This is a genomic window from Maridesulfovibrio ferrireducens (assembly GCF_016342405.1).
Taxonomy (GTDB): domain Bacteria; phylum Desulfobacterota; class Desulfovibrionia; order Desulfovibrionales; family Desulfovibrionaceae; genus Maridesulfovibrio; species Maridesulfovibrio ferrireducens_A.
The window spans coordinates 173,015-218,420 of the sequence record NZ_JAEINN010000006.1 but is presented as its reverse complement, the minus strand read 5'-3'; the positions used below and the strand labels follow the sequence as shown (position 1 = coordinate 218,420).

The following is a 45,406-nucleotide window of genomic DNA, read 5'->3' as shown; positions in this document are numbered from 1 at the left end:
GAATTAGTCATTTGCTTCTCCTGTTAAAGTCAGGATAGCGGCTTAACCGTGTGTCCACAATATTGTAGCAGGATCAGAATCTAAAAATAAGATCAAAGGAGAAACATCATGGCTGGATTAAAAGGATCTCGTACCGAAAAGAATATACTGACTGCTTTTGCCGGTGAATCACAGGCCCGCAATCGCTACACATATTTTGCTTCACAGGCAAAAAAAGAAGGCTTCGTTCAGATTTCTAAAATTTTTGAAGAAACTGCTAATCAAGAAAAAGAACACGCTAAACGTCTGTTCAAACTTCTTGAAGGCGGAGATGTAGAAGTAACTGCAGCTTTCCCTGCCGGAATTGTCGGAACTACAGCTGAAAACCTCATGGCTTCTGCCGCCGGTGAAAAAGAAGAATGGGAACACATGTACCCTTCTTTTGCTAAAATTGCAGAGGAAGAAGGGTTCACATCAATTGCCGCCATCTTTAAAGCTATCGCTGTTGCAGAAGAATTTCACGAAAAACGTTATGTAGCCCTTGCTAAAAATATTGAAGACGGTAAGGTTTTTGAAAAAGATACCTGCGTGGTATGGCAGTGTCAGAATTGCGGCTACACTCGCGAGGGCAAAGAAGCTCTTAAACAGTGTCCAGCATGTGCCCATCCACAGGCCCACTTTCAGCTTGTTTGTGAAAATTACTAATTTTTAACCCCTGCAACGGAGAGTACAATGGCCCAATTATTTGAAGTCTACAAATGCGAAGCTTGCGGTAATATCACAATGGTTATGCATGCCGGTCCCGGCAACCTCGTTTGCTGCGGAGCGGACATGAAACTCATCACTGAAAACACCGTTGACGCAGCAAAAGAAAAACATGTTCCCGTCATTGAAAAAATTGAAGGCGGATATAAAGTTAAAGTCGGCTCTGTTGCTCATCCAATGGACGAAAAACATTACATTGAATGGATTGAACTTGTTTCAGAAAACGATCGCTACCTGAAAAAACTCAATCCGGGCGATACTCCCGAAGCTGATTTCTGTGGCTGTAAATTCGGTTCCGCTCCTGTTGCCGCCCGCGCATACTGTAACCTGCACGGCCTCTGGAAAGCTTAACCCTTATTAAAAAAGAGGATATTAAAATGGCTGAACCAAGCGAAATGTACCAATGCCAGGTGAGCAACTGCGGTTATATTTACAACCCTGACAAAGGGGATAAAAAAGGCAAAATCGCAAAAGGAACACAATTTAAAGATCTTCCTGAAGATTGGAAATGCCCTATTTGCGGAGCCACTAAAAAATCTTTTAAGCCCCTTGCTTAATCTACCTTTAATAATTGAACGGAGTTTTTAAAATGAAATACGTATGCACTATTTGTGGTTGGGTTTACGATCCTGCTGTTGGTGATCCTGATGGCGGAATTGCTGCAGGAACGGAATTTAAAGATATTCCGGAAGATTGGGAATGTCCTGTCTGCGGAGCATCCAAAGACGATTTCGAACCTGAGTCTTAAGACTCCTCGATTTTTAATTAGCATCATTTACACAGAAAGCCGGGAAAATCCCGGCTTTCTATCTTAAACTTCTAAACGTAGTAGGGATTAAAAGTGAGACCTGTTGAAATTAAAGAAGGAATACATTGGGTAGGAGCTGTTGATTGGAATTGCCGCAACTTTCATGGCTATGCTCTGTCTTCCAAAGGCACAACATACAATGCCTTTTATATTGATGATGATAAAAAAGTCCTAGTTGATACAGTTCCGGCTGCATTTGAAAGTCAGTTTCTTTGTTCTGTCTCCAACCTGACTGAACTTGAAAAGATCGACTACATTGTTGTTAACCACCTTGAACCAGATCACTCAGGCTGCCTCGCCCGCATGGTTGAACTTTGCAAACCTGAGAAAATTTTCATTTCTCCCATGGGAGCCAAGGCTCTCAAAACATTCTTTGACTGCGAAGACTGGCCTATAGTTGTTGCAAATTCCGGAGATGAAATATCTCTGGGTAAAAAAACTCTTCGTTTTTACGAAACCAAAATGCTGCACTGGCCTGACAACATGTTCACCTTCATTCCTGAAGCAAAAATGCTCATCTCAAGTGATGCTTTCGGACAGAACTGGGCAACCAGCGAAAGATTCGTGGATGAAGTCAGCAAAGAGAAAGTATCTGACCTCATGGCTCAGTACTATGCCAACATCGTTAATCCTTATTCATCCAAGGTCCTGAAGACTCTTGAATTCTTCGGAGAACTGAACCTCGACATCGACATGCTCTGCCCTGATCACGGTTTGATATTCAGAGGCGAAGATGTTGGATTCGCTCTTGGAAAATACGCAGAATACGCAGCACAAAAAACCACAAACAAAGCTGTTATCTTTTACGATACCATGTGGAAATCCACAGAAAACATGGCAATTGCAATCGCTTCCGGTATCGCAGACGAAGGTGTCAGCGTTAGACTTATGAACGTTAAGGCTAACCACCACAGCGATGTCATGTCCGAAGTTTTTGACGCGGGCGCAGTCATTATAGGCTCCCCTACTCATAACAACGGAATTCTCCCCGGAATGGCTGATGTTCTGACTTACGTGAAAGGGTTGAGACCTCAGAACAAAATAGGTGCTTGTTTCGGTTCATTCGGCTGGAGTGGAGAATGCGTCAAGATTCTCAAAGACTGGCTGGAAAAAATGAACATGGACATCATTGAGCCTAATATTAAAGTTAAAAACCGCCCGAATCATAAATCCTTTGAGGAATGTTATGAACTTGGCCGCGAAATCGCAAAAGCTGTAAAAGCTAAAAACGCCTAATTATCAGGCAACCAACGGGCGGAACACCTGTTCCGCCCGTACAACAAGGAGATCAAACTTCATGGCAGTTGGACGGCAGGTAAAAAAAGCGGTCATAACGGCCCTTGCAGATGAAAACTGGGAACAGAAAATTTCTGAACTCATGAAAGATCATCCTATGCAAACCCTCATCGCCCCTCTTTTTTCCTCTCTTTGTGCTCCTTCTGAAATTGTCCGCTGGCACGGAATTTCATCCTTCGGACAAGTGGTTGACCGAATGTTTGCAGAAGATGCTGCGCGAGCCAGAATAGTCATGCGCAGAATAATGTGGATGCTCAACGAAGAATCGGGCGGATGCGGATGGGGCGTACCTGAAGCAATGGGCGAAATTACAGCTTCAAACAAAGTTCTGGCTGATGAATATGGCAGAATCCTTCTCAGCTATATCCATGAAGAGGAAGGAAAACCTGAAAACTATCTTGAGTTTACCTTGCTGCTTCGAGGGGCCATTTGGGGAGTTGCCAGACTTGCACAAAACAGACCTGATATCGTCAAACCAGCGACCGACGATCTAATCAAATTTCTTGGCAGTAGCGACCCTGCGCTTGTCGGAATTGCCTGCTGGGCCCTCGGGGGGCTTAAAGCTGAGAGGGCTGTAGCACAGCTTGAAAAAATCACAGACAGGCAAACTTCTATTAATATTTATAAAGATCGATTGCTACAATCTGTGGCTGTCGGACAATTGGCGCAAGAGGCCCTCGAAAAAATTTCCGGGGAATAATTGTAACTCTGAACAAGGAGAGGAATGATGGATGTTCTTATGCTGTCAAGGCTTCAATTCGCCATGGCAACTATGTTCCACTTCATTTTTGTGCCCCTTACTTTAGGTCTTTCCGTAATGATTGCCATCATGGAAACCTACTATGTGCGCACCGGAAAAGAAGTTTACCTGCGGATGACTAAATTCTGGGGAAAGTTGTTTGTCATTAACTTTGTTCTCGGAATAGTAACCGGACTAACCCTTGAATTTCAGTTCGGAACCAACTGGTCCCGCTACTCAATATATGTTGGTGACATCTTTGGTTCATTACTGGCGATTGAAGCCACCGTCGCCTTTTTTATGGAATCAACTTTCATAGCTGCATGGATTTTCGGATGGAAAAAACTTTCCGCTAAAATGCACTGTGCCTGTATATGGATTGTTGCAATTGCCTCAAATATTTCGGCTATATGGATTATTCTTGCCAACGGCTGGATGCAGAATCCTGTAGGATATGTAATCCGTAACGGACGCGCAGAACTCGACGATTTTGCTGCAGTACTTTCAAATCCTTTCGGGTGGTCACAATTTCTTCACAACGGCTTCGGCGCCTTCGTTGTTGCCGGATTCTTCCTCATGGGGGTCAGTGCCTACCATCTGCTTCGCAAAAATGAAGTTGAATTCTTCACCAAGTCATTCAAAATGGGCATAATTTGTGCTTTCATATTCTCCATCGCGGTTGCGGTGCAGGGGCACGGACACGCACAGGAAGTCGCACACAAACAGCCTGCCAAACTTGCTGCAATGGAAGCTCTCTGGGACTCAACAGACAGCGCTCCCATGTACCTTCTTGCAATGCCTGATGAAGAAAAAGAAAAAAACGCAGTTGAACTTTTCGGAATCCCCGGCGGACTTAGCTTCTTAGCTTTCAACTCCTTTGATGCTCCTGTTAAAGGACTCAAAGAATGGCCGAAAGAAGACCGTCCTCCCGTTTTGGTTACTTTCCTTTCCTTCCGCTTAATGGTCGGGCTAGGGTCACTCTTCCCCCTCCTCTGCATCTGGGCTTGGACAAAGAGAAAAAATCTGGTTGAAAACAGACTGCTGCTTCGCGTCATGCTTTACGCAATCCCCCTTCCCTACATTGCCATATGGGCAGGATGGGCTGTTGCGGAGGTCGGAAGACAACCGTGGATTGTATACGGCATAATGAAGACCAGCGATGCGGTTTCTCCCATCGTGACAAGTCAGGTCGCATTCTCTTTCATCGGGCTTACTTTACTTTACACCATGCTCGGTGCCTGTGAAATATTCCTGCTGACCAAGTTTGCACGCAAAGGCCCTGAACCAACGAAGGCTTAAGAGCTTTAATAAACTCTGCAAGTCAAGGAGATTAATATGCTGGAAACTATATGGTTCTTATTATGGGGAGTACTCTGGGCCGTCTATTTCATGCTCGATGGGTATGATCTGGGACTAGGGTCAGTGATGCCTTTTCTCGCCAAAAGCGAAAAAGATAAAAAAACAATTTATAATTCAATGGGCCCCTTCTGGGATGGTAACGAAGTTTGGCTGGTCACAGCGGGCGGAGTAACCTTCGCAGCTTTCCCGAAAGCTTATGCTGTAATGTTCAGCGGACTATACACAGCTCTGATGCTTCTGCTTATGGCGCTTATTCTTCGCGGCGTAGCATTTGAATTCAGAGGACTGGTTGAATCCGACTGGTCACGCAAATTCTGGGATGGCGCTATGGTCGTCGGCAGTGCGCTTCCGGGACTTCTTCTGGGTGTTGCTTTCGCCAACATATTCCAGGGAATTCCAATCAATGCAGAAGGTGTTTTTCAAGGCGGCCTGCTGACTCTGCTGAACCCTTACGGACTCGCAGGCGGAGTGCTGTTTGTACTTCTATTCGCAATACACGGATGTTTATGGCTGGCAGTACGAACGACAGGTGATCTGAATGCACGCGCAGGCAACCTTGCGGCTGCAATCTGGCCTTTCTTAGTTGCTGTATATGCTGCTTTTCTGGCCCTCACCGGCCTCTACACCAAGCTGCTCAGCAACTATCTGACAAACCCGATCCTACTGTTAATCCTGCTCATTCCAATCTTTGCAATCGTTATGGTCAGAACATACATATCGACTCAAAAATGGTGGCTGGCTTGGACCTGCTCCGCAGCACTCATTTTCTCCACAACAATGTTCGGAATTATCGGACTGTTTCCGGCCCTGCTGCCTTCAAGCATCAATCCGGCTTTCTCGATTACCATTCACAACGCCGCTTCAAGTCAATTGACCCTTAAAATCATGCTGACCGTGGCTCTGACAATGGTACCTCTTGTAATCGCTTATCAGTTCTGGATGCATAAGATTTTTGCAACCAAAATTACTGATGAAGATATCGGCTACTAAACAACAATTTAAAATAAATACGGAGACTTAATAAATGTCTAATAAAGTTCTTGAAAAAGCTCTCAATGAGCATCTAAACGCTGAAATGTACTCAGCCTATCTCTATCTTTCCATGTCCGCTTACTTCAGCGACACCGGACTTAGCGGTTTTGCAAACTGGATGAGAGTACAGGCTAAAGAAGAACAGTTTCACGCCATGAAATTCTACGATTACATCAACGAACGCGGCGGAAAAGTTCTACTGACAGCTATTGAAGCTCCACAGCAGGACTGGGCCAGCCCACTTGAAGCTGTGCAGGCTGTTCTTGAGCATGAAAAGAAAGTAACCGCACTTATCAACGGCCTTGTTGATCTTGCTATTGATGAAAGAGATCACGCAACAAACATCTTCCTGCAATGGTTCGTAACTGAGCAGGTTGAAGAAGAAGATAACGTTAACGAAATTCTGAACAAGCTCAAGCTTGCCGGAACTCAAGGAAACGGTATGTTCATGCTTGATAAGGATCTTGCAGCACGCGTTTTCACTGCTCCGACTGCGGCATAAGTTTAATTTAAAAGACCATACGTAATTAAATCCCCTTGAGGCTTAATGCTTCAGGGGGATTTTTTTTACAAACTGGGACTAGGAATCATAATATTTATGAAAAGGAATTATTATTTCCAATCAACGCGGCAAATAGCCCCATTATTTAGCAATATATAATTTCTAATTTAACCGACTCATGCTAGCGCTATAAACGGTATCAATTCTTACTATACTTTTTTAAAAAAGTGTTAAAAAAAATATTCTAACTAACAAGAAATTCTATCAACATCCAATAACTATAAGGTAATAAACGTGAAAAATCTATCTATCGGTTTAAAATTAGCTGTCGGATTTGGTGCAGTATTGTTGATGTTACTGACATCTGGAGGAGTAGCCTACCACTACCTCTCAGAGAATCTCGACTCATTCAATTAATATCGAGGACTTGCTAATGACACCAATTTAATGGGCCGGGTTCAGGCCAATCTACTTATGGTAAGAATGAATGTTAAAGACTTTCTTATCACTGACAGCCAAAAAGATATTGATGAATACAATCAGTATATGACTCAAACTGATAAGTTCATGGGGCAATCCCTTAAAGAGATCAAGAACCCTGAACGAACACACTTGGTAAAAGAGGCCAGTAGTCTTCTTGCGAAATACAACCAGCAATTTGGGGCTGTAAAAAACATTCAAAACCAGCGCAATGAGCAGGTTGAAAACCTTAACCGCGATGGGCCTGAAATTGAACATAAATTAACTGAAATCATGCAGTCCGCAAACACTGATGGCGATATTACTGCAGCATATTATGCAGGCCGGGCACTTAGAAATTTATTATTGGCCCGTTTGTATGTGAGTAAATTTTTACAGGATAATCAACAGGGTACCATTGACCGCGTTCATTCAGAGTTTGAAGGCTTTATGGAAGAATATCAAACACTTGACCGTGAAGTAGATAATGTAAATCGACGTAAATTACTTGGGGAAATTAAAATTCTGAAGAGTAATTATGCTGCATCTTTTGATATTGTTACCAAGCTGATTTTTAAACGAAACTAAATAGTTAAAAAGCAACTTGATAAATGGGGACCAGTTATTGCCAAAGATCTTGAACAGAGCAAATTGTCTGTTAAAAAAGATCAGGACATCTTAGGCCCCAAAGTACAAGCTCAAAGTGAAAACGGCCAAAACATGGTAGGTATTTTATCACTTATCGCTACGATCGTAGGATTATTTGCAGCGATACTTATTACGCGAGCCATTGCTAAACCCTTGGGTTCTGCAACACAACTAGCTCTAGCTGTTGCCAAAGGTGATTTTTCCAAAACCATTGATATTAACCAAAAAGATGAAGTCGGCATCATCTGTAACGCCCTTGTGTCAATTAAAGATGCTGTTTCTGATGCGGCTGATGAAGTTGAACAAATTATTATTAAGGTTGAGCATGGCGATTTGTCTGCTACTGGTGATTCCTCAACTTATTCCGGAGCTTTTGCAGACCTTGTTAAGGGCGTAAATTCTCTTGTTGCTACATACAGCGGCTTTATGAATCAACTGCCCGTGGGTATAATGACTATGGCTCCTGACCATAAAATTACCTATCTTAACAAAACAGCTCAAGAGATTGCTGACTCTCCTTCTTTTAAAGGAAAAATCTGTAGCGATCTTTATAATACCGATGATTGTAACACAGAAAACTGTGCTAGCGATCGCTGTATGAAATCGAAAAAACCAGCTAGTTCAGAAACAAAAGCCAGCACCAAAAGCGGTTCTTATGAAATTAGCTATACCTCAGTCCCATTGCTTTCCCGAGCAGGAGATGTGACCGGAGCTCTAGAAATTCAGATTGACCAAACTGAGATTAAGACAGCACAGAAGACTATGCTTGAAGTTGCTAGACAGGCTGATGAGATTGCAGACCGGGTTGCTTCGTCTTCCGAAGAATTGTCTGCGCAAATTGAACAAGTCAGTCAAGGAGCTGGAGTTCAACAGCAAAGAGTCAGTGAAACTGCAACAGCTATGGAAGAAATGAATGCCACTGTTTTGGAAGTTGCTAAAAATGCAAGCTTGGCCACAGAACAATCAAATAAATCTAAAGATAAAGCTGATGAAGGGGCTGAACTGGTAAACAGGGTGGTGGATTCTATCAATCAGATCAATGACATAGCTCGTAAATTACAAGAAAATATGCAGACGTTGGATCAGCGTGCTGAATCCATAGGCAGTGTTATGACAGTGATCACAGACATTGCTGATCAGACCAACCTTCTTGCTCTTAATGCGGCTATTGAAGCAGCTCGAGCCGGTGAAGCCGGTCGTGGGTTTGCCGTTGTCGCTGATGAAGTTCGTAAATTAGCAGAAAAGACTATGGCCGCCACGACCGAAGTCGGTGAAAATATTAAAACAATCCAGTCAGCGACACAAACCAACGTTCAAAATGTCAATCTTGCGGTTGAAAGCATCAGCCAAGCTACCGAGCTGGCTGAAGAGTCCGGACAGGCTTTGGGACAGATTGTAACTCTGTCTACCGATTCCTCTGATTTGATAAGTGGTATTGCTACTGCAGCAGAACAACAATCGGCAACAAGTGACGAGATCAACAGGGCTATTGACGAAGTTAATCAAGTTGTGACTGAAACCACTGATGGAATGGTTCAGTCCTCAGAAGCAGTTCAGGATTTGGCTCAAATAGCTCTTGAGTTAAAGACAGTTCTTTCAAATCTTACAAAGAGCAATTAAGAATTAATTACTTTCAGATTAAAAAATCCCTGAGACATCATGTTTCAGGGATTTTTTTATGCTTTTGAACACTTCTCTCGCCCTCCCATCCTTGACACGATTTTATATTATGTATACGTCTAACGTGCAATTATACTTGATATATCCACACTAAAAGACTCCAAATTTAAATTAGAGGTGTACATGAATAAGCTCCTATTGGTTCTTCTGACAGCACTAACCTCACTTTGTATGTCCCTACCTGCTTATGCAGGAACAAGAACGATCACAGACATGGCCGGACGCACCGTTGAAATTCCTGATAAAGTTGATAAGGTTATCTGCTCAGGGCCGGGATGCTTACGCTATCTTACTTATCTTCAGGGACAGGGGCTTATTGTCGGAGTCGACAGCATTGAAAAAAGGAAAAGCAGATTTGATTCGCGTCCATACGCAATGGCTAATCCGCAGTTTAAAGATAAACCACTCTTCGGCGAATTCAGGGGACACGACAATCCGGAACTGATTCTATCCCTTGAACCGCAACCACAGGTTATTTTCAAAACATATAAAGGAATGGGCTTCGATCCTGACAAATTGCAGGAAAAAACCGGAATACCAGTGATTTGCCTAGCATACAGCAGCATCGCAACCAAAAGGCAGTTGATCTACAACTCACTCAAACTTATGGGTGATGTTGTCGGCAAATCTGAGAGAGCGGAAAAAATCTGTAATTTCATCGAAAAAAACATCAATGACCTGGAAAAGAGAACTGCGGACGTTCCTGAATCACAGCGCAAATCCTGCTACGTAGGCGGAATTGCAAAAAAAGGGCCTCACGGATTTCAATCCACTGAACCGGCCTATCCTCCTTTTCTCTTCGTTAATGCTAAAAACGTAGCCTGTCCGCCGGAAGAACAGGGCAAACCATTGCAACATGCAAATGTTTCAAAAGAACAGATTGTAGCGTGGAATCCTGAAATTTTATTTATGGACATCTCAACCTGCCAGCTTGGTGATGAAGCAAGCGCCATTAATGAACTTAAAACTGATCCCGTTTACAAGAGCCTTGATGCCGTGATTAATGATCAGGTTTATACAGTTCTTCCTTATAACTGGTATTCGCGGAATTACGGTTCAATAATCGCAGATGCTTTTTATGTTGGTAAAGTTCTTTACCCTGAAAAATTTGCGGACATTGATCCTAAAGTTAAAGCCGATGAAATTTACAGTTTCATGGTCGGAAAGCCCGTATTTAATGAGATGGATAATGCCTTTAAAGAAAAAGCATTCGACAAGCTGGTTTTGAGGTAGTCAATGCACTTTAATGACGGACAAATCCCGCCGGAGTATGCAAAACATATTAGGCGCAAGTCTTTATTCATTGTCGCCGGATTCGTTATCACTGCGATAGTATTTACTTCGTCCATCGGAATGGGACCTGTTTCTATATCAATTTCGGAAACGCTTCGTACTCTGTTTGGAGAAACTATTTCCAAACGATTCGATCTCATAATATGGAATATCAGACTGCCCCAAGCCCTCACAGCAATTGCTGCAGGGGCGGGGCTTTCTGTTTCCGGCGCAGTAATGCAGGCGATTCTCCGAAATCCTCTAGGTTCACCTTTCACCTTGGGGATTTCACATGCGGCGGCTTTCGGCGCCGCTGTATCTGTCATGATCCTCGACCTTGGAACCATGGCCAGCTCAAACGTTGGCGCAGTGACTATTAACAGCCCCTACTTAACGACAGCAGTTGCATTCTCTTTCAGCCTGATTGCCACCTTTGCGATCATTGCAATATCGCGGCTTCGTCGGGCTACGCCCGAAGTAATGGTTCTCACAGGGGTTGCCTTGGGAGCGCTATTCACAGCCGGAACCATGTTTCTGCAATACTTTGCAGATGATGTTCAGCTGGCGGCCATGGTTTTCTGGACTTTCGGCGACGTTGCCAGAGCAACATGGACCGAGCTTGGAATAATAAGCGTAGTAACTTTCATTGCCTATATATGGTTCACCCTGAATCGTTGGAATTTCAATGCAATTGAAGCTGGCGACGAAACAGCAAAAGGTCTGGGTGTAAAAGTCGAACGTATAAGACTTACAGGGATGCTGCTGGCCTCGCTTGTGACCTCCGTAATCGTTTCCTTTCTGGGGATTATTGGATTTGTAGGGCTCGTCTGTCCACACATGGTCAGACGTATGGTCGGGGATGATTATAGGTTTCTGCTTCCGGGATCATGCCTGCTCGGAGCCGCCCTGCTCTTAACAGCGGACACTGCCGCCCGTCTTATGCTCGCACCAAACGTACTGCCTGTGTCCGTGCTGACAGCCTTCCTAGGCGCGCCGGTCTTTATCTGGCTGATAATAAGGGGGAATAAATGATAAACCTCAAAGTAAACGGCCTTAATTTCAACTACAACGGAACTTCGATTCTCGAAGAAATTAATTTTTCCGTAGATAAGGGCGAACTTCTTGCTATTCTCGGTCCCAACGGAGCGGGGAAAACAACCTTACTCAAATGCCTGAACGCCATCCACAAGCCCGAACAGGGTTGTGTTCTCATTAAGGAACAGGATGTGTTTAAACTCAGTTCAGACGATATAGCAAAACTGCTGGGCTATGTTCCGCAGCGGGTTGAACCTGCACGGCTGAGTGTCTTCGATGCGGTCCTTATGGGGCGCAAACCACATATAAAATGGCGGGTCCGCGACCACGACATCTGCATTGTGGATGCGGCATTAAAAAGGCTTTCTTTATGCCATCTATCGCTAAGATATATTGATCAACTAAGCGGCGGAGAACTGCAAAAAGTCAGCATTGCGCGAGCCCTTGTTCAGGAGCCGGAAGTTCTTTTATTGGATGAACCCACCAGCAGTCTTGATCTTAAAAACCAGTTGGAAATTCTGCGAACCGTCAGAGGAGTTGTGAAAGGGCACATGGTTTCAGCCATTATGACCATGCACGACCTGAATACAGCACTACGCTACGCCGACAAATTCATTTTTCTCAAAGACGGAACTATCTACGGATGCGGCGCAACTGAATGTGTCACACCGGAAATGATCGAAGCGGTATACGGAGTACCTGTTGAAATTGAAATCAGAAACGGATGTCCCGTTATTCATCCCATTGAAGATTTAAACGCAATCGACCACAGCCATACGCACAGCCACAACCATGTACACGCAAATGCCGCAATTCATAACCAATAGGAACTACAAATGAATAATTTTTTCAGCTCTGAAACAATTAAAAGAGTTATAGAATTCCACGGTCACCAGTGCCCCGGACTGGCTGTAGGTATTCGTGCATCAGAACTGTGTTTAAACAAACTGGGACATAACAAGGATTCCTCGCTTGTAGCAATTTGTGAAACAGATATGTGCGGAGTGGATGCAATCCAGTTTCTCACCGGATGCTCAGTAGGAAAAGGCAACCTGCTCTTTAAAGATCACGGAAAAATGGCTTTTACGTTTTTCAGACGTGAAGACGGCGAAGGTTTCAGAGCATTGCTGAATCCCGAATTTCTGGAAAAAAGCAGAGAGAAAATGAACAGACTGATGAAGGCTTCTTCCGATGGTACGGCAACAGACGAAGAGGAAAGACAATGTACAGCTGTTCGGTCTGAAGTAGAAACCCAATATTTGGAAGCAGATCTTGAAGAAATGTTCATTCTAGATAAACCGCAAATAAATATGCCCCGCCCTGCCAAAATTCTGCAATCACTTAACTGTGACAATTGCGGTGAACAATTGATGGAATCGCGCTCAAGAAGATTCTCAGGGCAGACACTGTGCATCCCCTGTTTTACAAACGTTGAGCAGAAAATCTGATCTATCACTTGACCCTCATAATAGAGATAGCGCATATAATATAGTATATCTCTAATGAGGAGCCTTTATGAAAACTTCAACTTTTTTGATAATCATAATTCTGATCTTTAGTTCAACCTGCACGGCTACAGCTCAGCCTGCTAAAATAACTCTGGCGACACACAACCTGTGTCCCTATGGTTGCTACGATGAAAACGGGATATTTGATGGGTGCGCTGTAAGAGTGGTCAAGTATGCATTCAACAAAATGAATATCAAACTGAATATTGTTGTAGTTCCGTGGATCAGGGCGCAGCGTTTAGCCAAGGATGGGAAAGTTGACGGTTTTTTCGCAGCCTCTAAGAGTGAAGACCGTGACCAATATGGAGTGCAGTCCGCTATTATAGCTGAACAAAGATGGAACTGGTATATGCTTCAGGAAAATCCACTGGACCCAGCTTCTGAACACTTCAAAAAAAGAGCTACAGTAGCCAGTTTTCGAGGATCAAATATGCTCAAATGGCTTAAAGCGAACAACTACAATGCCACATCATCCCCACCCACCACAGAACATTTGCTTAACATGCTTTTGCTTAAACGCTTTGATGCCATGCTTGCAAACGATATGGTTATGACTGATAAAATCTTAAAACATAATATTCATAACCGCTTAAAAATTATAACTCTTTTAAGCAAGCCTCTAGGTGTTTATTTTTCTAAAAATTTCATAAATGAAAACCCGGATTTTCTGAGTCAATTCAATAAACATGTTGAAAAATATATGAAAGATCACCCGCTACCTCTGAACCTCTTCGCCTGTCCTTTACTTTAATGATTAATATTGCCAGGGCAATCAGCACAAAGCCTCCTGATATAAAAATATCAAGAGGCTTTGTTATATAATGAAGTTATGCAGGATTTTTTATTTTATAAAATACAGCATAAAGCACAGGAACTACGAGCAACGTAAGCACTGTTGCAAATGCAAGCCCCGACATAATAGTCACTGCCATTGCCGAGAAGAAAGCATCTGTCACAAGAGGCAGCATACCGAGAATAGTCGTAACTGCCGCCATTGCGACAGGCCGGATACGGCTTACACACGAATCGACAACGGCCATGTAGGGCTCCTTGCCTTCTTTAAGCTCAATATTGATCTGATCAAGCAACACAACCGCATTCTTAATAAGCATACCGGACAGACTCAAAAATCCGAGAAGAGCCATGAACCCGAAAGGCTCTCCCGTGAAAAGAAGTCCCACAGTAACACCGATGATAGACAACGGAACGGTCAGCCAGATAATAAGCGGAATCCGCAGGCAGTTGAAAAGCATTATGGTCACAAGGATCATAATTGCAAAAGGTAAAGGCAAACAGCCGCCTAAACTCGCTTGAGCGTCGGTCGAATCCTCATACTCTCCGCCCCATTCCATAGTATATCCGGCAGGTATTTTAATGGATTCAATTTGAGGTCTCAACTCATTAAATAAAACCGAAGGCAACCCTGAAACAGGCTCACAGGAAGCAGTAACCGTCAACATCCTATTTCTTGTTTTAAGCATTCCGTATTGCATTTCAGTGGCAAAACCTGAAACAATCTCTTCAACCGGAATCATACGCCCGGCAACAGGACTGAAGACCTGCACATCACCGATCTGCTCAACATTCAACCGCTCATTTTCAGGAGGACGCATGATAATCGGTAACAGTTTATCCCCTTCTCTGTAGACTCCGGCTCTTGCCCCGGAAAAGAACATATTCATAGCCCTTGCAAGGTCAGGGCGGGTAATCCCGGCGATTTTAGCCTGAGCTTCCATGATCACCGGAGTGAGGACTTTTACTTCCTGTCTCCAGTTATCTCTTATGGATTCAGCCTTGCCGGATTTAAGCATTACCTGCTGAGCTTCCCGTGAAAGATCACGAAGAACTTTCGTATCCGGACCGCTGAAACGAACCTCGAATGAAGCTTCTCGTCCCGGTCCGAGTTTAAACTTCTTAAATTTCGCTTCTGCTTCAGGATACAAGGCGTTGACCTCTTCTTTGTACTTGGTCATCACCTCGTCAACTGTACTATAATCTTTCACCTCGACTAAAATCATTCCATATGAAGAATTAGACTTTTCAGGTGCATAAGTAAGAATAAACCTAGGCGCACCTTCTCCGATAAAAGAAGTGATATTCTTAACCCTTTTATCCTGTTTAATAAAACGCTCAATCTCAGCAATATCATCACGAGTTGCTCTTACATCTGTGCCTTGCGGCAACCAGTAATGTATAAAAAAGCGAGGCTGAGTAGAATCAGGAAAGAAACTCTGCTTAACGAAACCGAAGCCGTAAATGGACGCAACCAACAACCCGCCAAGAACCAGCAGGGTAAAAGCTCTGCGCCTGAGACAAAACTCTAATACTTTTTTATACGCCCAGAATATAAAACCTTTATAAAGATCTCCACCTTCGCTGATCTTCGGTTTCAAAAACATTTCGCAAAGCAGCGGGGTAATAGTTACCGCCGTAATCCAGCTCATCATCAGAGAAATCAACAGAACTATGAACAAAGATCTACAAAATTCCCCAACACTATCCTGACTCATACCGATTCCGGCAAAAGCCAGAACGGCTATGACTGTCGCTCCAAGTAAAGGCCATTTATTCTGTTCCACTACATCGACAGCGGATTGAATCCTACGGCCACCCTTTTGATAACGAATCAGGATACCTTCGATAACAACAATTGCGTTATCTACAAGCATCCCCAAAGCGATGATGAGTGCCCCGAGCGAAATACGCTCCAAAGCGACCCCCGCCATCTGAATAAAAATGAATGATCCGCAAATTGTTATCAGTAGGACAGCTCCGATAAGAAGTCCGCTCTGCATCCCCATAAACAAAAGAAGTACAATGATAACAATAACTACAGCTTCACCAAGATTAAGAACAAATGAATTTACAGCGCCCTCAACCCTTTTCGGCTGGAAATAAATATTTTCTATGTTTATGCCAACCGGAGTTTCGCTCTTTAGTTCTTCAAGCTTAAGGTCTACAGCTTTCCCGAGATCAACCACATTGCTTGAAGGAATCATCGAAATACCCAGAGCAATCGCAGATTTTCCGTTGAAATGCATTACCCGTGACGGAGGATCCTGATAACCGCGATGAATGGTAGCGACGTCCTTAAGAGGAACAAGCCTTCCTCCCTTAACATCCCGTATAAACAAATCACCCAGATCTTCTACAGACTCAATCCCGCCCGTCGGAGCTATTTCAATATACTCGTTCCCGACCCGTACATTACCGGATTTAACAACCAGATTTCGTTCAGACAGCATTTTATAGACAGATTCAAGGGACAAACCCAGCTGAGCCATTCTCGCACGGGATATCTCAACAAAAACAGTTTCCAGACGTTCTCCCCAGATGGAAACCTTTGCCACATTATCAACCAGCAGCAATTCTTTACGCAAAAAACTGACATAGTCCTGAAGATCCTGCTGAGAATAGCCTTCTCCTGAAACCGAAAGCAGAATCCCGTAGACATCACTGAAGTCATCAATAACAAGGGAAGGTCCGGCTCCCGGAGGAAGAGCCCCCTGTGCGTCATTCACTTTTCTCCGCAACTCGTCCCAGACCTGCGGCAGAGTATTCTTGTCATATTTTTCTGCAACTTCAACCGTGACAATGGACTGCCCGCGATTGTTAATAGAAGTAACTTCTTTGAGCTGTTTTAACTGCTGAGCAGCACTCTCAATAACATCCGTCACTTCATCTGCAACTTCCGCAGGGGTCGCTCCCGGATAATTAGTTATAACCAACGCTTGTTTAATGGTGAATTCAGGATCTTCCAATCTGGACATATTTAGAAAAGCCATGATCCCGCCGAGAAAAAGAACCAGAGTCAAAACTATTGAGACAGTCTTCTTTTCAATTGTATACCTTGCCAGACTCATCCTCTGCTCCCGATTCTACCTTTAAGAACTTTAACTATCTGTCCTTCATATAGATAATTTACACCGGAAACGACCACGACTTCACCGGGATTGATTCCTTTATGAACCTCAAACATATCTTTAAAAATTCTACCAACTTCAATTTCACGCCTCTGAACACCACCATTACGGAATATCCAGACATACTTTTTATCACCGGGAGCGCCTAAAACAGCTGAAATAGGAATAGCCACAGACTTCACTCCATCAGCTTCGGGCATGCTGGCCACAACTTCAGCAGTCATACCGGGATGAATTGAAAATCCGTCAGGGTTTTCCATATTCAGCGTAACTTCATAGGTTTGCGTCTGAGGATTGGCCTTGGTCTGAAATTCTTTTACCCGCAACTTGAAAGTTTCTTCCTGATATGATTCAAACCGGGCTATAGCCTTTACATTCTCAACAGTCTTACCGCTGAATGCCCTTACCCACACAGCTTCAGGAATATCAATCACCACATCCAGAGTCGAAAGATCTTCGAGCTGGACAATAGTCTCTTTGGCCTGAATGTATTCATGATTATCAACAGATTTATAAGCAATCGTGCCGCTGAATGGTGCGGTTAAAACTGTATATTGAAGAGTCAGATTTGCCCTCATAAGCTCCTGCATAATTGAATTCATGCTAGCCCGGCTTGTTTCAAATGAGCTTTTTGCTGAATCAAAAGATGCTTGAGCAATGGTATCCGAATCAAGAAGTTTACGATTCCGCTCATAGTTTAATTCAGCTTCATTCAATATAGACCGCGCTCCGTTAAGCTTGGCCTGCAAATCCGCGACTGCAGCCTGAAAATCCCGTTGGTCAAGCGAGGCGATCGCCTGCCCCTTTTCCACATAATCGCCTTCTTTCACGTTAAAATGAACGATCTGTCCCGGGACTCTGAACGCAAGCCCGACTTCTCGCACAGCTTTCACTTTTCCAGGATACGTACGCAGTTCAGGACTTGTATTATTAGATATTTCCAAAACCCGAACAGGCCGGACAGGAAGTTCTTTTTTTACTTCTTCTTTACACCCCGGCAATAAAATCAGCATCGCCAGCAAAGTAAATATAATCATTTTATGCATAGTTTTTTCCTCTATGAATGGGCTAGAACTAATCAATCAGTTGATTAGTTAGTGGGTAAAAAAAATTATTTCCAGAGTTCCGGTGTTCCCAACCTTAAAATACTGGAAATGACACCTTTGTAAGTTTCCACCAATTCATCATTATCAATAAAAGTACCGCCACCAAGCAGGTAATCGGAAAAAATAATCCCCATTACCGCAGTAAAAGTAATATCTCGCACTATTTCAGGATGTTTAACACTTGAGCCCATTCGGGAAAGATGATTTGAAAAGTATTCCCACCCTGTGGCCTGCAACGTATCTCTTAAATCCTGTAAATCAGGACTGTCATGATTAAGCTCTCTGAGTCCGACCAGATAAACATCCCGGTTTTTACGGGCATTATCTATAAATCTTCTTACATTGTTATCACACAATTCATAATGATCTGCCGACTCGTCCATGGACTTCTTAACAACAGCCAAAACCAAATCGACAAAGGAAGAAAAAATCTCCCTGAGCAAACCGGTTTTACCTCCAAAGTAATAAGAAATCATAGCACTGTTGACCTCTGCCTCTCTGGCTATATCCCTGATTCCGACAGAGTTGAACGAACGCTCGGCGAACAACTTTGCGCCAGCGTTAAATATTTTCTCTTTCTTAGTCATGCGGTTCAACTAATCGGTTGATTAACTCTTGTCAACCATCTATTAAAATCCTGAAGGACTACCACTCAACCTTCGTTCCCTGTTTAGGTTTTGGCTCTTTAACGCCCTTTGTGCCTGTAGTATTTACCACTTCAACTCTGCGATTAAAGGCTTTGCCTTCTTTGGTGTCATTGGATATAAGCGGCTCATCCTCACCAATACCTTTGACTGATATCCTAGCCGGATTTATTTTGAACTTCTCAACAAGATACAACCGCACAGCCTCGGCCCTCTTAAGACTCAATTTACGATTATACTTTTTATCCCCGTCAGAATCTGTATGCCCTTTCAACAACACAGACATCGAACTCCCACGAGGCGAAATCATTGCAGCTCCCAGAGCGTTGGCAATAGGCAAGGCTTCTTTTTTAATCTTGGCGGAATTCACATCAAATTCTATTTTCAAATTAGCCCTGCCGATCATGCCGGAATTGGCTGTTAAACCATAAATATCACCCGCAGAGTCTGCGGGGCCGAGAAGCATTTCCAAGATCTGATCAGAATCGTTAGCAAAACCATCTTCCTGTGCATGCAGAGCGGAACCTGTCAGCAAAATTAACAAGCAACAAAAAGAACTTAATGCAGTTTTCATATGTTCCTCCATTTATATTTCCAAAATTACGTTTAAAAACATAGTAGCACGCAAAATATTATTTAAAAAACTATTCTTAACGAAGAACGGAGGTATTCCTTTCTTTTAATAATCAGGCTTTGAACGCTGCTTTTTAGTTGTCGCACGTTTATTTTTATTGTCCATCCGTTTACGCTTCGTAGAATTTGGAACTTTGGTTTTACGCCTTTGCTTGATTGGCTTTAATCCATCCGCCAAAATATTTTTAAAACGCTCAAGAGCTTCCTCTTTGTTGCGGAACTGGCTGCGATGTTCCTCGCACGATATCTGCAACTCACCTTTACTATTAACCTTATTCCCTATTTTTGAGAGAAGAGTCCTTTTTTGATAGTTGCTGAGGGATGCAGACTCTTGCAAATTAAAAATTAGAGTCACGCGTGAAGATGTTTTATTAACGTGCTGCCCCCCCGGACCGGAACTGCGGCTCGCAATAAAAATAATTTCGCTATCGGGTATAGACAATGCTTGTGTGATAGTTATCATAGCTTCGGCTGGATCGTTCTGTTTTATTTGTTAATTTAAGCAAATAAAGATTATATACAGATACAATATATGAATCTGTATTATTTTTACCTTTTTTTTCAGGAGACACAACTATGATAATTGCACTTCCCTCCAGAGATGGTCAAGTTGACGGGCACTTTGGTCATTGTGAGGCCTTTACAATTTTCACATTGGATGAAAATAATAATATTATTGCGGAAGAGCTTCTGACTCCTCCTCCAGGATGCGGTTGTAAATCCAACATCGTCCCCACACTTGCAGAGAAAGGCGTTACCGTCCTTCTGGCAGGAAATATGGGACAGGGAGCTGTTAACCTCTTGCAGGCCAGCAATATAAACGTTATCCGCGGTTGTAGCGGAGATCTGAAAGCTGCCGTAGCGCAGTGGGCAGAAGGAAACCTTACCGACTCAGCAACAGTTTGCGATGATCACGAGTCCTGCGGCAACCACTAAGCCGTTCAAATAAACTTATACGGGTTGATTAAAGATTGGAGTAAAAACATGAGTGAATGTCCATGCGGTTCCGGGATTGTATACGCCGAGTGCTGTGAACCATATATTACCGGAACTAAACCAGCTCCTACAGCTGAAGCTTTGATGCGTTCCCGTTACACAGCTTTTGCTGTGCATAACGTAGATTATCTCGGTGATACTCTAGCCCCGGAAAGCAAACATGACTATGAACCTGAGCAGGTAAAAGAGTGGGCGACATCTTCCACTTGGCTCAGCCTTGAAATTGTTTCTACCTCAGAAGGTCAGCCCGAAGACACTACAGGTGAAGTCGAATTCATTGCGAATTTCAAACAAGGCGGAGCTACTCACAAACATCATGAAGCAAGCCACTTTGAAAAAAGAGACGGCAACTGGCTTTACATTGATGGAGACATGGTAGCCCCGAAACCTGTTGTTAAAGAAAACAAAGTCGGACGTAATGAGCCTTGCCCATGCGGCAGCGGCAAAAAATATAAAAAGTGCTGCGCTTAATTAAGATCTCAGCATAATAATTACGACTCAATTGTTATTAAAAAAGACCCGGCAGAAATATCTGCCGGGTCTTTCATTTGACTTAGAGTCCAGTCTTGAAACAAATCAACAAAGCTTTACTGCTTAATTTCTTCAGCCTTGATAATCATAACAGGCTTAACCGGGACATCATCATAACGGCCTTTACGGAACGTCACAACTCTTTCAATTTTATCAACCACTTTCTTGCCGCCGAGAACTTTTCCGAAAACAGCATAACCCCAGCCTGAAGGAGTCGTAGACTTAAAGTTCAAAGCTCCATTATCAGCAGTATTGATAAAAAACTGGTCTGTAGCGGAATGAGGATTACCTGTACGGGCCATAGCGATGGTGTACTTATCGTTATAAAGACCATTGCGGGCTTCATTCTCAATAGGAGCGTAAGTATCCTTGCTCTTCATGTTTTTGTCCATGTTTCCGCCCTGAATCATGAATCCGCTGATTACTCTGTGAAAGATAGTGCCGTCGTAATGACCTTCGTTCACATATTTGAGAAAATTCGCCACGCTTTTTGGAGCCTTAGCTCTATCCAGTTCAAGAACAATGTTTCCTTTGCTGGTTTGCATCTTAACAAAAACTTTAGAGCTTTCAGCTTTTGCAGTTGCTCCCACTGAAAGAGCTATGCAAAAAAGGGCCGCAACCAATAATATTTTGAATCCTTTCATATCCAGATTTTCCTCCGTAACAGTTTTATTGGCATTTACCAGAAACCGAAAAGACGAGCAAACAAAGAACGCCTTATTATTTAAAATCATCACTAGACGTAAAAAAAGGCCCTCGAACTAGAGAGCCTTTCAATTACCATTTTATTTAAACCTTTCTAGCTGTATGAAACCTCAATTTTACGCGGTTTTGCCTCTGGAATTTTCGGCAGAAACAGCTCGAGCACACCATTTTTTAAATTCGCTTTAATATTTTTGCTGTCCACAATATCCGCAACAGTGAATCTTCTTACATATTCACCTTCACCAAACTCTTGGAGAAGATATTTTTCGCCTTCAATCACTGATGTTGCGGCCTTGCCCTTAACAATCATCACATTTTCTTCGACATCAATATCGAGATCTTTTTTCCCGACTCCGGGAAGATCCATATACATATAAAAACCATTTTCAGTTTCAACGATATCCGTTGCGGGGCTGATTTTTTCCAATTCATTATCGGTCTTAATTGCTTCGTTACTCATAATCCCCCCTTACTCGATTTCTACAGCGATTTTCTTAGGGACAGATGACTCGGCCTTAGGCATTATTATCCGCAATATTCCGTCTTTCATAGAAGCAGAAACATTATCCACATCAACAAGTGTATTGATAGAAATAATCCGCTGAAAAACTCCGGAAGTCCTTTCCTGACGAAAATATCTGCCTTCCGGTAATTTACGTTCACCCTTTATTACAAGATCTTTTGCTGTGATCTCTATATCCATATCTTCAATTGCAAGTCCGGGCATTTCCGCATGCACATAAACATTCTTTTCATCTTCCCCTATATTAATAGGAGGGTATGATGCTTTTCCCCGTTTATACTGCCGGGGATTAAAAACTTCATTAAACACTTTGTCGAACTCATACGGAAAGTTATAAACTGAGCCTAAATCAATGACCATAAAACACCTCCTGATTATATTCGTATTAGTTCAAAATACGCTATAAAAGTCGGTTGTCAATAAGGAGTATTTTTAAAGGCGAGAAGTTCGGTCGCAAAAAAGAAAGCTTTTCCTGCGTAACTCAGGTCCGGCTTTGTAAATTTATTGAATAAAAAACAAATCCCCCCTCGAACAAATATTCGAGGGGGGATCATACAACCTTAAAAAATATTATTTCTTAAGGCTGTCGGAGGAAACAGATTGTCTCCTCTTTATATTCTCACTTAGGGAGCGAGAATTTCAACCAATTCAATTTCAAAGATCATGGTCTGACCGGCAAGAGGATGGTTGCCATCAAGAACAACTTTATCATCGGTAGCAGACTTAATTGTCACGTTAGTAACGCCCTGTTCAGTATTAACCTGAAGCATCATGCCGACTTCCGGATTGATTTCAGGTGGAATCTGGCTGCGTTCAACTTCAAAAGTATGTTCTTCGTGGTAAGGACCGTAGCCATCTTCAGGGCTGATGGTTGTCTTTACTTTTCCGCCGGCTTCAAGGCCGAGAACTGCGTCTTCAAACCCTTTGATCAGCATTCCCTGTCCGAGAACTATTTCAAGAGGTTCGCCTCTTTTATATGAAGAATCGAATTCTGTTCCGTCTTCGAGGGAACCTGCATAATGAACGCGGATTTTGTCGCCGTCTTTGGCTTGAGACATAGAAGCTCCTTGTGTTTTCCGGTTCTCCTGAATCGGAAAACCGCACTGTTTTTTTGTTTAAACCTAAAAAATTACTTTTTGTCCCATTTGTCGGCTGGAATAGCCTCATCTACGAGCATAATGGGAATTTCATCTTTAACGGGATAGACGACTTCGCATGCACTGCATTTAAGTCCGGTCTCTCCATTCAGAAGTTCCAACTCGCCTTTACACTTAGGGCAGACGAGAATATCAATCAGTTCTTTATTCAGAGCCATTTTAGGTACTCCTTGCATATTGTCTAATCAGTACCCTATAACGATAGAAAACAAATTCCTCAACCCCACATTTGTGCTATAAGAAAATTGAGACTAATAATCTGCCCTCCGGCACCCAATTTGGAGAAGATAATGCCCGGAATAGACCTGCATACACATTCTACAGCTTCAGACGGAACTCTAACCCCGGTAGAGCTGGTTCTGGCTGCAAAAGAAGAGGGACTTGTTGCTATAGCTCTCACAGATCACGACACGATTGCAGGCCTCCCTGAAGCCGTCAGGGCTGGAGAGAAACACGGTGTGGAAGTTATCCCCGGATGTGAGCTGAGTGTTCATTCCGATGTCGGAGTTCTACATATAGTAGGTCTGTGGGTAGACCCTTATTCATCTATTTTACAGAACAAATTTGAATCCATTCGCAAAAAACGCGGCGTGCGAAATGACGAAATAATAAAAAAATTACAAAATTTAGGCTTAAATATAACCATGGACGAAGTTCGGGAAAAAGCCGCCGGAACCGTCGGCAGACCTCATATTGCATCGGTTCTGCTTGATAAAAATTATGTTAAATCTTTTGACGATGCTTTCAATCGCTACATTGGAAAAAAGGGTAAGGCATATATTTCGAGAGAAAGCCTTGCACCGGAAGAGGCCATCAATCTTTTAAAGGCAACAAATGCGACCTCGATTCTAGCCCATCCCGCCCTGCTCAGCACTAATGAAACTGTTCTTAATGAGCAAGTTAAAGAGCTTAAAAGACTGGGACTTGACGGAATAGAAATTTATTGCAGTTCGCACACCACGGAAATGATAGGAATATGTAAAAAAATTGCCCGCAAATATAATCTTCTGGCCAGCGGAGGATCTGATTTTCATGGATCAGTAAAGCCGGAAATAAAACTCGGTCGAGGTACTGGAAAATTATTTATACACCACAGTGTGCTTGACGATCTTAAAGCCCTAAGGCAATCGAAGGGTCTGGAAATTTAATCTATTGCCCCACAGAGCTATGAACAAAATTAATACTGAAAATTTAACAGACAAATCAAAATCAATGAAACCAATAAATAGTGAAATGCCTGAATTGCTGTGCCCGGCCGGCAACATGGAAAAACTTTCTGCCGCAGTAACATACGGCGCAGATGCCGTTTACTTAGGAGCAGGTGACCTCAATCTACGCTCAGCCGGAGCCGGCTTTCAATGGGAAGAGCTACCCGAAGCCTTTGCTCTGACTAAAGCAAACAATGTTCAGGCATATTTCTGCATCAATGCCTACCCGCGTGAAAAAGATCTTGATCTGGTAAAAAAAGATCTTGAAAAGCTGGCTGAATGTCCACCCGATGGAATAATTGCCGCTGATCCCGGAGTAATTAGAATTGCCAGACAAATTTTACCGGGCATCCCTGTACACGTCAGCACTCAAGCCAACACCGGAAACAGCGAGTCCGCAAAATTCTGGAAAGAGTTCGGAGCATCAAGAGTAAACCTTGCCAGAGAACTCTGCGTTACCGACATTGCCGACATTGCCGCAAAATGCCCGAACATCGAACTGGAACTTTTTGTACACGGCGCCATGTGCATGGCAATTTCAGGCCGATGTTTTCTCAGCTCGTGGCTGAATGACAGATCCGCCAATATGGGACGCTGCACACATCCATGCCGATTTGAATACAAAGCAACAGGTCTCCGCGTTGAAGAAAAGACCCGCCCCGGAACGGACGTGTGGGAAACAGTTGAACATGACGGACATACAACATTTTTTGCAGCCGAAGACCTTTGCCTGATTCATTATGTACGCTGGCTCTCCAGACTCGGAGTTGCTGCCCTTAAAATTGAAGGACGCACCAAAAGTTCCTCTTACATCGCACAAGTTGCAGATGTTTACAGAGCGGCCATAGATGCTGCTAAAACAGGCCGTCCGCTACCGGAAAGAACGATGTTTGAGCTTACCAATGCGGCGACCCGCCCGCTCAGCACCGCATTCTTTAAAACATCCGGCCCCAGCACAATCACTCAGCCTCCAACCGCAGAGGAACGCAAGCCTGTTGTAGCCAGAATTCAGGAAAAACGCGGCGATGACTGCTGGCTTGTTTCAGTAAAATCCCGCTGGGAACTTAAAAAGAATACGGAAGTACTTGTTCCGGGACTGAAAAGACCTGCACTGAATACGGGAACCTATTCTTTTGAAACAATTCACGGTGAAGCTGTGGACGTGATTCATTCCGGCACGCAAGCACTGCTGAGGACTGATCACCCTGACATTGCGACAGGATTTTTTGTCCGAAGTGCTTAATTAATCCTTAAACTGTAAGAAGCTTTTATTTTTAGACAGTTGTAGATTGACCATAGAGATTTGTTTCTATAATCATAGAAATATTGAATTGGAAAAGTAGGCGATACAAAAGATATCCAAATCCGAATCTCATGCAAGGCAAAATCAAGGAGGACTCTAATGCTCGTAAAAAACTGGATGACTAAGGATGTAATCACCCTTACCCCCGAACGCTCAATGATGAAAGCTGCCAAGCTTATGAAAGACAAAGAAATAAGCAGGCTGCCGATTGTTGACGATGAAGGTGTTCTAGTTGGAATCGTTTCCGACCGCGATATAAAGGAAGCTTCTCCTTCAAAAGCCACAACCCTTGATATGCATGAACTTTATTATCTGCTTTCCGAAATCAAGCTTAAAGATATCATGTCACGCAAAGTTTTAACTGTTTCCATTGAAGATACAGTTGAAAAGGCTGCTGTGGTTCTGGATGAAAATAAAATCGGCGGAATTCCGGTTGTAGACGCTGAAAATAAATGCGTAGGAATCATCACCAACACCGATGTTTTCAGAGTCCTGATTAATATCACCGGAGTTCTTCACGGAGGAGTACAGATGGGTTTAGCCCTCTCTAACAAGGCTGGATCTCTTAGCCTGGTCATTGATTTCCTGAAAGAGAACAAAGCCCGTGTGATGTCCGTTCTGACCAGCTACGAGCCTAATCAGGAAAACACTCGTCAGGTTTTTATCCGCATCATGGACATGGAGAAATCGGAACTGAACAAGCTGCGTGAAGGCATAGATAAAAACTTCAACCTGCTCTACTGGGTTCGCGACTCCGTTCACGGCCTGACTTCATAAATTAATCACATATAAAACTTTAAAGTCCCCGTCACATTTTGTGGCGGGGACTTTTTTTGACAACACGCCCCCTCTCCCTTTATGTAAAACCCATGCACATGAAACAAAAACTTACATACGTCCTTCTCGTTACTCTTACGCTTGCCCTTTCCGGGTGCCAGTCTACTTATTACAAAACAATGGAAAGCTTCGGCTACCACAAACGCGATATCCTTGTTTCCAACGTTGAAAAAGCCCGTGAATCGCAGGAAGAAGCCAGCGAGCAATTCAAAAGCGCACTGGGAAAATTCAGTGCACTGACCGGATTCCACGGAGGCGACCTTCAAGAGATATACGAACGGCTTAATGATGAATTTGAACGGAGTGAAGCCGCGGCAAAAGATGTTACTAATCGCATTGATGCTGTTGAGCAGGTAGGAAATGATTTATTCGGTGAATGGAAAGATGAGCTTTCGAAATATTCAAACGCAAAGCTCAGAAATGAAAGCAGAATCAAGCTTTCCAAGACCAAAAGCAAATTTACAAGGCTTCTCTCAGCCATGCGCAGAGCTGAAAAGAAGATCAAGCCTGTTCTTGATGCATTCCGCGATCAGGTACTTTACCTAAAACACAACCTCAATGCACAAGCTATAGCCTCGCTCCAGTCAGAAATTAATTCTCTGGAAGCTGACATCGGCAGGCTGATTAAAGATATGCAGAAATCCATTGATGAAGCTGACGCATTCATTAAAGAACTTAAGAAAAACAGCTAAAAAAAAGAGGGGAAGTCAGAACGACTTCCCCTCAACTTAAAATCTATCTTCGAACCAACCTACCCGTTAACAACTTCCAGCTGCTTGCGGATATACTCCAACTCATCAGCGGACTTCTCAGTAGCCTGTTCATCCAAGACCTTGGCAAAAAAAGTAATCAAATTATCGGTATCCATACCCAGAAGGATAGATCCGTTTGAAACTAGACAGGTCTCGCCCTGATCTTCCATCAAGTAAGCACGTTTTTCACGCGCCTCATCTTTTCTGGTGGCAACAGAATACCCGGTACGCCCCTTTTCGCTCATGTAAATCTTTTCTGAAACAAGCTCCCCGCTTCTCTCACAATAATTCATGGCTTCGTTTTCAAGCTTTCCGGTAAAAGAAATCGGACCACCGAAGTCGTTTTCCAAAGTGACTCGTTTAAGTCTTCCCGTTTTTTTCATGATCACTTCCACCAATTTTGCTTAAATGGGCAGTTTCAGTTGTTTAGAACTGGTCTTTTCGTCTTTTTCCTTACTGCGAGGGGCTTGCAAGCCCGACTCGATATATTCCAGCAAAGAACTTTCAGGCACGCGCCACTGACTGCCTACTTTGATACCGCGAATCTTCCCTTCCTGAATCAGCCGATAAGCCGTTCTGGAGTGGATTCGAAGCGTATCAGCGATCTCACGCACCGTGTATAAAGTTGGCGACGGAGTCAAAGACTTGTCCTAATTTTTCAGTATTACACTACAATGTACTTTCTATGACACATTTTGTCAAAAAATGTCAAAGAATGTCACTCCTGCTCACATTTATCTGCCACAACACTCCAACAATCACCAAATTGACTAGAATTACACACAAAATAACTCAAAAGAGAGATCTAACAGGTTCATAACCACAAGCTTTACGGAAATTATTTTTAGTTTATTTCACAAAAAAACCCCTCCGAACTAAAGTTCGAAGGGGTTTTATGAATTATATAGAATTCAAGTTCTAGAATCTGAGCCTTTTATCTCTCGGCCAGTAACCATTATAATCATAGCACAAATAAATTGTGAACTTTCGTGCAGGCTTTCCGCGGAAAGTTGTCTGGAAATGAATAGGCGGGCTGATGCGGCCAAACATTTTAATCAACTCATCATCAGGTTTTTCTTTAAAATCTTTAAGGACATATATTGCGTCCCATCCAAGATTTTCTTGAGGACCGGGCCACAAATCATACTGATTCATGCGCCGATCTATCCATGCACAATAGGTCCTGGGCTGCCCCGGCACATAAAAGGCCAGTGCGGCGGTCATGTCATACTGCTCACTCATGATAAAGACCTTTGAAGGATTTTTAAACTGAGACTTCTCAAGCTCAACAACCTGTTGTCCCAGATCCGTCCAGCCTTTTAGGCGATGAGTCGGATTAAGATGATCAGGAAGCGGAACAAGGTTCTGAAAATGCAGTAAACCAAAAATCAAAATACCCAGAAACAACCAAACTGAACGGAGGTGGCCCCTTCTATTCCAAAAAGCATCAAAGACTAATCCTGCGAGCATCACCCCGGAAACATATGAAATTACAGCCCAGTTACCGAGAACTTTGGTATGAAAACTCCACATAAGAAAAAAGAACCATACCGGCAGGAAAAACACAGAAAGAAGTGCGGCCTGCTTATTATTCAATCCCAAAAGATTTTTAGATTTCTTCTTTAAAACAACAGCTAATGCTCCGAATCCACCTGAAAGCATAAAAATAAGCCACCACGGAGTCGCCATGCCGATCTGTTCACCCAAATAAGGTAGAATTCTATCAAATCTGATCAGCTGCGAAGCGCTGGCACCCGAAGCACCTATCAAATACAAAACATGCTTATATCCAACGAAATCATTTTGAACATTCCAGATAAGGGTCGGTAGAAAACCAACAAAAACCCCTACCGAAAGCGCTGCGAATAGCTTCTTTAAAAAACCGCTCGGAAGCCCTTCTTTCTTCATCAGGATCAATGCGTAAATGACCGAAAGACCAGTAAAACCGAGCATTGTATATTTCGCAAGTATTCCAAGCGCCAAAAAGAAGGCAATCAGAACAAAGGGGAGCGTTCTGGATTCGTTTGAATCACGCTCGATACCAGGAGAATAAGGAATAGTTGCAGAATAAAGAGCAAAAACAGCGCAGGTCCAGCACAGAATAAAAGGATTATCCGTTGTCATCAATATTCCAAGAGCCAGAAAAACGGGCATGGTATTATAGACAATAAGCGTCCAGACTGCCGCACTAGGCCGCTTCCAAAGCTTTGCCATTCCCCAGAAAAGAACCATCTGAGTTATCATCGACCCCACGACTGAACCGAAGCGCACTCCGAATTCCGTGTTGCCGAAAATGAAAGTCCAAGTAGAAATAATCCACGCAATCAGCGGCCCCTTGGAATAATAGGTAAGCTGCATGTTGCGGGTCCAGTCCCAATACTGGGCTTCGTCCTGCACCAGATTAAGCTGCCCAGACCCCAGAAACCAGATTCTGGCAAAAGTAGTAAAAACAATTATTATAAAAGCCCACATCAGGGGCTTATTTTTGAATGAATGAGTTAATGATAGCACTTATGGAAACCTCCTTGCGAGGAAACTTTTATCCGACCCTGCCGCGGTTGACAACCTGTCGCAGGAGTCGAAAAATATAATATTGAATCAGAAAAAATAAAACCCCCGAAAATCGGGGGCAAAAGACCGACAAAAAGAAATTCTTTTAAAAAAAAACTTTCTATATGAAATATTAAAGACCGAGGCTTTTGATTCGCGCTTCCGGTGTAATAATCTCAGTAATCCTGAATCCGAAATTTTCGTTAATAACAACAAGTTCCCCACGAGCAACCAAACGCCCCTCCACATACATATCAAGAGGTTCGCCGGCCAGCTTATGCAACTCGATAACAGTTCCCTGACCGAACTGAATAATCTCGTTAACCAGCAGTTTTGTCCGTCCCATCTCGACTTTTACTTCGAGAGGAATATCCAAAATTCGTCTAAGTCCGTCTTCCGATCCCATACGGCTCCAAGGGGGTTAATAGTTAAACTTTTGAAAATGTACCCCAAAAGAAAACAAACGACCAGCAAAACCACACACGCTATAATTTAGAGTGTAACCGTTTGCTATTTAACTCTTTCAATTTTTACGCCGCATTCACGATTCGGCTCGAGCGCAAGAATACTATCGGCGCTGTTTGCAAAAAGATCCAGAGGATGATGGCTTATTACCAGTACCTGAAACCCGAGCCTTTCCGAAATAGTGCTTATCAGATCCATAAACCTGGGAACAAGGTCCGGCCTGAGCCAGCAATCCTGTTCATCGAGAACCAGAAACGGACGATGCATATCAGGATTCAACCTTGAAAGAGCAATGAGCCGCAGCCCCACAGAAAGAATATTACAGACCGAACCGCCCTGTCCGACCATAATATCCTCTTCGCCGCCCTGATTAAGAATCTGAAAATCAACTTGAAGCTTCTTGTCTCTGATGGAAGCAATAGCTTTAACTTCTCTATCCTGCCCGAGGATTTCCCTTATGGCGTGAGTGAGATTTGTTTCAAGCTCAGTTAAAAGCTCTCCGAACAGCGCTGTTGTGAGCTCTTCCATCTTTCTTTCAGCATCGGGCGCAACTTGAAGGAATTCATCAACCTTCTGAATTTCAGAACGGAGTTCAATCCAGTCGTCAACTCGGGCAGAAGCTTTCGCTGCAAGCTGATCGACTCTGCGCTCAAGGGATTCTAAAGACGGAATATCTTCAACAGAATGCACGACTATTGCCCGCCGCCGTTTTCAAGCTTCTGCAAACCGTCTACAATAGAATTTATATGTGTTCGGTACTCTGAGACGAGTCTGGAATTTTCAGCTCTTTTTTCTTCGAGCATCCGGCTGAGCTTTTCAGGATCGGATGTTCCATATTGCTGAGCGGCCTGCTCTTCAAGTTCAGCAAGCTGTCTGCCTATATTATCAAGATTCTGCTCAGTGCGGACTTTATCCTCACGAAGCCTTTCATATTGCTGCTTAAGCAGATTAAGTTCCTGCTCAAGGCCATTATCATTTGCTGCATTACCGATTGCCATCAGTTACCTCCGTATATAAATCCCAGATCAATTTACTTTCCGGCTGTTCCGGATCAATATTCTCTTCCAAAAATTGTTTAAGCCCCGAACCTTCGTGGGTTCTCTTCCATGCAAGTCTTTCAAGCCCTTGCAAAAATTTTGACTCAGCTGCATCAGCGTCTTCTATCTCCGGCAGAAAATCCTGATTTGGAAAAACCTCATAAAAATCACGGTGAGGTATATCCCATTTTTCCAGATCAATACACTGCGGAGTCCAGATAGCCGCTTGCGGTTTGCGCTCAAGTGCAAGCTTAGTGAATGCCAGACGCGAAATATTACCGGGATTAGCCCAGGTTGTAGCCCCTGCCGTAATAGTCGGACGCGGCCTGTGAATGTGCCCGTTTATCACCCAGTCAATTCCGGGTATTTCTTTGATGGCATAGTGCGGTTTTTTATATTCAGGGAAAGCCACATTATGATGAGCAACCCATACGACCTTGAGAAGTTCACCATTCTCCTGCTCAACTTCCTCACGCCCGAATTCTTTGGGAATGGGGAACCCGTCCGGACTTGCCCCGACAAGAACCCTACCTTCCGAAGTTTCAAGCACAAAGGCTGGACCCGGCTCATTCATCATTCTAATGACATTTGAAACGTCCAGCACAGCCATTGAAACATCAGGAGTAAATCTTGCCTGATATTTATCGTGATTACCAATCAACACAAAAGGCTTATACGGACCGAACAGGGCTATTAAATCAACCAGAAGACTATTCGAATTATCCCTAGGCCAATGAAAAAGGTCACCTAAAATAAGCGGGACCATATTCAGATCTTTCGCATGCTTTAAACATGCTTCCAGTTTATCCAGAATATCGGCAGTGTAACTGCTTAAACGCTGTCCGGGAGGAGTCGCCGCAATATGTGGATCTCCAATTAAAAGAAGCCCTTCAGCTTTTATTACTTCAAGACTCATGAGCCACCTCCCCTATCAACTTATCCGCAGCCAGCTCATTTCCGCAAAGCGGGCAGCTACCGATTTCAGCCAAACGTTTCTTTATTTTGGCCTCAAGCATAATTCTGGACTCTTCCAGTTTTTGCAAAGAAACTCTTGAAAGTTCCTGAGTCTTTTTAAGTGAATCAATGCCACCTATTATTTTAATTAAATGAACATCTTCAAAGAGTTCAGGTGCGGGTGCGATCGGTTCAAGAACCTGCGCTCTGTGTGAAACATTTTCTACCGAAACCTTGTTGCGGAAAAGATTGCTGATTGTTGCAGAAAGAGCTGAAACATCCTCCAATACAGGGGGAGAAGCCAACAAGGACAAGGTCTTGCGTCTTTTATTCTGAACATTATCCGCTAAAGATAACTGTTTATGGTGTGCAATTCTGGAATCTAAATCCTTCACGGGAAAAAGCTGTGGCAAAGGCGCAAGGTGTTCTAAACTTAGTGACCGTTTCTTAAGGCTCATCCTTTGATGACGAAAATTTTCAAGCTGCTGACCTGTTTGCTCAAGGGGTTTAACAGGAAAAAGGTCCGGTCCCTTAACAAGTCCGCATAAACTCTTTTCTCTGGCGGCAAGAGTTCCCTTAACGGTTTGAAACTGAATTTTGCGGTTCAGTAAATCTTCAATGCGCGGGATTTCACTTAAAATCTTTTCCGAATGCCCTTTTAATTCGCGGGCAGATTCAAGCTCAAGATTCACATTCGGCAAATCCTGCAAATCATTAAGTTCGGAAGCTATACGGACCATTTTTTCCTGCTGAAATTTTTTCTCGCGCTTTGCACTCTTAACCCGGTTCTTCAGCTCGGTCTGCATAGCCAGTAAATGCGAAGCTTCCGACGAAGACGCAAAAAACTGAGCCGCAACACTTGCCGGCTGATCAAGCAGAAAAATAGGTTTGCGCTGATCACCGATATGAACATCTAAAGATTTATCACCCTCTAACGGCACCTGATTAAGGCGTAAAATCGCCATTACATCTTCTGGAGGCTTGCGACCGAACTTTGCATAAGTCTCATGTTCATCAGCGCCGGGTTTAGTCACTTCATACCAAGCTGTAGCTTTCTTCCGAATCCATGCAACCTTTGTCCCGTCATCCATCTCAAGCTCAACCCTTGCGACCTTTGCACCGTGCCGGACAAAATGCTTCGGCAGCGGATTAGTCGCAATGCACCGCAAGGCCTCAACAACAGAAGATTTGCCGCTGTTATTAGGTCCGGTCAGCACTGTCATGCCCGGCCCGAGTTCTATCTCGGTATATGCGTGGGCTAAGAAATTTTTTAGGATAATTTTTTTAATCATTTTTTTTTGATCAAGAGAATATTTGGTATAGGATTTCGCCTTCGGCTGGACCAAAGGGGATAATCCCCTTTGGAAACCTTATCGGGAAGAAGGTTTCAAATAAAAAAATTTATCTAGAAATCACTTCATTATAAATTTGCAAAAGTCTAATGCACTTTGGCTATAAACTGAACCTTTGCTTTTATCTTCAAAAAGTACCAAAGGCGGTTCTACTATCAGCCCCGCCTTACCATTTTTCACAGCTTCAACTAAAACGACTTTAGCCGAACGATCCATATGACTATGCACAAACTTTATTCTTTTCGGTTCCAACTTGAAACGGGTCAATACGGCTAACAGCGGAGTAACTCTTTCCGCAAGAAATACAAAGCAGACTTTGCCCCGAAACCGCACCATACGCGCCGCTGTCTTTGCAAAATCTTCCAGTTCGGCTTCAACTTCGAACCTGGCTCTATTCCTATCAGCGTCAGGACAGGGTCTCCCTCTTCCTTCACACCAATATGGAGGATTGGACACAACCACATCATAGCTTTCCGCAGGGGCAAACTGTGGATTACAAACGTTGCCCTCTAAAATTTCTATTTTATCCGTAAAACCTGACTCAGCAACATTATGGTTCGCACATTCAAGCATCACCGGGTTGATATCAACTCCGGTAATATATAAATCTTCAACAGGATTACGCAAAGCAATTCCCAATGGAATGACTCCGCATCCTGTGCCTAAATCGAGAATACGACACTTACCTGATACCGGCACAAAACTGCTCAGCAATAATGAATCTGTAGAAAATCGAAACCCTGTTTCAGGCTGCTTAAGCCCTTTCGGAAACATCTGTCGCGCTTCTTCGCTCACTTGCTAAGCTCTTCTACGGCGTAATGCGTTCATAAGCATTAATGCATCATCAGATTTAAGTAGCAGAGAACCGAAGCCGTAAATCAGCACCCACACAGGAATCATGAAGAACCATAATATTCCGTATGAAACAGAATACCAAGCTCCCGCCCCGATTAAGCAACTGAGCAAAAAACTTTTAAACGCTCCCGCCCACGGCAAAGGACATACTCCGGTCCTGCGCCACATAATTCCGGCAAGTAACAAAAAATTGAGTGTGGATGATAATGAAACAGCTAAAGCCAAACCAACATGAGCTATAGACTGCATTAACACATACCCGACGCCTACATTGGCGATGAGACACAAGATTGCAATTTTAACCGGAGTTTTGGTGTCTTCCTGAGCATAAAAAGCTGAAACCAAAGGACGGGACATAGCTATAAAAGGAAGACCGATGCCATAAGCGACCAAAGCTTGCGCAGTGGCAGTAACAGCCACTGCATCAAAAGCTCCGCGCTGGAAAAGTAATTTAATAAGCGGTTCGGCAAGGGTTACCAGACCAGCCATTGCAGGCAGGCTGATAAAAAGAGTCAGACCGACTGTATGCTTCAAGGTCTCGGCAAATTCACGGTCTTTTCCTTTAGCGCAGAGAGCAGAAAGACTCGGTAATGCGGCTGTTCCAACGGCAATCCCGAAAACTCCCAGTGGAAATTGAACAAGCCTATCAGAGTAATAAAGATAAGAAACACTGCCCACTGGAAGAAATGAAGCCAAAAGCGTGCCCAGAACAATATTAATCTGATACACAGCCGCTCCGAAAACGGTCGGCAGCATCAATTTACCCATGCGCTTAACGCCCGGATTATCAAGGCTGCGATTGCCACGCCATGAAAGACCGACTCTGCGCAAATAAGGCTGTTGCAGAAGCCATTGCAAAACTCCGCCAATCAATACGCCCCACGCCATAAACACGGCCACATTGTTTCCGGTAAAATAACCGACGAGCGCGGAGCCGATAAGGGATACATTTAAAGCACACGGGGCTAGGGCTGGAGCCATAAAATGGCCCATGCTGTTCAAAACTCCCATGCACAATGCAACACCGCAAATAAAAATTATATATGGAAAACAGATTCTTAAAAGATCAACCGTAAGAGACATCAATTCAGGATTACGATCAAAACCCGGTGCAATCATCAAAACCAGCGGTTTTGCGCCAACAATTGCCAGAACCGTTATCACTCCGAGAATCAGCACCAGCCAGACAAGCGCCGAACGGGCCATATCAAAAGCGGCATCCTGCCCCTGCTCATTCTTCACGCGGCTGAAAACAGGCACAAAAGCCATGGTCAACGAACCTTCTCCGAACAAACGGCGAAGCAGATTCGGAATACGAAATGCCACAAAAAAAGCATCCGCAGGCAAACCGGCACCCAAAGCAAAGGCTACAATCAAGTCCCGGACAAATCCGAGTATCCTTGATAGTAGCGTCGCTCCGGCAACAACCGAAGCGTTTCTAACAATTTTAGCTGATTCAGCGGTCATATAAGGGAAGGCCTCCGATATATTGGGGCTTTAATAATTACAAAAGCAGTTTTCGCTCCACCCCCCATTTCTTTTAATATTAAAAGTTTTAGGAGATTCATAAGAACCTTTTTTCAAAAAGGTTCTTATGCCGCCGGAGGCATACATTAATCACTCATTTTCTGGCAATTACTGCAAAAAGTTGATCCACGCCCGGCGACAGTTCCGCTTTCAAATGTTTCTCCGCAATTAGGACAAGCTTCACCTTTTTTGCCGTAAACTTTGAAACTGTTCTGAAATCCACCGGCGTCTCCACCGGCATCAACGTAATCACGGATAGAACTGCCGTTTTCGCTGATAGCTTGCTTCAGCACCTTTTGAACTTCTACGAATAAATTTTCAAGTGTTTCTTTTGAGAGATCAGAAGCCTTGGCTTTGGGATGAATTCCTGAACGGAAAAGGGACTCGTCAGCATAGATATTGCCTATTCCTGCAACAACGGACTGATTCAATAAAAGCCCTTTCATCTGAGCCTTTCTTCCGACCAGAATATCAGCAAGATCGGCGGCGGAAGTTTCAAGAGGTTCCGGCCCGAGCTTGCGATAAAAGGACCACTCTTCAAGTTCTGACGTGCTCAGTGCGCGAACTTCCCCGAATTTGCGGGTATCGTGAAATTCGATTGAACCGCCATCTGTCAACCCGAAAACAACGCGGGAATGTTTGTCAGGTGAAATAGCACTTTCATGTGCCAGCACTCTGCCTGTCATTTTAAGATGAAAGGTTACATGCAGATCCTCTCCCAAATCCATGATAAGCAGCTTTCCCCGTCTGTGGACACGGCTAACGGAACAACCTGCGACCCTTGAGGCGAAAACATGCCACGGCATTTTTACAGTGCCATGATTTAATATTTTAACGGATTCAATGGTTTTACCTACAAGTGCTTTGGCAAGACCGCGTGAGATAACTTCTACTTCTGGTAATTCTGGCATTATGTACTCGGATTTATGATAATTTATAGATGAACGGGTTACTTTTCTTTAGATCTGACAAGCAACCCTAAATCGATACTAAAAGTCATACCTCTTCTGTCCAACTTAAAAACAAGAGGCTTATTCTCTTTGTGCGCTTTTGCCCCGGCCATATGCATAGCGAAAAGTGAACGCACAGGAATTCCTTGCGCCTTCAGCAACACGTCTCCGGGCCGAATGCCATACTTAAACGCTTTCTGATCACGCTTAACAGCAACAATCACGGCTTTTCCCTGACGCATTTCCACGGTCATCCCCAGTCTGCTTTCATAAGAGGGAGGGCAATAAAAAAAAGAATCTGCGGCAGTGGGATAAAATTCTTCGCCACGCCACGGCATGAACATAAAAACCTTTGCTTCAGGGTCCAGCTCTTTAAGCCTGTGAGCGATCCCCCAGCCATGTTCAACATGCCCCGCACCCGCAAGCACTACAACTGAATTTTTCGAGCTTCGACGCAGGTTAATCGCCCGCTCCGCCATAGCGGTATCCCATAAAGACTGAACCAGTAAAAATCTTTCAACCTGCGCGGGGTCAGATGAGTCCCGGTTAGCGTGCATAGAGAGAACTTCTTTTAAACTTTCTTCCTGTTGCGCAGGCGCCGGAATAACTTTTTGCGGCAGCAATGCCCGGTCCGGGACGGACAATCCTTCAAGCCCCTTTTCACGAACTTCTTTTGTAAGTCTAAAGGGAAAATTCAAAGCGGCTACAGTCAGTTCTCGTTTTTTAGCAAGCTCAAACACAGAACGGAAAAAGTTAAAGTCATATCTCCACTCGTTTTTCCAATCCAGCTTTTCCGGCAACTCATCCACACTGAGTTGTCCAAGATTAAAACGATTAAGAACATCCTGCTTTTCGGAGCTGATCATTTCAAAACCAATAGAAACTTTGCGGTGATTACGTGTAAGCCCTTGAATCAAATTAAATTGAGCTTCGTGATCGCACCTGTTTGTGTGACCCTCGCCGATCAGCACATAGTCAGCACGACTGGCATTCTGCACAACTTCAGCAAACGAGAGCTTCTCTCCCGCTGAATTTATATATTCACCGGAGCAAGGCAAAAAAGATACAGCCATATCGGGGTGTATCGGCTTGGTACATCCTGAAATGGCAAAGATAAAAAAAAGCGCGCAAAGAGTCCGAAGACCCCTTGCGCGGATATTAATATTATATCGGAACATTCAAACTTCCGAATTAATCCCAGATACGCTTATCTTCAATAGGTTTGACCTGAGGAGGCAATGAGCCTGGAGTCAGCACCTTGAGGATAGGACGCAGTTTAATTTTTTCACGGAACATGTGCAGAAGCTCATCTTCACGTTTAAAGTTGGAAACCTCAATATTGAGGATCATTTCATCAATACCGCCGGGGTTGGTAACTTCAATCTGCCAACGCTTAACTTCATCAAAATGAGCCATAACCTGCTCAACCTGATGCGGATAGACAAACATACCCTTAATACGGGCAGTAGTGTCCACACGACCGACAATATTTCCAAGCCTTGGAGTGGAACGACCACAAGGACAAGGTGAGCGGTCAATATAACTGAGATCACCGGTAGCAAGTCTGATCAAAGGATAAGTCTTGTTGAAAGCGGTAATAACGATTTCACCGACTTCGCCGTCCTTAAGAGGAATACCTGTGTCAGGATGACAAATTTCAACAAACGCACGGTTGGTGATGTGCAGACCGTTCTTATGGTAACATTCGTAACCGATACAACCGACATCAGCAGTTCCATAACCCTGACGCATAATAAGGTCGAATTTTTTCTCAAGAGAGGTACGAACCTTTTCAGAGAATTTTTCGCCTGTAACAAACGCAACTTCAAGGTAAAGATCTTTACGCAGATTGAGTCCGGCTTCTTCAGCCTTCTGAGCAAGATGCATAAGGTAACTAGGAGTTCCTACATATCCGGTGACTCTAAGCTTCTGCATGATTTCGAGCTGACTGTTGGTACTGCCTGGTCCGGCAGGAACAACCGCACAGTTCAAATTACGCAAAGGCTCTTCAAACATCAGTCCGGCAGGAGCCAAATGATAGTTCAAAGTAATCTGAGCTACGTCACCTGAGCGGAAACCGGCTGCATAAAAGCCTTCAGTCCATCCCCAGTAATCTTCACTGCGGTCTTCAGGATCGAAAATAGGACCGGGGGAAAGAAAGATGCGGCGAAGCTCACCGAGATCTTTAGTCAACAATCCGCCAAGACGTGGCCCCATGGACTGTAAAAATATAAGTTCTTTCTTTTTTAGTATAGGAATGAGTTTAAGGTCAGAAAGGTCTTTAAACTTTTCAACCTGAAACTGAGCTCTATCGAAACGCTTTTTAACGTCTTCAGAATAGCGGTAGGCATAGGTCAGAAGCTCTTTAAGCTGCAAAGCGCAATATTGACGCCTTTCGCCCTCATCCAGCACTTCACGACGGCTGTATATGCCTTCGGTGCGGTCTTTACGAGTCATTAATAGGTTTCCTCCAAAGTTTATTGCTGAGAAAAGAGCGTACTCTTCACTCAGCATAGACAACATATAAAGATTTTACGTATTTGTCAACACCTTTATACAAATAGTGATACATTTCAAATGCTTATAGCATTATTTACTCTTTTATACTCTTAGCCATTTTTAAAAACAGACAGACATTAGAGCTTTTACGATTTGATTAATTTACCTCGTCAACTCTTAGCAATTCTCAAAATTACTGCATTCAAATAACAATATTCTTAACATTTCTTATACCGAGAACCGCTTCCGGCATATATCTACAGCTTTTCGTTCAAAGCATATTTTTTCCTATTTTAAAAAAATTTACACCTTTTTTATCCTTTTTGCTTGACAGCAACGGACGGTGTAGATAGACACTACTTCGTTCACAAGGAAGGGCCGTTAACTCAGTTGGTAGAGTATCTGACTTTTAATCAGAGAGTCGCTGGTTCGAACCCAGCACGGCCCACCATGAACTTTAATATACACCCCCTCACCATTGAGGGGGTTTTATTTTTTAAATAAAATTACAAAAATTCATAAATTTTCACTTTCTTACTTGACACAAACCGTTAGTATCGATAAACCCCTACTTCGTTCACACGGATGGGCCGTTAACTCAGTTGGTAGAGTATCTGACTTTTAATCAGAGAGTCGCTGGTTCGAACCCAGCACGGCCCACCAAGAACTTTAATATACACCCCCTCAGCATTGAGGGGGTTTTATTTTGTCCTGTCACACAATAAATCCCGCCCCGGAATCTTTCCGGAGCGGGATTACTTAATTAAAATCTATCAAATCCGTCTTCATCATTATCGTAGCCGCCTGAACCTGATGGAAGCCTTTTTGCTCTTATCCTCTCAAGCTTGAAAAAAGACATACTCTGCTGCAACATCTGTCCTTGCGCTGAAAGTTCCTCAGAAGTTGAAGCCATTTCCTCGGAAGCTGAAGCGTTCTGCTGGATAATCTTATCCAATTGCTGGATAGCCTGATTTATCTGCGTTACACTCGTATTCTGTTCGTCACTGGCTGCGGCTATTTGCTGTACAAGCTCTGCTGTCTTGCGGATACTCGGAACAAGCTCTTGCAGCATTCCTCCGGCCCGTTCTGCAACAACCACAGATGAAGAAGACAATTCACTGATCTCGGATGCGGCGATTCCGCTTCGTTCGGCCAATTTTCTAACCTCTGCCGCAACAACCGCAAAACCCTTACCGTGCTCTCCGGCCCGGGCGGCTTCGATTGCAGCATTAAGAGCAAGCAGATTAGTCTGCCTTGCGATCTCTTCAATTATCATAATTTTTTCTGCAATGCTCTTCATGGCGGTAACAGCTTCACCTACGGCCTGCCCACTCTGTTCAGCCTGCTCCTGTGCCTTCTCTGCAACACCTTCAGTCTGCTTTGCATTATCAGCATTCTGTTTAATGTTGGCCCCCATTTCCTCCATGGAGGAAGAAACCTCTTCAATCGAAGCTGCTTGCTCCGTAGCTCCCTGCGAGAGGCTTTCTGCCGAAGCTGACAACTCTTCACTTCCGCTGGCAACATTTTCAGTTGCACTGTTTACACTGGATACAACCCCTCTAAGCTCGTTCACCATATTCCGCATTCCATCAGCAAGCTTACCAAGTTCATCGTTACGCTCTAGATCAACATCGGCAGAAAGATCTCCTGTGCTGACCAGACTGACGAAGTCGAGTCCTTTTCGCAAAGGAACAAGTATTCCGCTGGAAATAAGCCAAGCCATAAAAATTCCTGCAACAGCAGCAACAATTACAACAATCACGATCATACGCTTCGTACTTTCTGCCTGACTGAGCATCTGCTCATCTGTCATAATATTGTCCGCAACAGTAGCTCGAATTTCTGTCAAAAGACTTTGTACTGATTTAAGGGCCGGAACGGTTTGCGTCGCATAAATACTGGCGGCTTCATCAAGAGCTTTCAATTTAGCATCATGCCAGGAAATCAAACCGTCGACTTTTGAGAGAGTCTCAGCAGCAGCTTTTTCAACTTCAGTTGTAAAATAATTCTGAGCTCCGGCACGATCATTATTTTTCAATAAGTTATTAAGCGTTATTACGGAATCATGAAGCCTGCTATGCGGGCCCATGATAAAATTAACCAGTACACCATACTCTGAATCGTTCTTTGCTTTTGCCTGATTTTCAGTGGAGTAAAGCCACTTACCAAGCCCGCACTTATGAGGATCAGCCTGAACATCAATGAACCTGACTTGTGGATTCATAAGTTCTTTAATAATCGTGTTCATCCATTTGAGATGGTCCAACTTTTTTTCTCTTAAAAAACTTCCCAGTTCAGGGTCTACAGGCTGATACTTCTCCTTAATGTCAATAGCAGATTTATGAAGTTTATTATGAGGGTCTTCGATTTTTGCTAAAAAAGGTTTAATCGCCGGAACAAGAGCTTCCGCTTTTTTCCGGGCATCACTATAATACCATTTTCCGAACCCGCATTTATGAGGATCACTCTGCACGTCCAGCGTATTTACATTTTTATCAGTCAAAAGACTGTTAACCTGATTGGCCCAATTCAGGTGATCTACAATCTTCTGAACAAAATCACCTCGAAGCTTATTCCCCGCAATAACATCTTCAGCGTTATGCACGATGTCTCCAATTCCAAAGACTGACCAAGACACCAAGCAAAACTAATAAGGTTATTACTGAACCAAATCCCACAGAAAATTTATAAAAAAGATTCAAATCCTTCCAGCTCATAATAAACTCCTTAAAACCAATAATTGCAGTGAACTTCGCGCTCAAAATATATTATTTAAATTAAAACAACCCACCCTTGAGGGGTTGAGCACTCACACTCCTTTAAATTATAACACATCTCTACTTTAAATAAAACAAAATATGCAGCAACCATTATCTTTTAGTTTTTTCAAACGAAAACAATCCACATAACCTTGACTAAAAATATTCACGACAATACTGCTAGAATCAGCAAACAAGAAGCAATACTTAAGGAGCAGAATAATGCTGATGACTAAAGAACAGGACCATCTCGCACAGATCTTCTCCGAAGCACTTGATCGCGTTGATCCCTATAAAATCATTACCAACCGGTTAAACCTTTCAAATGAGATTTTAACAGTTGCCATGGATGAAGGTGATATATCGGTCAATCTGAAAGATTTCGAGCGCATTATTGTTATAGGTGCAGGTAAGGCCACAGCAAAAATGGCCCTTGCTATCGAAGAAATTTTAGGTGACCGCATTGAATCCGGTATTATTTCAGTTAAATACGGACACACCGAAAAACTACAATACATCAAAACAATTGAAGCCGCCCATCCAGTTCCTGATGAGAACGGAGTCAAAGCAGCTCACATGATCGAGACTCTGGCCTGCTCCGCAACAGATAAAACACTGGTCATAAATCTTATTTCAGGGGGAGGTTCCGCCCTGCTGACCAGTCCTATGAACGCAGAAATAGACGGTAAAAAAATCTCAATAACTCTTGAAGACAAGCAGGCTGTGACCAAAGCCCTGCTGGCCTGCGGTGCAGACATCAGCGAGATCAACTGCATCCGCAAACATCTTTCTAACCTTAAAGGCGGCCGACTGCTGCGCTGTCTACGTCCCGCACGATCTCTGAATTTCATTCTTTCCGATGTCGTCGGCGACAATCTCGACACTATTGCCTCGGGTATGACCAGCTTTGACAGCTCCACATATTGTGACGCCATATCTATTATTGATCATTATGAAATCAGAAACAAAATACCGCCCCACACGCTCAAAGCTCTTGAACTGGGCAATCTTGGAAAACTTGTTGAGACTTTAAAAAAAGAAGAATTCAATAAGGTACAAGCCGATAACATCCTCATCGGAACCAACCGCATTGCCCTACTGGGAGCGCGGGATAAGGCAATAGAGCTAGGCTACAATGTTCAGATTCTGACCTCACGCCTTGAAGGTGAAGCCGCCAATGCAGCCGACATGTTCTGGGCTATTGCGCAGGATGAAAGACAATGGGACCTGCTTGAGAAAAAACCGGCCTGTATTATCGCAGGCGGCGAAACAGTTGTGACCATCAAAGGAAACGGCAAAGGCGGCAGAAATCAGGAAATGGCTCTGACGTTTCTAATGAGACTCGGACAGGATAAACTTGAAGGTAAGGATATACACTTCCTTGCGGCCTCAACCGACGGTAACGATGGGCCGACCGATGCGGCAGGAGGATTTGCTGATGCTGCCGTTCTGGAAAAATCCCGCGAAATGGGACTTTCCATCGCCGACTATCTAAAAAACAACGATGCTTACCATTTCCTTAAAAAAGTAGGAGCGCTCCACAAAACAGGACCGACAAACACTAACGTCTGCGATGTGCAGATGCTTATCGTTAAATAGTTTTCTGAACGAATCGCTAAAAAAAAGACCTCACCCCGATAAGTTTAATTTATCGAAGTGAGGTCTTTTATATTGGTTACTGTAATCAAAAAAGTTACTGCTTAAGTCTCCAAACTCCATCATCACCACGGCAGGCTTTCGCCATAACCTTTTCCCCGCCATCTTCGGTGATGGTCACATCACGGCATATTTTATCCTGATTAACATAAGCTGGTGAAGGTTCTGCGGTATAAGATTTTCCGGTATCAGGATTCTTCCATGAAACAGTTTCACCGGATTTAGTGTTCTCTAAAGAATGAGTTACTTTTTGCTCGTCATATTTATCCCACTCATTACCGACAATATACCCCATAAGAAGGCCCACGCCTGCTCCGATAGCCGCTCCTGAAGCCTTATTTTTAAAGGTCAAAGCTCCGATTGTTGCTCCGGCAAGCGCGCCAATCCCAGCCCCGGACTGAGCTTTGTTTGCACAGCCTGAACCAAGTAAAAGAAGACAGATTATCGCAAGTGGAATCATTTTTTTCATTTTAATACACTCCTGATTAAGTAATTCTCAATATTAATATCAAAAAGCTCGTATAAGGTCACGCTCAAGAAAAAAAGATCGCAAACTACATCTTCAGAAAATCACTTATCAAGAGAACATTTTGAACCTCTATAGCATTCCGGCTTCAAAGACTTTCTTTTTGCGGAAGAGATACCGGTAGGAGCTGATTTCCAAGCATGAAGAGGATTAAGAGGTATCCTGTTACAAAAATCAACCCTGCACGCAGTGAATGCACCGACATAAGGAGGATAAATAAAACCGTTCAGATATTTCCAAGGGACTTTGCTTTTCCAGCTCCACATGGGGCCGGGCAAAACAGAACGAGTCATGGAAGGTTTATACCCTGTTCCTCCGTACAATGCTCCCCGCATTTCAGAAGGAGAAAACCAGTGAGCCTTCCTTAATGTGTTTGCAGAAGCCCAAGGCCACATTCTTCCGTGAGTAAAAAAATATATTGAATGACGGTTAAGAAAACCAACCAGAATACCACCCGCAGAAACTCTTGCAGCCTCAGCTATCACGGCTTCAGGGTCGGAACAGAATTCAAGAACGGTCCAGAGCACCGTAAAATCAAACTCATTATCATCAAAAGGAAGAATTTCACCGTTACACTGATAAAGCGATGCCCTTTTCCCGAGCCTTTCAATTGCAGCATCAAGCATGACAGAAGACTTATCAACTCCGGTAACATCGAAACCGCTTCGATAAAGATGCTCTAAAAATATTCCTGTTCCACAGCCGACTTCAAGTAATTTTCTTTTGCGACGGGGCCAACCTGAGATTAAGTGATCCATAAGGTTCACTTCCTGTTCGAGAGCAAAACGCCCTTCAGGAGTTCTGAACCACTTATCAAATTTTTCAGCATCAGATCCGTCCCAAATCATAAGCAATTACCTTCAAAGTTAAAAAACA

The 45,406-nt window shown here is 43.5% G+C and carries 48 protein-coding genes, 2 tRNA genes and 1 pseudogene; 25 read left to right on the top strand and 26 right to left on the bottom strand.

The genetic code is table 11. The annotated features are described in order from the left end of the window. The first annotated feature begins 108 nt into the window (after positions 1–108). The 16 genes from rbr (at position 109) to JEY82_RS08810 (ending at position 13,833) form a co-directional block, all read left to right on the top strand. Positions 109–684, top strand: coding sequence for a rubrerythrin (gene rbr / locus JEY82_RS08885; protein ID WP_092157770.1), 576 nt, complete (start codon positions 109–111; stop codon positions 682–684). Between the two features lie 27 nt (positions 685–711). Further along, positions 712–1,095: a desulfoferrodoxin gene (locus JEY82_RS08880; RefSeq protein ID WP_304085065.1), complete on the top strand. Its 384-nt coding sequence runs from the start codon at positions 712–714 to the stop codon at positions 1,093–1,095. A 26-nt stretch (positions 1,096–1,121) separates the two neighbouring features. Next, the gene (locus tag JEY82_RS08875; protein WP_304085064.1) at positions 1,122–1,301 is read left to right on the top strand and encodes a rubredoxin; all 180 of its coding nucleotides are present in this window, start codon (positions 1,122–1,124) and stop codon (positions 1,299–1,301) included. Positions 1,302–1,333: 32 nt separating this feature from the next. Further along, entirely contained in the window at positions 1,334–1,492 is a 159-nt protein-coding gene (gene rd / locus JEY82_RS08870; RefSeq protein ID WP_304085063.1) for a rubredoxin, read from the top strand. Positions 1,493–1,585: 93 nt separating this feature from the next. Next, positions 1,586–2,788: an FprA family A-type flavoprotein gene (locus JEY82_RS08865; RefSeq protein WP_304085062.1), complete on the top strand. Its 1,203-nt coding sequence runs from the start codon at positions 1,586–1,588 to the stop codon at positions 2,786–2,788. A 61-nt stretch (positions 2,789–2,849) separates the two neighbouring features. Continuing rightward, positions 2,850–3,548, top strand: a complete 699-nt coding sequence (locus JEY82_RS08860) for a DVU0298 family protein (RefSeq protein ID WP_304085061.1) — start codon at positions 2,850–2,852, stop codon at positions 3,546–3,548. A 27-nt stretch (positions 3,549–3,575) separates the two neighbouring features. Continuing rightward, positions 3,576–4,886: a cytochrome ubiquinol oxidase subunit I gene (locus tag JEY82_RS08855; RefSeq protein WP_304085060.1), complete on the top strand. Its 1,311-nt coding sequence runs from the start codon at positions 3,576–3,578 to the stop codon at positions 4,884–4,886. Between the two features lie 36 nt (positions 4,887–4,922). Then, positions 4,923–5,936 carry a cytochrome d ubiquinol oxidase subunit II gene (gene cydB, locus JEY82_RS08850; RefSeq protein ID WP_304085059.1) on the top strand — a complete coding sequence of 338 codons (1,014 nt, stop codon included), beginning with the start codon at positions 4,923–4,925 and terminating at the stop codon, positions 5,934–5,936. A 34-nt stretch (positions 5,937–5,970) separates the two neighbouring features. Further along, positions 5,971–6,480 carry a ferritin gene (locus tag JEY82_RS08845; RefSeq protein WP_304085058.1) on the top strand — a complete coding sequence of 170 codons (510 nt, stop codon included), beginning with the start codon at positions 5,971–5,973 and terminating at the stop codon, positions 6,478–6,480. Between the two features lie 474 nt (positions 6,481–6,954). Next, positions 6,955–7,527 (top strand): hypothetical protein, encoded by a 573-nt coding sequence (locus JEY82_RS08840; RefSeq protein WP_304085057.1) that lies wholly within the window; start codon positions 6,955–6,957, stop codon positions 7,525–7,527. 63 nt (positions 7,528–7,590) lie between these two features. Next, positions 7,591–9,207: a methyl-accepting chemotaxis protein gene (locus JEY82_RS08835; RefSeq protein ID WP_304085056.1), complete on the top strand. Its 1,617-nt coding sequence runs from the start codon at positions 7,591–7,593 to the stop codon at positions 9,205–9,207. Positions 9,208–9,390: 183 nt separating this feature from the next. Continuing rightward, on the top strand, positions 9,391–10,500 hold the full coding sequence (locus tag JEY82_RS08830) for an iron ABC transporter substrate-binding protein (RefSeq protein WP_304085055.1): 1,110 nt from the start codon (positions 9,391–9,393) through the stop codon (positions 10,498–10,500). 3 nt (positions 10,501–10,503) lie between these two features. Continuing rightward, positions 10,504–11,571, top strand: a complete 1,068-nt coding sequence (locus JEY82_RS08825) for an iron ABC transporter permease (RefSeq protein ID WP_304085052.1) — start codon at positions 10,504–10,506, stop codon at positions 11,569–11,571. Continuing rightward, entirely contained in the window at positions 11,571–12,401 is an 831-nt protein-coding gene (locus tag JEY82_RS08820; protein ID WP_304085070.1) for an ABC transporter ATP-binding protein, read from the top strand. Before JEY82_RS08825 ends, JEY82_RS08820 begins: the two co-directional genes overlap by 1 nt. Positions 12,402–12,410: 9 nt before the next feature. Next, the gene (locus JEY82_RS08815; protein ID WP_304085049.1) at positions 12,411–13,022 is read left to right on the top strand and encodes an FmdE family protein; all 612 of its coding nucleotides are present in this window, start codon (positions 12,411–12,413) and stop codon (positions 13,020–13,022) included. 67 nt (positions 13,023–13,089) lie between these two features. Continuing rightward, positions 13,090–13,833, top strand: coding sequence for an ABC transporter substrate-binding protein (locus tag JEY82_RS08810; protein WP_304085046.1), 744 nt, complete (start codon positions 13,090–13,092; stop codon positions 13,831–13,833). A 76-nt stretch (positions 13,834–13,909) separates the two neighbouring features. Here the strand turns inward: JEY82_RS08810 and JEY82_RS08805 are convergent, their stop codons facing one another. The 5 genes from JEY82_RS08805 to arfB all read right to left on the bottom strand — a co-directional run bounded on the left by JEY82_RS08805 (position 13,910) and on the right by arfB (position 19,851). Then, on the bottom strand, positions 13,910–16,945 hold the full coding sequence (locus tag JEY82_RS08805; RefSeq protein WP_304085043.1) for an efflux RND transporter permease subunit: 3,036 nt from the start codon (positions 16,943–16,945) through the stop codon (positions 13,910–13,912). Next, a complete protein-coding gene (locus JEY82_RS08800) occupies positions 16,942–18,051 on the bottom strand; it encodes an efflux RND transporter periplasmic adaptor subunit (protein ID WP_304085040.1) in 1,110 nt (369 codons plus the stop codon). Before JEY82_RS08800 ends, JEY82_RS08805 begins: the two co-directional genes overlap by 4 nt. 65 nt (positions 18,052–18,116) lie before the next feature. Beyond that, positions 18,117–18,698 carry a TetR/AcrR family transcriptional regulator gene (locus tag JEY82_RS08795; RefSeq protein ID WP_304085037.1) on the bottom strand — a complete coding sequence of 194 codons (582 nt, stop codon included), beginning with the start codon at positions 18,696–18,698 and terminating at the stop codon, positions 18,117–18,119. Positions 18,699–18,756: 58 nt separating this feature from the next. Then, entirely contained in the window at positions 18,757–19,329 is a 573-nt protein-coding gene (locus tag JEY82_RS08790) for an OmpA family protein (RefSeq protein WP_304085035.1), read from the bottom strand. A gap of 105 nt (positions 19,330–19,434) precedes the next feature. Then, positions 19,435–19,851, bottom strand: coding sequence for an alternative ribosome rescue aminoacyl-tRNA hydrolase ArfB (arfB, locus tag JEY82_RS08785; RefSeq protein WP_304085033.1), 417 nt, complete (start codon positions 19,849–19,851; stop codon positions 19,435–19,437). Between the two features lie 113 nt (positions 19,852–19,964). Between arfB and JEY82_RS08780 the strand changes: the two genes are divergently transcribed. Continuing rightward, on the top strand, positions 19,965–20,324 hold the full coding sequence (locus JEY82_RS08780; protein ID WP_304085031.1) for a NifB/NifX family molybdenum-iron cluster-binding protein: 360 nt from the start codon (positions 19,965–19,967) through the stop codon (positions 20,322–20,324). 48 nt (positions 20,325–20,372) lie between these two features. Further along, on the top strand, positions 20,373–20,855 hold the full coding sequence (locus JEY82_RS08775; RefSeq protein WP_304085028.1) for a YchJ family protein: 483 nt from the start codon (positions 20,373–20,375) through the stop codon (positions 20,853–20,855). A 116-nt stretch (positions 20,856–20,971) separates the two neighbouring features. Here JEY82_RS08775 and JEY82_RS08770 read toward each other — a convergent pair whose 3' ends face one another. The 5 genes from JEY82_RS08770 to JEY82_RS08750 all read right to left on the bottom strand — a co-directional run bounded on the left by JEY82_RS08770 (position 20,972) and on the right by JEY82_RS08750 (position 23,458). Continuing rightward, complete coding sequence (locus JEY82_RS08770; RefSeq protein WP_304085026.1) at positions 20,972–21,559, bottom strand: peptidylprolyl isomerase; 588 nt, start codon at positions 21,557–21,559, stop codon at positions 20,972–20,974. A 155-nt stretch (positions 21,560–21,714) separates the two neighbouring features. Next, positions 21,715–22,080, bottom strand: coding sequence for an Hsp20/alpha crystallin family protein (locus JEY82_RS08765; RefSeq protein ID WP_304085024.1), 366 nt, complete (start codon positions 22,078–22,080; stop codon positions 21,715–21,717). A gap of 9 nt (positions 22,081–22,089) precedes the next feature. Next, positions 22,090–22,503, bottom strand: a complete 414-nt coding sequence (locus tag JEY82_RS08760; protein ID WP_304085020.1) for an Hsp20/alpha crystallin family protein — start codon at positions 22,501–22,503, stop codon at positions 22,090–22,092. Positions 22,504–22,766: 263 nt separating this feature from the next. Next, complete coding sequence (locus tag JEY82_RS08755; protein ID WP_304085018.1) at positions 22,767–23,201, bottom strand: peptidylprolyl isomerase; 435 nt, start codon at positions 23,199–23,201, stop codon at positions 22,767–22,769. A 71-nt stretch (positions 23,202–23,272) separates the two neighbouring features. Further along, positions 23,273–23,458 carry a Trm112 family protein gene (locus JEY82_RS08750; protein ID WP_092157822.1) on the bottom strand — a complete coding sequence of 62 codons (186 nt, stop codon included), beginning with the start codon at positions 23,456–23,458 and terminating at the stop codon, positions 23,273–23,275. A 132-nt stretch (positions 23,459–23,590) separates the two neighbouring features. On the opposite strand from JEY82_RS08750, the gene JEY82_RS08745 reads away from it, so the two are divergent. From JEY82_RS08745 to JEY82_RS08730, 4 genes are all read left to right on the top strand, one after another. Then, on the top strand, positions 23,591–24,448 hold the full coding sequence (locus JEY82_RS08745) for a PHP domain-containing protein (RefSeq protein ID WP_304085015.1): 858 nt from the start codon (positions 23,591–23,593) through the stop codon (positions 24,446–24,448). Positions 24,449–24,467: 19 nt separating this feature from the next. Beyond that, complete coding sequence (locus tag JEY82_RS08740; RefSeq protein WP_304085012.1) at positions 24,468–25,751, top strand: peptidase U32 family protein; 1,284 nt, start codon at positions 24,468–24,470, stop codon at positions 25,749–25,751. Positions 25,752–25,910: 159 nt separating this feature from the next. Further along, a complete protein-coding gene (locus tag JEY82_RS08735; protein WP_304085011.1) occupies positions 25,911–26,588 on the top strand; it encodes a CBS and ACT domain-containing protein in 678 nt (225 codons plus the stop codon). A 56-nt stretch (positions 26,589–26,644) separates the two neighbouring features. Further along, complete coding sequence (locus JEY82_RS08730; RefSeq protein ID WP_304085009.1) at positions 26,645–27,340, top strand: DUF2959 domain-containing protein; 696 nt, start codon at positions 26,645–26,647, stop codon at positions 27,338–27,340. A 59-nt stretch (positions 27,341–27,399) separates the two neighbouring features. On the opposite strand, the gene JEY82_RS08725 is transcribed toward JEY82_RS08730, so the two are convergent. The 13 genes and pseudogenes from JEY82_RS08725 to JEY82_RS08665 all read right to left on the bottom strand — a co-directional run bounded on the left by JEY82_RS08725 (position 27,400) and on the right by JEY82_RS08665 (position 39,547). Beyond that, positions 27,400–27,783, bottom strand: coding sequence for a hypothetical protein (locus JEY82_RS08725; protein ID WP_092157834.1), 384 nt, complete (start codon positions 27,781–27,783; stop codon positions 27,400–27,402). A 21-nt stretch (positions 27,784–27,804) separates the two neighbouring features. Then, positions 27,805–28,041 (bottom strand): helix-turn-helix domain-containing protein, encoded by a 237-nt coding sequence (locus JEY82_RS08720; RefSeq protein ID WP_304085005.1) that lies wholly within the window; start codon positions 28,039–28,041, stop codon positions 27,805–27,807. Positions 28,042–28,318: 277 nt separating this feature from the next. After that, positions 28,319–29,911: a glycosyltransferase family 39 protein gene (locus tag JEY82_RS08715; protein WP_304085002.1), complete on the bottom strand. Its 1,593-nt coding sequence runs from the start codon at positions 29,909–29,911 to the stop codon at positions 28,319–28,321. A 172-nt stretch (positions 29,912–30,083) separates the two neighbouring features. After that, positions 30,084–30,329 (bottom strand): annotated as a pseudogene (gene fliN, locus JEY82_RS08710) (flagellar motor switch protein FliN); the annotation flags it as partial. 131 nt (positions 30,330–30,460) lie between these two features. Further along, positions 30,461–31,105, bottom strand: a complete 645-nt coding sequence (locus tag JEY82_RS08705) for a hypothetical protein (RefSeq protein ID WP_369681155.1) — start codon at positions 31,103–31,105, stop codon at positions 30,461–30,463. 2 nt (positions 31,106–31,107) lie between these two features. After that, the gene (locus JEY82_RS08700) at positions 31,108–31,413 is read right to left on the bottom strand and encodes a hypothetical protein (protein ID WP_304084999.1); all 306 of its coding nucleotides are present in this window, start codon (positions 31,411–31,413) and stop codon (positions 31,108–31,110) included. Further along, positions 31,400–32,368 (bottom strand): metallophosphoesterase, encoded by a 969-nt coding sequence (locus JEY82_RS08695; protein ID WP_304084996.1) that lies wholly within the window; start codon positions 32,366–32,368, stop codon positions 31,400–31,402. The genes JEY82_RS08700 and JEY82_RS08695 overlap by 14 nt, the downstream gene beginning before the upstream one ends. Next, positions 32,358–33,698, bottom strand: a complete 1,341-nt coding sequence (locus JEY82_RS08690; protein WP_304084993.1) for an AAA family ATPase — start codon at positions 33,696–33,698, stop codon at positions 32,358–32,360. Before JEY82_RS08690 ends, JEY82_RS08695 begins: the two co-directional genes overlap by 11 nt. Positions 33,699–33,818: 120 nt before the next feature. Further along, positions 33,819–34,553, bottom strand: a complete 735-nt coding sequence (locus JEY82_RS08685) for a tRNA1(Val) (adenine(37)-N6)-methyltransferase (RefSeq protein WP_304084990.1) — start codon at positions 34,551–34,553, stop codon at positions 33,819–33,821. A gap of 3 nt (positions 34,554–34,556) precedes the next feature. Beyond that, positions 34,557–36,080 carry a murein biosynthesis integral membrane protein MurJ gene (gene murJ, locus JEY82_RS08680; RefSeq protein WP_304084988.1) on the bottom strand — a complete coding sequence of 508 codons (1,524 nt, stop codon included), beginning with the start codon at positions 36,078–36,080 and terminating at the stop codon, positions 34,557–34,559. A gap of 146 nt (positions 36,081–36,226) precedes the next feature. After that, a complete protein-coding gene (gene mutM, locus JEY82_RS08675; RefSeq protein ID WP_304084985.1) occupies positions 36,227–37,051 on the bottom strand; it encodes a bifunctional DNA-formamidopyrimidine glycosylase/DNA-(apurinic or apyrimidinic site) lyase in 825 nt (274 codons plus the stop codon). A gap of 38 nt (positions 37,052–37,089) precedes the next feature. Further along, positions 37,090–38,268: a ChaN family lipoprotein gene (locus JEY82_RS08670; protein ID WP_304084982.1), complete on the bottom strand. Its 1,179-nt coding sequence runs from the start codon at positions 38,266–38,268 to the stop codon at positions 37,090–37,092. Between the two features lie 13 nt (positions 38,269–38,281). Next, positions 38,282–39,547 (bottom strand): phenylacetate--CoA ligase family protein, encoded by a 1,266-nt coding sequence (locus tag JEY82_RS08665; protein ID WP_092157857.1) that lies wholly within the window; start codon positions 39,545–39,547, stop codon positions 38,282–38,284. Positions 39,548–39,964: 417 nt separating this feature from the next. On the opposite strand from JEY82_RS08665, the gene JEY82_RS08660 reads away from it, so the two are divergent. Together JEY82_RS08660 and JEY82_RS08655 are read left to right on the top strand one after the other, a co-directional pair. Further along, positions 39,965–40,040 (top strand) — tRNA-Lys (locus JEY82_RS08660). Positions 40,041–40,176: 136 nt separating this feature from the next. Beyond that, positions 40,177–40,252 (top strand) — tRNA-Lys (locus JEY82_RS08655). Positions 40,253–40,352: 100 nt separating this feature from the next. Here JEY82_RS08655 and JEY82_RS08650 read toward each other — a convergent pair. Beyond that, positions 40,353–42,194 (bottom strand): methyl-accepting chemotaxis protein, encoded by a 1,842-nt coding sequence (locus tag JEY82_RS08650; protein WP_304084977.1) that lies wholly within the window; start codon positions 42,192–42,194, stop codon positions 40,353–40,355. Between the two features lie 376 nt (positions 42,195–42,570). On the opposite strand from JEY82_RS08650, the gene JEY82_RS08645 reads away from it, so the two are divergent. After that, on the top strand, positions 42,571–43,947 hold the full coding sequence (locus JEY82_RS08645; RefSeq protein ID WP_304084974.1) for a glycerate kinase: 1,377 nt from the start codon (positions 42,571–42,573) through the stop codon (positions 43,945–43,947). A gap of 94 nt (positions 43,948–44,041) precedes the next feature. On the opposite strand, the gene JEY82_RS08640 is transcribed toward JEY82_RS08645, so the two are convergent. Both JEY82_RS08640 and JEY82_RS08635 read right to left on the bottom strand, forming a co-directional pair. Then, positions 44,042–44,473, bottom strand: coding sequence for a glycine zipper domain-containing protein (locus tag JEY82_RS08640; RefSeq protein ID WP_304084971.1), 432 nt, complete (start codon positions 44,471–44,473; stop codon positions 44,042–44,044). A 101-nt stretch (positions 44,474–44,574) separates the two neighbouring features. After that, positions 44,575–45,378: a class I SAM-dependent methyltransferase gene (locus tag JEY82_RS08635; RefSeq protein ID WP_304084968.1), complete on the bottom strand. Its 804-nt coding sequence runs from the start codon at positions 45,376–45,378 to the stop codon at positions 44,575–44,577. Positions 45,379–45,406: the final 28 nt, after the last annotated feature.

Bases quoted from the DNA above. Each gene is read 5' to 3' on its own strand.
- JEY82_RS08670 (WP_304084982.1), bottom strand. From the start codon at position 38,268: ATGTTCCGATATAATATTAATATCCGCGCAAGGGGTCTTCGGACTCTT.
- arfB (WP_304085033.1), bottom strand. From the start codon at position 19,851: ATGATAACTATCACACAAGCATTGTCTATACCCGATAGCGAAATTATT.
- JEY82_RS08780 (WP_304085031.1), top strand. From the start codon at position 19,965: ATGATAATTGCACTTCCCTCCAGAGATGGTCAAGTTGACGGGCACTTT.
- JEY82_RS08770 (WP_304085026.1), bottom strand. From the start codon at position 21,559: ATGAAAGGATTCAAAATATTATTGGTTGCGGCCCTTTTTTGCATAGCT.
- murJ (WP_304084988.1), bottom strand. From the start codon at position 36,080: ATGACCGCTGAATCAGCTAAAATTGTTAGAAACGCTTCGGTTGTTGCC.
- JEY82_RS08845 (WP_304085058.1), top strand. From the start codon at position 5,971: ATGTCTAATAAAGTTCTTGAAAAAGCTCTCAATGAGCATCTAAACGCT.
- JEY82_RS08750 (WP_092157822.1), bottom strand. From the start codon at position 23,458: ATGGCTCTGAATAAAGAACTGATTGATATTCTCGTCTGCCCTAAGTGT.
- cydB (WP_304085059.1), top strand. From the start codon at position 4,923: ATGCTGGAAACTATATGGTTCTTATTATGGGGAGTACTCTGGGCCGTC.
- rd (WP_304085063.1), top strand. From the start codon at position 1,334: ATGAAATACGTATGCACTATTTGTGGTTGGGTTTACGATCCTGCTGTT.
- JEY82_RS08860 (WP_304085061.1), top strand. From the start codon at position 2,850: ATGGCAGTTGGACGGCAGGTAAAAAAAGCGGTCATAACGGCCCTTGCA.
- mutM (WP_304084985.1), bottom strand. From the start codon at position 37,051: ATGCCAGAATTACCAGAAGTAGAAGTTATCTCACGCGGTCTTGCCAAA.
- JEY82_RS08795 (WP_304085037.1), bottom strand. From the start codon at position 18,698: ATGACTAAGAAAGAGAAAATATTTAACGCTGGCGCAAAGTTGTTCGCC.
- JEY82_RS08830 (WP_304085055.1), top strand. From the start codon at position 9,391: ATGAATAAGCTCCTATTGGTTCTTCTGACAGCACTAACCTCACTTTGT.
- rbr (WP_092157770.1), top strand. From the start codon at position 109: ATGGCTGGATTAAAAGGATCTCGTACCGAAAAGAATATACTGACTGCT.
- JEY82_RS08755 (WP_304085018.1), bottom strand. From the start codon at position 23,201: ATGTCTCAAGCCAAAGACGGCGACAAAATCCGCGTTCATTATGCAGGT.
- JEY82_RS08760 (WP_304085020.1), bottom strand. From the start codon at position 22,503: ATGGTCATTGATTTAGGCTCAGTTTATAACTTTCCGTATGAGTTCGAC.
- JEY82_RS08645 (WP_304084974.1), top strand. From the start codon at position 42,571: ATGCTGATGACTAAAGAACAGGACCATCTCGCACAGATCTTCTCCGAA.
- JEY82_RS08840 (WP_304085057.1), top strand. From the start codon at position 6,955: ATGGTAAGAATGAATGTTAAAGACTTTCTTATCACTGACAGCCAAAAA.
- JEY82_RS08810 (WP_304085046.1), top strand. From the start codon at position 13,090: ATGAAAACTTCAACTTTTTTGATAATCATAATTCTGATCTTTAGTTCA.
- JEY82_RS08740 (WP_304085012.1), top strand. From the start codon at position 24,468: ATGAACAAAATTAATACTGAAAATTTAACAGACAAATCAAAATCAATG.
- JEY82_RS08725 (WP_092157834.1), bottom strand. From the start codon at position 27,783: ATGAAAAAAACGGGAAGACTTAAACGAGTCACTTTGGAAAACGACTTC.
- JEY82_RS08690 (WP_304084993.1), bottom strand. From the start codon at position 33,698: ATGATTAAAAAAATTATCCTAAAAAATTTCTTAGCCCACGCATATACC.
- JEY82_RS08665 (WP_092157857.1), bottom strand. From the start codon at position 39,547: ATGACTCGTAAAGACCGCACCGAAGGCATATACAGCCGTCGTGAAGTG.
- JEY82_RS08790 (WP_304085035.1), bottom strand. From the start codon at position 19,329: ATGAAAACTGCATTAAGTTCTTTTTGTTGCTTGTTAATTTTGCTGACA.
- JEY82_RS08695 (WP_304084996.1), bottom strand. From the start codon at position 32,368: ATGAGTCTTGAAGTAATAAAAGCTGAAGGGCTTCTTTTAATTGGAGAT.
- JEY82_RS08635 (WP_304084968.1), bottom strand. From the start codon at position 45,378: ATGATTTGGGACGGATCTGATGCTGAAAAATTTGATAAGTGGTTCAGA.
- JEY82_RS08825 (WP_304085052.1), top strand. From the start codon at position 10,504: ATGCACTTTAATGACGGACAAATCCCGCCGGAGTATGCAAAACATATT.
- JEY82_RS08800 (WP_304085040.1), bottom strand. From the start codon at position 18,051: ATGCATAAAATGATTATATTTACTTTGCTGGCGATGCTGATTTTATTG.
- JEY82_RS08875 (WP_304085064.1), top strand. From the start codon at position 1,122: ATGGCTGAACCAAGCGAAATGTACCAATGCCAGGTGAGCAACTGCGGT.
- JEY82_RS08640 (WP_304084971.1), bottom strand. From the start codon at position 44,473: ATGAAAAAAATGATTCCACTTGCGATAATCTGTCTTCTTTTACTTGGT.
- JEY82_RS08805 (WP_304085043.1), bottom strand. From the start codon at position 16,945: ATGAGTCTGGCAAGGTATACAATTGAAAAGAAGACTGTCTCAATAGTT.
- JEY82_RS08700 (WP_304084999.1), bottom strand. From the start codon at position 31,413: ATGGCAATCGGTAATGCAGCAAATGATAATGGCCTTGAGCAGGAACTT.
- JEY82_RS08775 (WP_304085028.1), top strand. From the start codon at position 20,373: ATGAGTGAATGTCCATGCGGTTCCGGGATTGTATACGCCGAGTGCTGT.
- JEY82_RS08855 (WP_304085060.1), top strand. From the start codon at position 3,576: ATGGATGTTCTTATGCTGTCAAGGCTTCAATTCGCCATGGCAACTATG.
- JEY82_RS08765 (WP_304085024.1), bottom strand. From the start codon at position 22,080: ATGAGTAACGAAGCAATTAAGACCGATAATGAATTGGAAAAAATCAGC.
- JEY82_RS08880 (WP_304085065.1), top strand. From the start codon at position 712: ATGGCCCAATTATTTGAAGTCTACAAATGCGAAGCTTGCGGTAATATC.
- JEY82_RS08745 (WP_304085015.1), top strand. From the start codon at position 23,591: ATGCCCGGAATAGACCTGCATACACATTCTACAGCTTCAGACGGAACT.
- JEY82_RS08815 (WP_304085049.1), top strand. From the start codon at position 12,411: ATGAATAATTTTTTCAGCTCTGAAACAATTAAAAGAGTTATAGAATTC.
- JEY82_RS08735 (WP_304085011.1), top strand. From the start codon at position 25,911: ATGCTCGTAAAAAACTGGATGACTAAGGATGTAATCACCCTTACCCCC.